The organism is Pseudophaeobacter arcticus DSM 23566 (assembly GCF_000473205.1).
GTDB lineage: Bacteria > Pseudomonadota > Alphaproteobacteria > Rhodobacterales > Rhodobacteraceae > Pseudophaeobacter > Pseudophaeobacter arcticus.
In genome coordinates, this window is record NZ_KI421507.1 from 691,508 (window position 1) to 748,510 (window position 57,003).

Genomic DNA, 57,003 nt, shown 5'->3' on the forward strand with positions numbered 1-57,003 from the left:
AACTTGTCACAGAGCAAGGCGAGGCTTTGTTTGCAAATAACTGCGGGCCGCAAGAGTAAGAGTGAGGGCAAGATTCTATTCTATGATTTGCTGCTGGGAATTGATGTGTTTAGGGAAGCCATCAGTGAAATATATGGATGTAAGTTCTAGGGAGTTAATTTATTAACGTGATGCGTTCCATAGACCTACGTCTTGTCGATGATCTGGTCGGCTTTGTCCGGGGGCCGGGCTATGTGCTCGATTTGTCTGATGCGAGCTTCGCAGGTTTTTTTGCATCCGAAATGCAGGTCGACATCGACGATCCTAAATTTTCAACGAAGGGTGGCTCCAAGGGTAAGCGTCTGCGCTATTTCCTGCAAAACTGTGATGAAGCCACAGCCGTGCGTCTGCTCGCCGCGCTCTGGGAGTACCGCTGCGAATATCTTGAGCACAGCGGAGCGGAAGACCCGGTGCCAAACGCCGCCTTGCGGTATCAAGGCTTGATCGACCGTCTCTCCGGCGGCGTTTCACCCAAGCGGGTGCAAACCGCAACCGCTGTTGATGGCCAGAAAATGGCGGATATCAAGTCCGAGCTGCTGCGGGTCTCATCGCTCGGAGCACAGGCGCGCGGCTTTGCTTTTGAAGGATTTCTCAAGAGTCTGTTCGATGCCTTCAGCCTTTCGGCCCAAGCGCCTTTTCGGCTGCGAGGTGAGCAAATCGATGGCAGCTTCCAGCTCGGCAGCGAAACCTACCTTCTGGAAGCAAAATGGCAGGGCAAGCCAATCGGAGTTGCCGATCTCCACACGTTCCAAGGCAAGATCGAGCAGAAAGCGGCATGGACGCGGGGGCTCTTTGTGAGCATTAACGGCTTCTCTGAAGACGGCCTCGTCGCCTTCGGTCGAGGAAAGCGTGTAATCTGCATGGAGGGACTCGATCTTTACGATATGCTCGACCGTGAATTGCAGCTCAACCAGGTTCTCGAACGTAAAGTGCGAAGAGCTGCTGAAACCGGCATGCCTTTCCTTCGCGTACGCGACCTTTTCCCGAACTAGAAAGGCTTCGCATGGTAAATTTCAACAATTGGTGCGAATCCACAGACACGCCGCTAGGTAATCATCACGTTCAGGTTGTATCGGGCCGCCCGGCGGACGCTGAGATCGGTATCCAATGGACTGCTAAGGCCGTTCCCGCACACTACGCTGCCGAGGAACGCGTCGCTGCCGCGCTTGCGAGACTAGGCAAGGCCGCAGCCGCGAAGATGATCACCGACCTTCTCCCACAAACGCCGCAGATCCGATCAGGCGACCTTGGTGAGATTTACGCGACGGAATGGATCGGCGCTCACAGCGGTTATCGTACGCCGATCAAACGGTTGCGCTGGAAGGACCATCGCAACATGGCGATGCGCGGCGATGACGTCATTGGCATGATTATCGATCCGGCCACACAGCGCCTCCGCTTCCTGAAAACGGAAGCCAAGAGCCGCATCGACCTTCGTGCTCAAACGCTGCAGGAAGCGCGGACCGGCCTGGATAAGGATGGTGGCCTTCCTTCCTCGCATGCGCTGTCTTTCATCTCAGCTAGGCTGATGGAGCTGGGCACCGATGCGCCGCTGGTGGACGCCATAGACGAAGCTCTCTATAGGCACGGTATCCCCGCAGACAGCGTGAAACATCTTCTCTTCACCTTCTCGGGGAATTCCCCAACGGCGCTACTGACGCAGGCGCTGGAGGCCTACAGTCGACCTGCGGTGTCGAACGTCCTAGCTGGCCGAAAAAGGTCACCCAAGATCGAAGCGGCAATCGCCGAGCGCACTGGGTTTCGCCCAAACGATCTTTGGCCCGCAGCTGTCGCAAGAAAGAAGGAGGATCAGAAATGATGCCCTAGAAAAGAGAAAAGCCCCGAGAGCGGACTCTCAAGGGCCTTTATGTCGATTGGTACCCGACAATCTGAAGGTCTCTCGATTCCCCTCAAAAGTCAAGTCTGGCGGCCGGGTCACCTGACCCGATCGGTCGTGCTCGGCCGTCTTCCATCATTCGACAAGAGGACCGTGAGCGGTTCACCGTGGTCAATCTGACGCACGGGCGATCCCGCACACTGAAAAACATGGAAAAAGAAATCTTCGTGGCCCCCCGGGCCAACCGTTCGACGCGGAACCTTTCGGAACGCTCGAAAGCGCGAACCTATGTAGAGACAGGCGCTTTCCGACCTTATGGCGGCGAGAGCCAGAAAGTGAAATTCGACAGCCTTGGTGAGTTCGACGCTTTTGTCACGATCACCGCCAACTATTCCGTCGCTGACATGGTAGAGCAGCCTCCAGCCATCGAGTACGTCGACGCAGAGGGCCGACCCAGATGCAAAGTGATCGACCAAGTCTATACCTTTATTGACGGAACCAAGGCTGCCACCGAGGTGAAACCTGCGGCACGCGCCAAGGCCCAGAACCTTGAAGAGAAGCTGAGCTTTGTGGCGGCGGCCATGCCGCCAGAATTCGCCGAGACCTTGGTTCTGATCACCGAGGAAAATTACGACCAGTGGGAAGCCCTGAATGCGCGTCGCCTCTTGGCGTACAGGCGGGAAGACGATCCGGAAGCTGCGTCTATCATTGCAGGCTTGGCAGCCGAGCTTGAGCTGCCGGTTACGATCCGCGAGCTGATTGCGCGGGCTGCCATTGGGGGGAGGGCATGGCCTGAGGTCTTCAAGGCGATCTATGCTGGTGTGCTGCGGCCGCTTGAGGACGGCATCATCAACCTCGAGATGCTGGTCGAAGGAGGCGCGAAATGAACGAGAACATTCGCCTAGAGCCATACTCGCAAATCCAACATGGGGGCATAGCCAGCTTGGTCGTCGACCAGGGACCTCTCGGGGTCACCGTCACACGCGAAGCCGACGGCAAGATTGCTTTTGATGAGCTGACCTATGATGAGATCAACGATGGCCTGAGGACGGGTCATATCGTTGTACAGGACGGCTACCACAGCGAGGAGGCGGCGCGACAGCGAACCAAGTTTGGAGAGCAGGTCGTCACCCAGTTGCCACGTAAGCAACGTGAGAAGGTCTTCTTCGGCCAAACATGGTGCGATTTCTTTCTGGATGCTGAGGCGCGCGGAGAAATTGGCCGGAATTGGCGGGATGTCGACGCTTGGATTCTCAAGGTCGCCCCGCAAATAGCGAAGCATATCCCTCAACCCGAAGGGCCTGCCCAGAAACGCAAATATTGCGGCAAGAAACGCTCGCGCAACGAAATCGACTCGCCGAGCTCTTCGACCCTGTTGCGGTGGGTGCGAAAGTATCAGGATGCAGGGCGCTCCGTTCTGGCGCTTATCGATAAGAGGTACTTGGCCGGTCGTACAAAGGTGAAATTCGGCCCAGAGAGCGCGGCACTGGACCTGTCGCGGTTTGATGCCGCTCCTTTGATAGCATTTACTGCAACAAAGGAGATGAACTATGGGACTGAAACGGACGGACGAATTTCGCCAGGATGCGGTGCGGATAGCACTGACCAGTGGGCTAACGCGCAATCAGGTAGCTGATGACCTAGGTGTGGGCATGTCGACGCTGAACAAATGGATCACGGCATACAGAGACACGGGTGTGGTGACGAAAGAGGATTTAGGCCTCGCCCAAGAGAATGACCGGCTTCGGCGCGAGAACCGCATTCTCAAGGAGGAGCGGGAAATCTTAAAAAAGGCCACGGTGTTCTTCGCGAGCCAAAAGCCGTGAGGTTTAGGTTCATTGAGGAACACCGATCTGCGTTCTCTATCGGCCGGATGTGCGGTGTCATGGGGGTCAGTTCACGTGGGTTGCGGGCATTCCGCAGTCGCCCTGCCAGCCGCAGACAACGGTCCGACCTGGTCACGCTGGCGCATATCAAAGAACAATCCCGTCTCAGCCTTGGCAGTTATGGCAGGCCGCGCATGACTGAGGAATTGAAAGAGATCGGACTGGTTATTGGTCATCGTCGCGTGGGTCGCTTGATGCGCCAGAACGGCATATCGGTCATCAGAACGCGCAAACACAAGGTGACTACAGACAGCAATCATAAGTTCAACATCGCGCCGAACCTGTTGGACCGGGACTTCAACGCTGATGGGCCAAACCAGAAGTGGGCGGCCCCTCTCGGGACATTTCCTACGGAAATACCCTGCCGGGCAATGGACATCAGCTATATCTGGACGCGTGAAGGTTGGTTGTATCTCGCTGTGATACTGGATCTGCATTCAAGGCGCGTGATCGGCTGGGCGGTGAGTAACAGGATGAAGCGGGACCTGGCGATCCGTGCGTTGAACATGGCAATAGCCTTCCGGGGGCCGCCGAAGGGCTGCATCCATCACACGGATCGCGGATCGCAATATTGTTCGCACGACTATCGACAGATCTTGCGACAGCACGGCTTCAAAGTGTCCATGAGTGGCAAAGGCAATTGCTACGATAACGCTGCAGTCGAGACGTTCTTCAAAACCATCAAGGCCGAACTGATTTGGCGGCATTCATGGGAAACACGGCGGCAGGCCGAGATGGCGATCTTCGAATACATCAACGGCTTCTACAATCCGCGCCGCCGCCATTCAGCACTGGGCTGGAAAAGCCCTGTCGCCTTCGAACGAAAGGTGGCTTAAACGAGCACGTGGAGCGGCACGAAAGCGTGACAGGTCCAATCGTCGATCTGCCGCATCAGGTCGAGGTTCTGTTCGGTCTCGCCCTTCGGCTCATAGTAATAGGATGAGCGTGCGATCGACAGGTCCGGGTGGTTCGGCTCGATCATGCCGCGCCTCACTTCCCGCCCCAAGGCTTCAGCTTTCGTTCCAAAAAAGCGTTGGCAACGGCGTTCGCCTGTTCTCTCGAACCGGTGGCATTCACAGGCTCGCCCTACGATCGTGGCGTGGAGCTCCTCCACCTGCTCCTCGTCGATCTCGGGCGTCTTGCGGCCCTCCGCGCTCAAACACGCCGGACGCGCCTTCGAGCAGGGCCCGCTTCCATTGATGGATCATCGTCGGATGCACCCCGAACCGGCTCGCCAGCTCGGCCGCTGTCTCTTCACCCTTCAGGGCTTCCAGCGCGACCTTTGCCTTGAACTCGCGCGCGTGCTGCTTGCGTTTCTACATTTCTGATCTCCTTCTCGTCGAAGATCAGCAGACTGCAAATCGTAGCTTATGTCAGTGTCCGAATTTCGGGGGGCAGCTCAATGAGCGCTGACGCCAGACAGCTCGGAATGGTCACCCTCCGAATTTCGAGGCGTAGCTCAAAATCTGATTGCGGCATTAAAAGTCGCACCAAATGCCTCGTTTCCGAGTCCCAGATCGTCATAGAAGATGCCGAGGTTGAGCGTACTATCCGGCGGCAAATTATATTCCAGACCCAGATGGGTCCGACCGTGCCAATTTTCCAACCCGGGTATGACGGCGGCTCCGTCGCTGGCGGAATAGATCCCGGATATGCCTCCCGTCAGCGTGAGTGCGCCAACGCGGGTCTTGATCGGCCTACTAAAGTCCAGGCCAAGGTTCAATTGCATCAAATCAACCGTCTGCGCAGGGATCGTGTTGCCGAGGCCATCCGTATAGGCGACTTGCCGATCCCCGGTGTAGGTAAAGTCCAGCAGTGGCATCAGCGTGGTTTGCCGGACCTGATACTGGCCAGTCGCGCGGAGTTGTGCCAGCCAACGCTCTGTTTTGAAACTGTCCGTATAGAACCCAAACGGGGTGATCTCGTTTTTGGTCCGACCAAAAAGCAATCGCCCTTCAAAATAGAGAGGCTGATCGGGAACCTTGCTGACAAAATAGGGACCAAGCATCCAGCCATGGCCCGATGCATTATGTGTGTCGTCCTCGGCGTAATCAAATTGGAACACCCCTCCAACAAGCAGGTCAGGCGTGATGAACTCGTGGAAACCAAGACTACCAAGCGTGTAGGAACCGGTATCTGACCACATGCTGGTGAACTCTGCCCAGCTGCTGCCCTGTGACGTACAACTGCTGACCGAACCAGACTCCAATGTGAAAGTTCCGTAAAAGTGGCGACAATCGTTCCGCATCAAAAAGCGGGTCAGGCCAGGCTGGCTTGAGGCAAGATTGTTCGCACGGCCCAACATGAAGCCAGCAATCTGTTCCTGAGTTTCTTTGACAACATTGTCTACGGCCGTTTGTGCAAAAGTGACAGATATCCGCCCCACCTCTGTGCCGTTGACATCATTGGTGGTGACCCTGACCGTCGCGGACCCAACGGATTGTGCTGTCAGCACGGACGTATATGAGCCGTTCTTATTGTCCTGCATAACAACCGTTGAACTTGACGGGTTTTGACCCAGTTCTCCCAGATCAGTCGATGCCCAGAACGTGAGCCCTCCAGTTGGAACCTGCACGCCGTTATCAAAAACTCTCACGGTAATTTCTGCCGCGTCCTCACCATCTGCTGCCTTCACCTCCAAGGGATCCACATCTGATGACACAACAATTTTGTCAAAAACTGCGGTTGTGAAGGCCACCTCCACAGTGCTGAGCGCAGGTGCGCCACCGATGGTGAAGCTCAGCCCCGCCACTTCAATTGTCGTGCTGGAGGTCAGCGTTGCAGAATAGGTGCCGTCGCCATTATCCGTGACGGAACTTATCGTTCCGGCTGTTGTCTCGATCACAACCGTTTCACCGGAGGCCGCACCGCCGCTGTTATTCGTCAGGGTGACAGTCAACACCGCGCTGGACACACCATCCGCCAGAAGGCTGGAAAGGTCAGACACAATCGTTGCGCCATCCACAAGATCATCCGTTACGGTCACCAATACATCCGCAGGATCGGCGGACAGATAGGCGCTATCCACTGTCGCGGCATTCATGGTGAGGGCGATAGTTGCAGTCAGATCGGTATTGTTATCAACGTCGTCATTCACGCCCATCACGGTCACTGTCTGCGGATCGCTCCAATTGCCGGGCATGAAGCTCAGGATGGCGGGGGTGACGGTTGCAACTCCAGTCGCCAACGAAACAACGTCGATAATCACATCACCGGTCGGTTCGGAATTCAGACGAACGGTAAACCCACCCGTTCCGCCATCTTCCGCAACGCTTAGAGCCGCCACTGAAACCACCACCCCGGGGGTGTCGTCATCGGTCGTCGTCACAGGGGTCACATCCGCCGGATCGAAGCCGTCATAGGCCAAGTCCAATGAGACCGCCGCCGCCAGCACAATGCTGTAGCTTGGCGTACCATCGGCAAGGTTGTCGTCCACGCCGGTCACTGTCACGCTCTGCGGAGTGCTCCAATCGCCGGGGGTGAAGCTCAGGGTGGCTGGGCTGACACTGCCCTCGCTGCTGTCCGAGGAGCTGACCGCAATGGTGACATCGGCCGTCGGCTCTGAGTTCAGCACAACGGTAAAGCTCGCCGCATCCCCGGCCTCGCTCGGCTGCCCTGACAGCGCAGTGACCGTCACCCCGGGGGTGTCGTCATCGGTCGTCGTCACAGGGGTCACATCCGCCGGATCGAAGCCGTCATAGGCCAAGTCCAATGAGACCGCCGCCGCCAGCACAATGCTGTAGCTTGGCGTACCATCGGCAAGGTTGTCGTCCACGCCGGTCACTGTCACGCTCTGCGGAGTGCTCCAATCGCCGGGGGTGAAGCGCAGGGTGGCCGGGCTGACACTGCCCTCGCTGCTGTCCGAGGAGCTGACCGCAATGGTGACATCGGCCGTTGGCTCGGAGTTCAGCACAACCGTAAAGCTCGCCGCATCCCCCGCCTCACTCGGCTGTCCGGACAGCGCAGTGACCGTCACCCCGGGGGCACGCACTGTTATTGTGATTTGAGAGGTGGAGGTAAGGCCATGTTTATCTGTGACCGTCAGATTGAAAGTAAGAGTACCACCTGTAACAGGTGCCGTGAAATTCGCGGTGGCGCTGGTTGCAGAGCCGATTGCAACGGTCTCTCCCGAGACCTGCTCCCACAGGTACCCCGTGATGTTGTTCTCTGGATCGGTCGACCCTGTGCCATCCAATGTGACAGAGCTGAACGGGTTCACGGTTTGAGACGGGCCCGCATCGGCGCCGGGCGGCGAGTTGGCAAGGTATCTGATAATGACGACACCGGATCCACCGTTGCCTCCGGTGGAGCTATCATTGATCCCATTGACGTGGCCGCCACCTCCGCCGCCGCCATACCCATCCAGACCATTGTCGCTGGCGACACCATCATTGCGGGATGCGCCACCACCGCCTGCGCCGCCCAGATTGGTCGCAACCCTATTGCCCCGGACATCGCCGCCTCCGGCGCCACCCCCACCATAATACACCAACGATCCGGTTATGTCTGACTGAACTCCGTCGCCGCCGTGCCCGGCTATCGAATAGGTGCCACTGAAACCGCCTTGTCCAGCACCGCCGCCACCGCCACCGGAGGAATCTCCGGAATTGATTGTTCCGCCTGCACCGTTTGATCCCTGACCAAATGTTCCCGTTCCGCCGCTTCCTTGATGCGATGCCCCACCGCCAGAGCCTCCGTCCTGGCCGTTTCCGACGAGGGTTGAATTATTGTAGGTACCACCACCGCCGCCGCCAAGTGCGGTGATGCCAAATGCGCTGCTCGACTGGCCGTTTCCACCACCGGGAACAGGCAATGGGGGCCAGGTGCTACGCGCGTCACCGGTCCCGCCAGCTCCGACCACAACAACATAGGCATTGGCCGCAATGGACGTGTTCCCCATCACCAGGCCACCGGCACCGCCTCCACCGCCTGCATAGGCACCACCGCCGCCACCGCCGCCGACGATCAGATACTCTGCCGTGAGACCCTGCAGTGCCGTGAATGTTCCGCCGCCGGTAAACTGGTGAATACAATATTCATCACCGCTGTCAGTAAGGGACGTGATGGTGCCACCCGTCGCAAAACTGCTTGCGCAGGTTGCGGGGGCTGCATGTGCGGCATCCCGCGTAAACAGACCCAAAACTGCCCCCAACAACAGGGCAGCGCCGAGTTTCCGGCCTAAACCCAACACCGCTGTGCAAACCATGGTTCGCAACACTGGCAGACAATTGGGAAGATATAACTGGAGTGCGTTCTTAAAGTAGATACGTCTGGCAGTACTGGTGAACGGCGATAACAACTTATGTGCCACAAGTGAGGTTTCCGTCTTAAGATAGCTATTGTTGCGAATATCCCTAAGTTGACAATTTTCATGCATTTGGAATCGGATGTTATCCGACAACTTTACCTTGAAAGGCTTACTAATTATTTTAGAGTGTTTCTTTGGAAACTCAATTATTGCGGTGCCTCTCCGTCGAACCCGCCCTATCGCAGAATGCCGACGCTTGTTCCGCTGCTATGGCAGCGAAACATCAGGGGATCTGGCTGATGTAGTTGGATGTGGTCTTTTTACCCGCTTGAGTTGAGCCCTCCCGCTGGGGGAGAGGCCGTTGACGTTATGCCTGCGTATAGTCGGGCAGACACCGCTCGAACTGGACAACCACTGTTTGTTAGTTCTGCATTAATTTATGGATGTGACGCGCAAAGGCATAGGTAAGCGGCACGCCCAGCACTAAGCCAAGAACAATCGACTGCAAGGGAGACAGCACCGACCAGCCAATCCATGATGTGATCAAAGAGGCGAAGAACACATTGACCGCCGCTGCACCCGCTCCAAATGGGTACAGAACCAGCGTCAGCCGTGCCTTGCCCCAGGGCTGTTTCATCGTTTGCTCACCAGCCACCCGACTGCGGCCAGCGCCGCGATCAATGTCAGTGAGGCAAGAAAGAACCAGAACTCGGCAGCCGCGCTTTGGGGCTGTGGGATGGGGCGGTCAAAACCGTTCGCGAAAACAACGGCAGGCAGAAATACAAAGGGCGTTGCGAGAAAAAGGCGTTTCATGTCAGCTCTCCTGGGTCAGGGATCGATAGATTTGTGGCAGCGCACGGGTCAGTCGCGTCGGGTCCGGCAACAGAGTAAACCCAGCCCGGCCAAAGATACGGGCAAACCAGTCCTGGCCGTCCTGATCGATGACGATGCCATGTACAGTGTGGCCCATGCGCCGGGCCTCCCGCACTGCCATATGGCTGTCCTCAATGCCGTGGATGCCTTCGTAGTGGTCAAGATCATTGGGTTTTCCATCGGTCAGCACCAGCAGGAGTTTTCGCGTAGAGCTTTCTTGCTCCAGCTGTGACGTGGCATGGCGAATTGCCGCCCCCAAACGGGTATAGTGACAGGGCGAGAGGCCACAAATCTTATGAGTCACTTCGGCAGACATCGGTGCATCAAAGCTTTTGCATTTCTTCAAAAACACCCGGTCGCGGCGCAGCGAAGAAAACCCCCAAATGCCCAGCCGGTCGCCACTGGCATCAATGCCACCAGCAAGGGCAACGAGGCTTTCACGGGCGATATCCAGCACGGTGCTGTCACCAACCGAAGCTTCGGTAGAACGTGAGGTGTCGAGCAGGAAGCAGACCGAGAGGTCACGGTCGATCTGGCGCAGACTTTGGTAAATGCGGTCGCTAGAGGTGCCATCCGCCTGCAAATCCACCCGTGCGGCGATCAAAGCGTCCAGATCCAGCTCGCTGCCTTCGATTTGACGCGGCCGCATCACCCGACGTGGGTGCAAAGCTTCAAACTGTCGACGCACCGCCCGTAATTGCCGGGGATCAGGGGCCAGGGTTTGGGGGGCGTCCGTGTCGGCCTCGGTTTCCAGCACCCTTGTGTGATCTGGCAAATAGCTGCGTTTGCGGTGGTCCCATTCCGGGTAGGTGAACAGGTCGGCCAGCCGTTCGTGCTCCGCATCCGCGGGCGCCAGATCCAGATGCAGCCGCAGACGGGTGGCCGTCTTTTTGTCCTTATGGCGAGACAGGATGATCTTGTCCTGATCATCTGCGGCCTTTTGGGCGTTTTCGTCCTCGTCGTTGTCCACAGATCGGTTGAGGTTCATGCTTTCAACCCAGGACAGGATTGCTTCAAAGCGATGGATGATCAGACTGTCTTTGCGGTTGGCCTCGTCGCGATCTTCGCGCGCTGCCATTTTACGTGTGGTGGTCGCAGCAGCGGGCGCTGGCAGATGCTCATCCGCCTCTTCCGCGTCATCCGCCTTTGTGCCGGACCGTGGCGCGCTAAGCGTGAGCCAGATCGGCACCGGGGTAAAAGGCAGATAGGTTTTGGAGCCTTGCTGCTGTTCAGGCAGGGCAACTGGGCTGGCGTCAGGGCTGTTGAGCTGGTCCAGAACTGCTTGCTCAAGTCGCGCCTCTTCACGTGGCAACATCAGTTTAGGCCGGGTTGCTAGGAGAAAGCTGCACATGCGCTGATATGCGCCCCGCAGGCCTGGGCAGCGTTGAAACGCAAGATCAGAGGCCTGTGCCATGGCCTCGATCTGGGCACGGTCTTTGATACAACCGCATCCGTCAACAGGTGGCAGCCTGGGCTGTGTCGCCGCGAGGGCAACCAGCCAGAAATACGCGGCCTGATTTAACGCCTTTTCTGGGAAGGCGTCAAAGCTGGGCGGCAGGCATAGGCGTTCGCCATCATAAGTTGGCAGGAACATCAGCTCCCCCCGGTTGCCCAGCTTGCGCCGCAGCCCTTGGCGGTGATGCGATCGCACCCGTGGTGCCTCGGCAAGTTCAACAGAGGCGGCACCGCCAAGGGCACGAAACAGCAAAACCAGGCTGCCGCGGACCTCGGCAAGCTCAATTGCGGCTTCAGGAAAGCTGGGCTGCGCCCCCAGCTTGGTGGCGTAGTCATGCCAGATGTTGCCGACTGCTTCTTCGGGATCCATCAGATCAAGGGGATGCAGAGCTGCCATGGTGCGTTACCCGTAAACGACAGCGATTAGGTCGCGCAGTGCGGTTTGAACATCCGCCTCATCGGTCAATGGCTCAACGATGGCCGCTTGCAAAGCCTGATCAATCGGCATGCCGCCCGCAATCAACTGTGCCGCATAGATCAACAGGCGGGTTGAAACACCTTCTTCCAGATCCATACCAGACAGGGCACGGATATGTCCTGCCAGTCGGATCAAAGGCATAACACGGTCCTTATCCAGGCCGCTTTCCCTGGCGACAACGCCGACCTCAATCGTGGCCTCAGGGAAATCAAATGAGGCAGATAAAAACCGCTGCCGGGTAGAAGGCTTCATACGTTTGAGCACGTTTTGATAGCCAGGATTATAGCTGGCAACCAACATGAAACCATCTGGCGCAACCAGTTCTTCGCCAGTGCGATCCAGCATCAGCGTGCGACGATTGTCGGTCAGTGGATGCAACACAACGGTGACGTCTTTGCGGGCCTCAACCACCTCATCCAAATAGCAGATCGCGCCTTCGCGGACCGCACGGGTCAAAGGGCCGTCTACCCATTCGGTTTCGCCGCCGCGCAAGAGGTAGCGACCAATGAGATCAGCCGCAGATAAGTCATCGTGACAGGCCACGGTATAGAGTTTTCGGCCAGTGCGGGCCGCCATATGTTCAACAAAGCGGGTTTTCCCGCAGCCGGTCGGCCCCTTCAGAAGAAGGGGCAAACCGTTGTTTTGCGCGGTTTCAAACAGCGCACATTCATTGCCAACAGGGTGGTAGAATGGCACCTCGAAGTCGCTCGTTTGGGCGTTCATTTTCATTCTCCAGCTGGGATGATTTTGGCGTCACGGGCAACAAGTTCCCGGCGTGGAATCATCATCGAGTAGATGAACAGCAGCGCGCCAATCACGACGGCCAGGCCGGAACCAAAGCGCATCAGATAGAACAGGCTGAGCCCCTCTTGCACATCCATGAAGCCCTCGCCCAGAACCCGCTGCATGTGGGTCTGGATGGTGCCTGCAAAGGTCAGAACAAAGGTCATGAAGGCCATACCACCGGTCATCAACCAGAATGAGGACATGTTGAGCACTTGATTGTAGGGGTCACGCCCACGCAGATGCGGCAGGGCGTAGCTCATGACTGCCAAGTTGGTTGCGACATAGGCACCGTAAAAGGCCAAGTGACCATGCGCAGCGGTGATCTGGGTGCCGTGGCTATAGAAGTTGACCCCGTGCAGCGTATGCAAAAAGCCCCAGACACCGGCGCCAAAGAAGGCCACGGTTGATGCCCCCAGCGACCACAAAAGTGCGGCCTTGTTGGGGTGATTGCGACGGCCCTTCCAGACCATGACAAAAGCAAAGCTCATCATCAGGAAGAAGGGAATGACTTCCAGCGTGGAGAAGATGGACCCAATCCATTGCCAATAGCCCGGCAGACCAATCCAGTAAAAGTGGTGCCCAGTGCCAAGGATGCCTGAAAACAGCGCGGTGGCGACGATCACGTAGAGCCATTTTTCGACGATCTCGCGATCCACTCCAGTGAGTTTCAACAGCAAGAAGGCCAGGATCGAGGCCATAACCAATTCCCAGGTGGCTTCCACCCAGAGATGGATCACGAACCACCAGTACATTTTGTCGAGGCTCAAGTTGTCAGGGTTGACCATAGCGAAAAGCCATAGCAGTGACAGCAGCCAGAGCCCGGTCAAAAGCACGTTGGTGATCGCGGTTTTGCGCCCTGCCAAAACGGTCATTGAGATGTTGAACAGGAACAGCAGGGCCGCAACCAGAATACCCAGCTTCACCCACATGGGCTGTTCGATAAATTCGCGCCCCTGCATTCCCAAAAGCCAGTTACCTGGAAATGGGTTGAACAGATAGGTGAGCACAGCCCCCAATGTGCCGACCACCAATATCAGCAATTGAAGGTAGGCCAGCTTGACCGAATAGATCTCTCGCTCGCTTTCTTCGGGGATCAGGTAAAAGGCCGCGCCAAAGAAGCCCAGCAACAGCCAGACAACCAGGGCGTTGGTATGCAACATGCGGACAATGTTGAACGGCAACAGTTCCGACAGGAAATTAGGCGAGACATAAATCCAGCCGGCGAGCAAGCCGCCCAAAACCTGAATGGCGAAAAGCGCCATAGCCACCAGGAAATAGGCATAGGCCACTTTCTGAGATTGATACTTCATAACCTGTCTCCTTAACCTGCGTCATTGGGCGGCCAGCCCTGTGTATCGGTCTGGTCGGCCCAACGCAGAAATTCTGCCAGGCCACGCATCTCTTCTTCGGTGAGTTCGAAATAGGGCATCTGGCGCCGCCCTTCGACACCGCTGGGCTGGGACGCCATCCAGCTGTCCAGGATCTCATAGGCGGTTTCAGGGTCATCCAATGTGCCCCAGCGGGTCATAACATTGCCCAGTTCGGGGGCAAAATACGCGCCTTCACCGTGTAGGGTGTGACAGTTGATGCAGCTGTGTCGCTCCCAGACATGCTTGCCCAAGACCACCTCGTCGGTCAGGGGCATTCCAGCGGTCGAGGTGTTCACGACATAGCGATGACTGTGAAAAGATAGGACCCCAAAGATCGCGACGAAGAATAGCGATCCTCCGTAGAAAATGTTCCGGGCCCGTGACTTTGTCAGGATTTCAGACATTAGGGAATCCAATCGTGGTTTCGGGTTGCCCACGATTAAGGGAGGCGTTGAAAACGGAGTTTGTTGCCGCACAAAGTCCCGCCAGTTTTCCCGCAGCATTGACCTTTCTATCGCTCGAAGCCGTGATACATTCCCGCTGTGAAGCCTATGCAACTGCGCCTTAAGGCTATCGAAGCCGAACAATTCAGCATCACAGCCTTACCTAGACAGAAGGCCGCAGATATGTTTGCAAATCACCGTTCACATCACTTCCAAGCTCGTCCAAAACACATTCCCCCAACCTACGTGGACAGGGAGAACATGATCACCGCAAAGAAAATGATGTTCGCAATGATCAGCAGGGCGACGGCAAGGGACCCCAGATCCTTGGCATGTTTTGCCTCAAGCGACCAACCGGGGGAGATCCGATCGGTCAGAACCTCGATCGCGGTATTGAGGGCTTCTACCGCGAGGAGCAGCGCGAAGAGAACCAAAAAAGCCCCGATCTGCAGGAGCGACGCGCCTAGCGACACCAGAAGGAATACCGCTGTCACGCCACCCACCAACTCTTGCCGGGCAGCGGTTTCGCCAAGCAGGCGTCGAAATCCTGCCAGGGAATAGCGGGCAGCGGCAAGGATATGTGCAGCGCCGGTGGCCGGTGCTGGGATCTCTTGCTGCCGGGCCTTTTCCGTGGGGGCGGATGCTTTCATGTTCTGGGCCTTTCTGAGCGGCATGTAGATGTCAGGTCGAGAGCGGACTTGCGGACGGTGGTCGAAATGTCCATCAGGCCAAGCACCGTGTGAAACAGGTTGTCTTGGCTGACAGGTTGAGCAGTCAGCTTACTCAGGCAGGTATCATCGAGCCGCATGGCCTGCCGAAACCTTTGCGGCAGCCACATCAGAAAGGGAACTTTGGTCTGGACTTCGGGCGCCATGAACATCGGCGCGGCGTGGAGATACAGCCCGGCTTCGCCAAGGGATTCACCATGGTCGGACATATAGACCATCGCGGGCAGCACCCGGTCCTGTTCCTGAAGGATCGAGATCGCGCTTGCGAGGATATGATCGGTATAGGCGATGGAATTGTCATAGGCGTTTGTGATCTCCGCCTGGGTGCAATAGTCAAATTCAGAAGTTCTGCAATCAGAGGCAAAGGGGCCAAACCCCTGCGGATAGCGCAGGTAATAGGCAGGTCCGTGACTGCCGATCATGTGCAACACCAGAACGGTGTCCTCCTGAATGGCTCCGATTTCCTTGTCCAGAGTAGCGAGAAGAGCTTTGTCGGTGCACTCCCCGCTGGCACAGGCGGCAGGGTCGATAGTGGCGTCGATCCTGCGCGACCCGGTGCGCCGGGCAATTCTCTGATCGCCAGTATTGTTGTCGACCCAAACGGGCGTGACCCCTGCATGGGACAGGACATCCAGCAGGTTCTCACTGCCCATAAAGCGCTGGTGAGAATAACCCGCCTGCGAGAACGGGGAAAACATGCAGGGGACAGAGACGGCAGTCGATGTCCCGCAGGAGGAGGTATCGCTGAAATTGAGCACATCAAGCTTTGCCAATTCAGGCGTTGTGGGGCGGTCGTAGCCGTTGAGGCCAAAGTTCTGCGCGCGTGCGGTTTCGCCGACAAAGATGACCAGCAAAACGGGTTTCTTGGCTGCCAGAAGATCGGGTCCCTTGGCGGCATCCCGCCCCAGTGGCGCGACCTCTGTATTTCTGGCCCGGACTTCCATTTTCACATAGCGCGCGATGGCGCCGATCGTTGCGCCTGGCTGGTAGCTGCCCATGAGTTCATGGTGTTCGCGGATGATCGAAACATTTGCCTTGAGGTTGACGAAGAGGAAACCAAAGGTCAGCAGGAAGCTCGCAACCACCGTTAGCGGCATTTTCCACAGAAGGTGACGGGCTTTGGGGTAGGTGATACGGGGCCAGTACAGCAGCGCGACGGGCAAAAGGCCGGTGAGTGTCATATGGCGCAGATAGGGAAGCGTGATCAATTGACGGGATTCGGCAACGGTTGTGTTCACCACGTTCTGAATCATCAGCTTGTCGATCACGGCACCAAGATGGTCCTGATACCATGCGGCGGCGGCAGCCAGCAAAATCAGAAGGGCGATAAGCGGGCGCTGCACTCTTGGCAGGCTGAAGAGGCTGAGAGTGAAAAACGTCAGCATCCACACCGCACAGGCGAACAATAGGATATTCGCCGGAACGCCATCGAACAATGTGGTCAGGTGACCCCAGAAGACGCTGTTGAAAGCCAGCATCATGTAGGTGGCCACGATCCCGTTGAGCACTGCAGGCGAGAGCACAGGACGTCGGATCTTCAGTCTGGAAAGAGACGGCCACCGGCCTTTGGCAGTAACATGATCCTTGGGAGAGACTTTCTCACTTAAAGCTGAATAGGGGCCAGAGGGATCCTTTTCAGCGGGCGAAAGAGTGGTGGCTGTCGTCATTGGGCGGTATTCCTGCTCGTGGTGCAGGGGGGGGATAGGACACTAGATGTCACCCGGACCTTGCCCGGATTATACCAATCGGTAATCTTCAGATGGCTTGACGGTTGGACAAACCACAGTATTCAAAGATCCATCGTTCCTTTTTGGAAAGCACCTGAATGCGTGTTCTTGTTGTCGAAGATGATCATGAGACGGCTGACTATATCACCAGCAGCCTTAGGGCTGAGGGGCATCTGGTTGACCATTGCAACAATGGAAAAGACGGGTTTCTGAACGCCCTGGACAATGATTACGACGTCATGGTCTTTGATCGGATGCTGCCGGGACTGGACGGGCTGACGCTGATAAAATCGGTGCGCGGTGCCGGTGTCGACACCCCCATTATGTTTCTCAGCGCGATGGATGGCATCAATGACCGGGTCGAAGGGTTGCAGGCCGGCTCGGACGATTACCTGATAAAGCCGTTTTCTTATCACGAGCTGTCTGCCCGACTGACAGCACTGGTCCGCCGTCCGCCGCTGAAGGCGGAGGAAACCATTCTGCGGGTGGCCGACCTTGAAATGAACTTGATCCGTCGCACGGTTTCCCGTGACGGCACCCCCATCGACCTGCAACCGCGTGAGTTTGGTTTGCTAGAATACCTGATGCGCAATGCGGACAGGGTTTTGACCCGGACCATGCTGCTGGAGGCCGTGTGGGACTTCCATTTCGACCCCAAGACAAGCGTGGTCGAAACCCATATCAGCAGGCTTCGCAACAAAATTGACAAGCCCTTTTCGGTGGAACTGATACACACCATCCGCGGTGCGGGGTACAGCCTGCATGAATAAAACCCCACTCTTGAACCGTCTGCGCCGTTCAACCTCGGTCCGGCTATCGCTCCGGTTTGCCCTCCTCTATTCCCTGCTTACCGCCCTGGTCTTTGCAGTGGCCTACAAGATGGCGGACTATGAAATCACCCATTGGATCAAGGACCAGCTGATCGAGGAAGAGGCCGTTTTTGTAGGGACTTACAATACGCGGGGGCTTGATGGCGTGATTGCGGATCTGGAGGCATACGGCATCTTCAATTTCGAAGACAACCGCATCTCACTGCTCTTGGATGCGGATGGCCGCCGCCTTGCCGGAAATGTAAGCAGGATCGCTGGAGATGTTGCATCCGGCTATGCGGATGCCTCTGCCATCGCGTTCATCGGTCCCGATGAAAATGACAGCTTCGGCTTTGTCCTGCGTAATATTCCGCTTGGTTCAAACACCCTCGTTCTTGGCACAAGCACATATTTGCAGGCCGAGTTGCTCGAAGGACTTGGTGGCGGGCTGCTCACCGGATTTATCTTCACGCTCATGGTCGGTGCAGGAGCCGGCATTGCTGTCGGCCGCCGCACAGAACATCGTTTACGGCAGGTGTCCAGCACGCTTAACCATGTGGCAAATGGGGATCTGGAGGCCCGGGTGCCGCTTGGCAGAAATGACGCTGATGATCTTTCACGGCTTTCCGCTGAAATAAACAGGACCATTAGCCAGCTACAGCAACTGGTTGACAGTCAGAAACAGATTTCCGCCGATATCGCGCATGATTTGCGCACCCCCATGCAACGAATTTGGCAAAGACTCGAAGCGATAGGCCAATCCCCAGAATTGCCCGAAGCGCTGGCTGGAGATGTTTATGAAACCATCGATGCTGCCGACGATCTGATCGAGACCTTTCACGCGCTGTTGCGGATTTCACAGATTGAAGCCGGAGCGCGACGGGAGAATTTCAGCCAGATCGACCTCATCGCCGTGCTGAACCGCATAGAGGACGCATATGGGGTTGTCGCAGAGGAAAAAAATCAAACACTGACCTTCGCCGTTGGCCCAAACCCCCTGAGCGTTTTGGGAGATCAGCAATTGCTCACCCAGATGATGGCAAATGTCATTGAAAATGCCCTGCGCCACTGTCCGCCGGCCGCACGCATAGAGGTTGCACTTTTTTTAAGGAACGATGGGGTTGTCTTTACTGTTTCAGATAATGGCCAAGGTATTCCCGAGCAGGAAAGACAAAAAGTCTTTCGCCGGTTTTATCGGGTGGAAAAGAGCCGGACAACGCCGGGCAACGGGCTTGGCCTAAGCCTGGTCAAAGCGATTGCTGACCTGCATAGCGCAGTCATTTTGTTGTCTGACAATCGTCCTGGGCTGAATGTGACGGTCACATTTCCAAAAACATCCGAAACCGTCAACTGACCTATTTGCCCCTCACCTGCAAGTGGTTCGTCCCCCTGTGCAAGCGACCCCGAGTGCCTGAGCAACTTCACTGCCAGTCTCGTCGGCCCCCAATCAGGGGGATCGTATCGAACATGCCCCGGGCGTGTCAGGCTGCATGGCGAGCAAATCCATCAAACCACAATTCCCGCGGACAAGATCGTCCAGCGTGACCAAGTCCAACTCGTGATAAAAGGCCTCGAGCGCGCGAGCAACATAGCTGCGCAGGCGGCAGGAAGCTGACAATGGGCAGGTGTTTCGGTTTTCGTCAAAGCATTCTGCAAACGGGATGTCAGTTTCGAAAATTCGGAACACGGTGCCGATTGAAATCCGGCTTGCAGGTTTGGCCAGTCGAATGCCGCCGGTTCGCCCCCGAAGGGTTTCAAGATACCCTGCGACCTGGAGCTGCTGAACAACACGCGCGGCATGATTGATTGACGCATTGCACCGCTCTGCAAGGTCAGAGGTCCGCACCAAGTGCCCGTCGTTCGCCGCGCATAGCATCAGCGCCCGCGCGGCAAGATTTGTTCGTGTCGTCAAACGCATTCGGCTTCCTCTTGTTGACCTCTTTATTTCACATCAAAGATACCAGTTTATTGATGCAGATCACGTTGGATCCGGATGAAATGCCTTAGCTGGCGATATGAGAAATGAAAGTATTGCACATGGCGCCAGCGGGCACTCTGACTGAAGCAGGTTTCCGGGACAGCCGGATTGGCGGCGCGCAGGCCGTTGCCGCGAACCTGATCTGGCTGCTACAGGCGTGGGTGATTGCATCGGTTTTGGCCTCCCTGCTGACTGGAGAGGCGGTATCCGAATGGGCAATGGCGCTGGCTTTTTTGGGCCTTGGGTTTGTTCGCGCAGCCCTGAGCAAATCAGCGCAGCTGCACTTGAGTGCGGCTGCCGAAACCAAAATTCAGGCATTGCGGGCGGAATTGGTCACAGTGGAAACCACTAGCGCAGGCCCATCGAGGTTTGGCGGCGCTGGGTCCATCGCGGCCTTGGCTACTGAAAAGCTGGAGACGCTGCGCCCCTATTTGCTCAGGTACAAACCAGCGCGGTTGCGGGTGATGGTTGTTCCCCTGGTGATTCTTGCCATTGCGATGTGGTTCAGTTGGGCCGCCGCCGTTGTCTTGTTGGTGGCCGGACCGTTGATCCCCCTGTTTATGGCCTTGGTTGGCTGGGCAGCAAAAGAGGCGAGCACGCGCCAGGTGGTCGAGATCGGATCACTCAATGACCTTTTGGCAGATCGACTGGCGGCGCTGTCGGATCTGAAACTGATCGGTGCGGGGCAGCAGGTGATTGCCGATTTCACCTCGGCCTCTGACAGCCTTAGGGAACGAACCATGGCCGTTCTGCGCATCGCGTTTTTATCTTCAACCGTATTGGAGCTGTTCTCGGCCCTGGGCGTCGCAATGATTGCCGTCTGGGTCGGGTTTTCGCTTTTAGGTGAAATCGGCTGGGGCTCTTGGGGCACGCCTTTGACGCCGTTTGCCGGGATCTACCTTTTGCTTCTCACTCCAGATTTTTTTCAGCCGCTGCGAGATCTTGCAGCAGCCTGGCATGACAAATCATCTGCTGATGCCGTGCTGGAGGAATTGGACAGTTGGCGGAGCGACATGCGCCAGCCGTTGTTGGGGGCGGGCGCGAGTGTTGCGCCGCTCCCATTCAAGGGGCTGACGCTGTGCGACCTGGCCTACCTGCATAAGGATCATCGTATCACCTATCCGGATTTGGAAATCCAGCCGGGCGAAAGCCTTGCCGTAACCGGGCAAAGTGGCGCAGGAAAGACAACGCTACTGCGGCTCATTGCTGGGTTGGAGAAACCAACGTCGGGCAGGATCCAGATTGGCGAGGTCACGTTGAGCGGGGCGAACGCGGATGCCTGGCGTGCGTCAATGGGCTGGATGCCACAAACATCTCGGTTTCTGGGCCGGTCGCTGCGCCACAATATCGGGTTTGGCGAGGACCTGGACCTAGACGTGTTAGACAGGACATATGTTGCACCGATCATTGCGACGCTTTCGAACGGAGACCTTACGTCGCTGGGGGAATCTGGTGCTGGCCTGTCTGGAGGAGAGGCGCGTCGGGTGATGCTGGCCCGGGCCCTGCATCGGCGGCCCGAGGTGGTTTTGGCAGACGAACCGACAGCTGACCTGGATGCGGACACCGCCCAAAACATCATCGACGGACTGCTGGCCTATGTGGCAGAGGGCGGAACGTTGATCGCTGCAACCCATGATCCCCGCTTGATCTCGCAGATGCAAAGGCAGGTCAGATTGAGTGCAGGCACATGAAATTACTAATGAAAATATCCATTTTCCTTCTGAAGGATGAGCGCCGGGCCTTTGTTCAGGGCTTGGTGCTATCGCTTTGCGTTCTGGTCATGGGTCTTGCCCTTCTGGCGCTGTCAGGCTGGTTCATTACTGCTGCTGCGGCGGCGGGGATGATTGGGCTGGGCACGCTCTTCAACGTCTTTGCACCCTCGGCAATGGTGCGGTTTCTGGCTCTGGGGCGGACAGCCGCCCGGTACGGAGAGCGTTTGACAACCCATGATGCAACCTTGCGAATGTTGTCAAATCTCCGCGTCCGGCTACTGTCCGGAGTCCTGTCATCGCCGTACAGGCAGCTTGAGCGACTTCGCGCCAGTGTCTTTCTCAATCGTGTGACCGCCGATATTGATGCGCTTGACGGTCTGGCGTTGCGACTCCTGCTGCCGGGGGGCGCTGGTTTGGCTGTGATTGTCTTGACCGCCGGTGTCGTTGGCATGCTTGTGCATCCCTCTGTCGCATTGGGTCTCCTTGTTGGGTATGGGCTTGTCCCAACTGTGATTTTTATCTTGGGGCAATCTTATGCGAAAGGCCCTTCGCGGCGAACCGAAGCGGGGATGCAGGCGCTGCGGAGCCGGATAATTGACCTTATCACCGCGCGCGAAGAGTTGGTGGCATTTGGACAGATGCAAAACGCACAGACCAATGTGGGCAAGGCCGCAGGCTACCAATCAAAGGGGCAGGCGGCGGTTGAAAGGGGGGAGCGGCAGACCGGGTTTTGGCTTGAGCTGATTGGGTGGGCTGTTGTGTCTCTGTCGCTTGGGATTGGTGCATCACTGACACAATCTGGTGAGATTTCACCTGCGCAGGCGGCTATTGGTATTTTTGCGGCGCTGGCCCTGTCCGAAGTGGTGGCGCCCGTGCGCCGCGCATTGTCCGAAATTGGCAAGATGCAGTCGGCAGCAAAACGAATTGTTCCGCTGGTGGACGGCGCTGCAAAACCGGCGCTTGCGGAGCCGTGCGATCTCTCTCGCGCGTCTCTCGCTTGCGAGGCCCTGGTTGCCAGGCGTGGACCAGGGGGGCATGCCTTGTTTTCGCCGCTTAGCTTTCATGCAGAGCCTGGGAACACCGTGGCATTGACTGGCCGCAGTGGCTGTGGAAAGTCCACAGTATTGCTGATTGCAGCGGGTCAGATCCTGCCAAGCAGCGGCCGAATGTCCTTTGGCGGAAGGTCACCACATCAAATGGCGACCAAGGTCCGGACCGGTGGTATTGCAATGGTTTCGCAGCGACATGCTTTGGTGGCCGGGACCGTGGCCGAAAATCTTCGACTGGTCGCCCCGGCGGCTTCGGATGCTGAGCTTTGGGAGGTTTTGGAGGCCACTGAGCTTGCGCAGACGGTGCGCACCAAAGGTGGCCTTGATGCCCGTCTTGCGTTTCGTGGTGCAGGTTTGTCAGGCGGTGAGGCGCGGCGGTTGGTCCTGGCCCGCGCATTGTTACGCAGGCCGGACCTGTTGCTGCTGGATGAGCCCACCGAAGGGCTGGATGCACCGATGGCGAAATCTGTTCTGGCGGGGCTGCGCCAGGTTTTGCCAAATGCGATCATTCTGATGGCGGCCCATCGACCCGAAGAAATGGCTTTTGCAGACCAGGTCATCCCGCTTGTTTCGACACCGGCGCAGAATTTGCGATAATTTGCATTCAAGATGCGGGTTATTGATATAGATCAAAAAAAACATCCAAAAATCAGAATATGAACATTTAAGACGTATCCATGATGCGTATTATAGCTATTCAAGGAGTCCCCCGATGGAGATCGGACTGGTCGAGCTGTCACGCATGCAGTTTGCGCTGACTGCGATGTATCACTTTCTCTTCGTGCCGCTGACGCTGGGTCTGTCGATCCTCGTGGCGATCATGGAGACCGTCTATGTCATGACGAATCGTCCCATCTGGCGGCAGATGACCAAATTTTGGGGCTCACTGTTTGGCATCAACTTTGTGTTGGGTGTTGCCACCGGGATCACGATGGAGTTCCAGTTCGGCATGAACTGGAGCTACTACAGCCATTATGTTGGCGACATTTTTGGTGCGCCGCTGGCGATGGAAGGTCTGATGGCCTTCTTCCTTGAAGCGACATTTGTCGGCCTGTTCTTTTTTGGTTGGGATAAGCTGAGCAAGGTTCAGCACATGGGGGTCACCTGGCTGGTCGCCATTGGATCAAACTTTTCCGCGCTATGGATTTTGATCGCCAACGGCTGGATGCAGAACCCGGTCGGGGCTGAATTCAATCCTGATACCATGCGCATGGAGATGACCTCGTTCTATGACGTTCTGTTCAACGAGGTGGCACAAGCAAAATTCGTACATACCGTGTCCGCCGGTTATGTCACGGCCTCAGTCTTTGTCTTGGGGGTCTCGGCGCTTTACCTGATTCAGAACAAGCACAGAGATCTGGCCCGGCGATCAATTGCGGTATCATCCGCTTTTGGTCTGGCTGCGGCGATGTCGGTGGTCGTCCTTGGTGACGAGTCTGGCTATTCGGCCAGCCATACACAAAAAATGAAACTCGCCGCAATTGAAGCAATGTGGGAAACCCACGACGCTCCCGCCCCTTTTACGGCCATTGGCTTTCCGGACCAGGAGGCGCGTGAAACCCACTATGCTGTGGAAATCCCTTGGGCGATGGGCCTGATTGGCACCCGCAGCTTGACCAAGGAAATCCCGGGTATCAATGAACTTGTCGCCGAATCCGAGGACCGGATCCGAGCAGGCCTGATCGCATATGACGCGCTGATGACCATTCGAAAGCGACGCGACAGGACACCGCAAGACGTGCGGGACAGGTTTGAGACGCATTCCGGCAATCTTGGCTTTGCCCTGCTGCTCAAGCGCTACGCCGATGACCCGCGCGACGCAACAGAGGCCCAGATCAAGATGGCGGCGGACGATACGATTCCCGGCGTGGCACCACTCTTTTGGGCGTTCCGGATCATGGTTGCGCTTGGTTTCAGCTTTATCGGGGTGATGGCCTATTTCTTCTATCGCGCCTCGTTCCGACAAATGCAGTTCCCACGCTGGTCGCTCTATGCGGCCGTTGCCATCATCCCAACACCGTGGATTGCGGCAGAGCTGGGGTGGTTCGTGGCTGAATTTGGACGCCAGCCCTGGACCGTGGACGGCGTGTTGCCCACGGCATTGAGCCTGTCCCACCTCAGCATCGCCGATCTGTTGATCACGCTTGCTGGGTTCCTCATCTTCTATTCAGTCCTCTTTGTGATCGAGATAAAACTGATGGTGAAATACATCCGCAAGGGGCCGTTTCTGGACGTGGATGAGACCAACGCCTGGCAGCAACGTCACGCGGCACGGCTGCGGTCTGATGCCCGCCTTTCCTCTCCATCTGCCACATCTGCGGAGTAAGATAGATGATCCTCTTTGAATTGATCGAATATGATATCCTTCGCGTGATCTGGTGGGCGCTTCTGGGCGTTTTGCTGATCGGATTTGCTTTGACCGACGGTTTTGACATGGGGGTTGGTGCATTGCTTCCTTTCGTCGCCAAAACCGATGTGGAGCGCCGGGTGGCGATCAACACAGTTGGCCCGGTCTGGGAGGGCAACCAGGTGTGGTTCATTCTGGGTGGGGGCGCGATCTTTGCCGCTTGGCCACCGCTCTACGCGGTGAGTTTTTCGGGCTTCTATCTTGCGATGTTTGTGGTTTTGGCCGCTTTTATTGTGCGCCCGGTTGCGTTCAAGTACCGGTCCAAGCGCGAGGGCGTCAAATGGCGGTCCCGCTGGGACTGGGCACTATTTGCTGGTGGGGCCGTGCCTGCGCTGCTGTTCGGCGTTGCTGTCGGCAACGTGCTGCTGGGCGTGCCTTTCTATCTGACCGAAGACCTGATGCCGATGTATCCGGGCAATTTTGCCGTCAAATTCCTTGGCCTGTTGCACCCCTTTGCGCTGCTGGCCGGTGGGGTGTCGCTGTCGATGCTGTTGATGCACGGTGCGGCTTGGCTGTCCCTAAAGGCTGAAGGTGTGGTGGCTGAACGGGCCCGCGCCATCGGGGGGAAGGCCGGGATGGTTGCCGCAGCGGGATATGCCTTGGCAGGTCTCTGGCTGGCAGTTGGTGTCGACGGCTTTGTCCTCGGTGACGTGGCCGCAAACGGCCCGTCTAACCCGCTCTATTCTGACGTCACGCAGGCCGGGTCATGGCTGAAAGCCTATTCTGATCGGCCGTGGATCGCGGTTGCTCCGCTGATGGGATTTGCCGGGATCGGGCTGGCGGTGCTTGGCTTGCGTGCGGGACGCGAAGTTTCGACATTGCTGTGGTCTAAGATGGGGATTTTGGGGATCATCTCCAGTGTTGGCCTGACGATGTTCCCGTTTATCCTGCCCTCGACCCTTGATCCCAACAGTTCCCTGACCGTTTGGGACGCGTCGTCATCGCACCAGACGCTCTTTATCATGCTGGTGGCCACCGCCATCTTCATGCCTCTAATCCTGATGTACACGGCATGGGTCTATAAGGTCCTTTGGGGCAAAGTGACTGAAGAGCAAGTCACTGAAAAATCGGAAACTGTATACTAAAGGAGATCTGATAGATGTGGTATTTTGCATGGCTTCTCGGCTTGCCCCTGGCGGCGCTCTTTGCCGTCCTTAACGCGATCTGGCTGGAGTTGCGGACAGATGCCTGTTTCTCGGAGGAGGGGGAGTGCCCCATGGGAGAACACAAAAACTGAATGGCCGGGGGAGGGATCGTTCCTTCCTCCCTCACACTGGCGCGGGGCTACTGTGACAAAGGGTCCGTGCCCTCCAAAGCACACTCAAATCACTTGGTTTCAGTAAGGCCGCCGAAGATAAAGTGCTTTTCCTCGCCGCTTGTGTTGCTGCAATCGTGACCGAGCGGCCCGCGCACAGGAGGCCCCCGCCACGCTGGTCACGATCCTAACTGTGTCAGAACGGCCAGCCCAGTTGGTGGCAATGGTACTGGCAATGGTACTGGCGATGCAGGTGGCGAACCAAGCGGCAGGTCCGGGGCACTATTGGGTCAGGCCCTGTTCATGCGCAAAGCCTCCGGCCTGGAACCGACGGCAATAGGGGCTCTGCTGCCCCCCCCGCATCCCGGCCCGTAGATGGTATTTACGATTGTGACGCTGGCCGGAACGTGGGGGGGAATTTCTATGCCTTGCAGGTTTAGCGATGCTGTCCCCAACGTGGGAAAGGGTCCGGCAAATCTACCCAGTCTTGCGGGCGAAATTCTTCGGCGGTGAGCAGGGCAGAATTTAGCCGCGCGCAAATGGTCTCGCGTTCCAGGCCAACACCGATAAACACCAATTCCTGTCGGCGATCTCCCCAGGGGTCGACCCAGTTCCTGGCAATTTCCGCTTGCGCCTGTGGATGGGTGGGAAGGCGGTCTTCAGGTACTGCAGCCCACCAAAGCCCCAGTGGTTTTACGGAGGACAAGGCTCCAGCCAGGCTGAATTCAGCGGCCCACTCGGGTTGGGTTGCGACCCAGAAATGTCCTTTGGCCCGGATCACCCCTGGCAAAGTTCCGTTGAGTATCTGGTGCAGCTTTTGGGGATCAAATGGCGCGCGCGCATGATAAACAAAAGAACCAATCCCATATTCTTCGTCCTCCGGGGTGTGATTGGCAAAACCATAAAGTTCCTTGGCCCACATCGGATGTTCATGGGCGGTCTCAAAGTCGAACAGCCCAGTGTTCAAAATCGCATCGGCTGAGACCTCGGAATGGTTGGTTTCGATAATCTTGGCATCACCATTCAAGGCACGGATGATTTTGCGGGCGGTGTCTGTCCGGTCGCGCCCGGCGTCGGCAACCTTGTTGAGGATCACCACATCTGCAAATTCAATCTGCTCTGTCAAAAGGCTGACAAGACTACGATCATCCTGCGCGCCCAGGGATTCCCCACGATCTGTCAGGAAATCATGGCTTGAAAAATCTTCCAGCAGGTTCACGGCATCCACAACCGTGACCATGGTGTCCAGACGCGCAACATCGGAGAGGCTTTGGCCATCTTCATCACGGAAATCAAACGTGGCGGCGACAGGGAGCGGTTCGGAGATACCTGTAGATTCGATCAACAGATAGTCAAAACGCCCCTCGCTGGACAGATTGCGCACCTCTTTCAGCAAGTCATCGCGAAGCGTGCAGCAGATACAGCCATTGGACATTTCCACCAGCGTTTCCTCGGAGCGGGAGAGTTCAGTGCCTTCGCGCACCAAATCGGCATCAATGTTCACTTCAGACATATCATTGACGATCACCGCCACGCGGCGCCCGTCTCGATTGTTCAGGACGCGATTCAACAGCGTCGTTTTGCCTGCGCCGAGAAACCCGGACAAAACCGTTACGGGAAGGCGGGTATCAGATGCTTCGATGTCTTTCATAGCAATGGGTCTTTCATTGAATTTTCCACAAGGGCAGGGCGGGGTCGCAATAGTCTGATATGTTATTTCATAACATTACTCAATCTGAAATTTTCCTGCCTATGGACCTGCTGATCAGGGGTGGTTGATGCAATTCTTTGCCCATAGACCACGGCGGGCGGTTTGCCGCCACGGGCAGAATGTTGGCTTGGTGTTGTAGAATTCGATCCGGTTGCTGACGGCAAGCGCCAGTTCAGCTACCAGTTCAGCGCCTGCCAATTGCCCTAGATCCTCCATCCCCCCACACCAGGTCGATGTGTGCACAGGGGGGGGCAGTTTGAAACAGGCGCGGCATCAGGTGCGAGCCGCTTTTGTCAATACGGGTCGGCGCAGCTGCTACTTCCGGTTTTACGGCCCAAATACCTTTGGTAATAACTCTGAATACCTCTCCCATCGCGCCACGCTTTTGGTGTTGACTGACTGGCGCGCTTGTGTGCTGCTGACCGTCCGGATGGCGGCGGTGTTCTCGGCAGGGTTGAGCATCTCGGGGTCAAACGGCAGGTCGCAATAGTCCGTGATCGACCGTAGGGTCGCTTCGGGCGATTGAACCAGATCTTCGTAGTGGCTCTCCAGAAACTCCGCCCCCAAGGCCCGCCAATCCGCGATGGTCTTTTCAAACAGTTGGATTCGGTGCTGGATGCGCTGTTCTTCGAAGGTGAAGTTCTGGCCGGGATCATCAAAGTAGTTCTCGAACATGGACAGGGCAACGTCCCGGATGTCCCGCCGCAACAGGATGATCCGCGCCTCGGGCATGGCCGTGTTTATCCAGCCCAGATGGGCATAATTCGCTGGCATCTTGTCCACGGTCCATCTGGCTGGCCCCACGGCAGATTGGAACCCTGCATAGGCCTGCCGCAGCTCGGGCAGAGCGTCAGTGATCGAGGTGCCCGTCATCAGCCGCTTGCCGATGAACCGGTTGAACAGCGCGACCTCTCCCAGTCCCGCAACCCCGTCCCCCTGTGAAAGCATGCGTTCCAGAAGGGTCGTCCCCGACCGTGGCAGGCCGACGATAAAGATGGGTGTCGCGGGCAGCAAAGCCTGAGTGGCTGGAGATATCACAGAGGGGGATTCAGCCCGATAGCTGTCGCGAATGGCAGTGTGAAACTGACTGTCGGCCTTTGAATCATAGGGGCGGTGCTTTGCTGCGAGCCGATTGGCGCGAAGGACCGATGTGACATACTGTGGATCATCCTTGGCCCGCTTGGCGATGGTGACCCGGGCAAACTCCAGATGCTCGCGCAAAGCCGGTGGACAGCCCGCAGCCTCTGCCTGGTCGATCTGCCGGGACAGTGCGTCCAGCTCTTCGGGTGCAACAAGATCCGCCAATTGCCGCAGCGAGTCTGGCCCGAATTCTGACGAAAGGCTCATAAGCTGGCGAAAGGTCTGCGCGGCCTGGGGAAAGTCCCCGGTTTCGCGCTGGCGGATTGCCAGGTTCTGCAGCACGGCGGGCAAGTTTGGGGCGATGGAATAGGCCCGCTCGGTGACCTCGATCGCTTTGTCTGACTGGTTCGAAAAGGCATAAAAACGGCCAAGGTTCACCATTGCGATGGCGTGGTTCGGATGAAGCTCCAGCAGCGCCTCCAAGGCGGAAATCGCGTCGAGCAATTGACCGTTTTCTTCCAGAAGAATGCCGCGCAAGAAGAGCGCTTCGGGGGCATTGGGGTCCTGGGCCAGGGCTGCGCCGGCGGCTTGCAGTGCGGATTCGACGTCACCAGCAGCACGCAACATGTGGATGCGCGCTATCAAGACGCTGAGGTCACCTGGAAATTTTCTTTCCGCCCGATCCAGCACATCCAATGCAAAATCCATTTGCCTGGTATCTGACGATAGTTGCGCCAAATTCAGATAGGCGTCTGGTCCGGGGGTGCCCATTTTGATGCACTTTGCAAAGTCCTTGCGCGCGTCCTGTTTCTTGCCACGTGCGATATTTACCAGGCCAGAAACAAAGCGGACCCTTTCACTCGAAGGAAAGGCTTTCAACGCGCGCCGGGTCTCGGCCCAGGCTCCTTTTGGATCTGTCGCGAGAAGCGCATAGATCTGAGAGGCTTTGTTGTGTCCAATATCGCGATCATCGGTTTGCAACTGGATCGTCTCCCTGGTTTGATGGGCTATCCATCCTGATACGTTACGGGCGCGATGATGTGTATGCCATCATCTTGGATCTGCTAGCGACGTCGTAGCAGACACCGACGCGGAATGCAGCCATAGCAATTGAGATCACTACGTCTTTTCGCACGGTTGATTGTTGGAGAAAGGTTTGCTGTTCACCTGGCAGCGGAACGCATTGTCTCCATCCCTAAGTGCTTCAAATCCATTCTCAAAATTATCTCTCTCTAAACCGAGCCGGAGACGAGTTTCAAGAAACTTGCGTGAAGCCGACATTGAAACAACCTGCGGCATCCGCTTGAATGGACCCATAGGGTGCTGCCTGCGCATCACAGGCCTTGGGGCTGACTGCAGCATTTGCGATCCTGCGTTTGAGCATTTGAATGGCGGCTTTCGCAAGCAGTTGGAAGGTAACCAAGTCAATTCCTTAGCTCCAGACCAGTTAGATTGCCAAAGGATCGGAAGGGCCAAAGTTCGGGCCGACTGGCTGCGCCCGCCGTTGTTAAAAGACACTGTCAAAAAGCGATCTTTGCTAGCGGATCTTTGACTTTTTTGCAGGCTCGTCAAAGTTCAACCATAGCTTTCCTGCCTTGTATCCGCCTTTGATCAAATACCCTGGCTGATGAATTTCCGGATGCTGCTCCGCCCAGTCACGATATCGGTCATTTGTCACCACCCTGGCTCCCAGATCACGCGCGGCGGTCAGAATAGCGGGGTCTGCGGGCGACCCTTTTGGGACCACCATCACCCGTTCTTCCGACAGCCCCAGAGCTTTGGCCAAAGCGCCGTCATTTTGATAGGCCCCGGACAAGAGGTAGCCGGCATTGGCATCAAACACGACGCCGGGGCTGTAGCCTGCTGCTTGCAGTTCCCGGATCACTTCTTGGAGAGTTTCGATTTGAGGAGTGCCGTCACGCCAATGCATGACATTTGAACCGTCTAAGATCACCCAACGCCTTTGGTGCTTGGTGAGAGCACGAAGGACCAGCACCAGACTGGCAATAAAACAAGGGCCTGTGACGAGGACAAACTCGGAAAAACCGGCAAGGAATAGTGTTCCGCCAAGCGCAATGCTTGAAACTATGAGCAAAAATACTGGGGTTTTCATGGAAACGTCGTAGCTCTCTTTTTCGGGCAGTTCCAGTCCCCATCCCAGCCAGAGCCGCGCCCTGAATCGCGGGTGTCAAAAAATCGCGGGTGTCAAAACCCTGAGAAGGCCCGAAGACCGGGGCGCTAGAGTTTCAGCGTTTCTACGATAAGGCCCGCGCTCCGATATAGACCACAGATTTGGCCAGCGGTGCCAAATGCAGGCTTACAATGCGTCGACGAGAATAGCGTTCAAGGTGGACCCAGAACGCCGCAGGACCGCAAGCGACTGAAACTCATCTGAGTTCCAAAATGCCTCACCATGCTCGCGGTCGGGGAATTCGATTATGAACGCAGCATCCGGCACAGGGCTTTCTCCCTCCATGCGCAGGGGATTGCCGCCCCGTACCCTGAATACTCCTTGGTGCTGCTGCACAACTTCGGGGATCTTGGAAAAGTATTCCTCCATCCAATCCCGGCTCTGAATCATCATCTGACCGATAACAAATGCCGCCATGTTGGTTTCCTCGACTGTGAATACCCATACTGTTTCGAGAGCGTAGGATACTTGCGCGGCAGTCCGCAATGCGAGGGGCGCTGATAGTCACTTTGGTCGCGTCCCCGGAAACGAGGCGTTATTCATTTCCCTATGACGGCAAGGTGCAGGGAAGGGGAGGATCGTCTCCAAATCATGACAACAATTGCTGTGGCCGCGATCTGGACTGCTCCGAACCCCAGCATCGCCGGGAGCAGGCCAAACATATCGGCCAGTACGCCGCTGGCGATCACCGGCAGCGAGAAGCCGAAATAGGCATAGACAAACAGCCCCGCCGTCGCCCGCGCCCGGTCTTCTGGCGCCCGCAACGAGACTTCTGCCAGTGAGGCCAGATAGGTGAAGCCATAGCTCGCCGCGCTGGTGATGCAGGTGCCGATAAGAACCAATGCCAATAGCTTGAACCAGACACCGCCCAGAAGGATAAGAAAGCCAAGCGGGATCAAGACAAACCCAAGGGCAAGCGCGCGGGCGTTTGTCATGCGCCGGGCAATTGGCTGGCAGAGGAACCCGACGAAGATTGCCAGAAAAATAACGAGACCAGTCCAACCGCCAAGATCATTCGCGGCGAGCTCCAGCGGGACCACTGCGATGGTCATGCCGGTTGTGGCCCAGGCCAGCGCCATTGCCACCCCAAAGACCCAGGTGCCCGCCGGAAAAACCGGAAGACGCAAAAGCGAGACCGCGCGCGGCTTGTCGATGCGGGGCAGCCCGAGGGCAATCACGGCGAGCATGGGCGCTGCAATGAACAGGGCGATATAGCTGGCGGGCAGCAGCGTCGCCCCCTGCACTCCGAGACAGATACCGGTTGCCAGCGCCCCTCCGCCAAAACCAAGCGACGTCGCGGAGGTCACAATCAACGCGGCGGTTTTTGCCCGATCTGCGCCAAGGATTTCGGTCATATAGGCCGTTCCGGCGGTGGTCGCGAGACCGGTGCCTATCCCGAGCAGCACGCGTGCGATCACCAGACTTGTCCAGCTTGGCATCTGCACCAAGAGCGCCGTCGCAAATGTGCCAAGGACCAGTGCCAATGTAATCGGCACCCGCCGCCCGATCCGGTCCGAAAGCCCCCCAAGTAGCACCAGCGTCGGTATCAGGCCCCCGACATAGGCCGCGAATGCCAAGGTTACCGCCGTCGCGCCCACATCACTTGCTGCCGCGTAGACATCGTACAGCGGTGCCTGAAGATTCACCGCGAAAGTTACCGTGAACAGAGCAAGGGCAAGCAAGGGTATCGGAATCAGTTTGGACATGGGCGACCTCAAAGACTGCATAGAGGTGGCAATGGCATGGTAAAATTTGCATGACAATTTTTATATTGTCATAGGTACAGTGAGGTGTAGATACAGTGAGGTGATGACCAAAGCGCGATATATACGTTTGGCTGATATGCTCTCGACCGCGATCCACGAGGGCAAACTGGCTCCGGGCACAAAGCTGCTCACCCATCGCGCCTTTGCCGAGCAGGCCAATGTGGCGCTTGCAACCGCGACTCGCGCCTATAGCGAGCTTGAACGCAGGGGCTTGGTGGTCGGTGAAGCAGGGCGCGGTACCTTTGTGCGCGACCTGGGCCTGCCCCCCACCCTTTGGGTCCGCCAAGCCGTGGAGGAGGGTCTCACCGACCTGGTTTTCAACATGCCGGGTGACGCCGCCGATGCAGATATGTTGCGCGCGGGGCTGCGGCGGCTCGCGGCGGCGGGCGATCTGGATGCGATGTTGCGCTACCAGCCACACGGCGGGCGCCCCCACGAGTGCCGGATCATCGCCGAAAGCCTTGTCTCCAGACTTGGCCCAATTGACCCGGACTGCCTTTTGGTCACCTCTGGTGGGCAGCATGGGCTGGCAACCATCGCTCTGGGGCTTTTTCGGCGCGGCGCGGCAATTGCAACTGACAGCCTGACCTATCCCGGCTTTAAATCCATTGCGGCTTTGCAGGGGCTTGATCTCATCCCTGTCGAAGGGCGCGGCGGCGTGATGAACCCGGATGATTTGGAACGCCAATGCCGCAGGCACAAACTGCAGGCTATTTACCTGATGCCTACCGTCCATAACCCATTGGGCGCGGTGATGGATACGCCGACGCGTTTGCGCATTATCGAGATCGCGCGAAAGCACGACCTTTTGATCATCGAGGATGCAGCCTATGCTTTTCTGGAACTGGACCCGCCGCCAAGCCTGTTTTCCCTCGCGCCGGAGCGGACCCTTCATGTGGGTGGTTTTTCCAAAAGCCTCGCGACGGGACTGCGGCTGGGGTATGTGATCACACCTGCGATCCATCTCGACAGATTGCTTGAGGCGATCAGAGCGACGACCTGGAACGCACCGGCGTTGATTTCGGGCCTGGTTACCGGCTGGATCGAGGACGGCAGCCTCGCCAGATCCGAAGAAAGCCGGAGGCGGGACGGGGCGGAACGTCAGCAGATTTGCCGGGCCGTTCTGACGGATTCCCCTGTTCTTTCTCATCGCAATGCAGGTTTTGCCTGGTTGCCGCTCGACACTGGCATTCGGGCCGAACCGATTGTCACACGGCTAAAAACGCAGGGAATTTCGACCTGCGGGGCGGGGCCATTTTCAACAGCTGTTGCCGTCCCGCAGGCATTGCGCCTGGCGTTTGGTGGTCTGCCGAAGGCTGAGCTTAAAGGGCTTTTCCAAAAGGTCCGCGAGGCCGTCGAAGAAGCCTCTTTAGATTGAAAACTGAAAATCTGCATAGCCGAGATTTGCGCAGCCGCAGTAAAATGGCACCTTGTGCACCTTTTGCCAGTTCGGGCCAGTTTGGGCCCGTTTGGGCCTGTGGCGGCAATTTTTGAACGGTGGTTTCATGCCGTTTGGACCAGGCAGTGGTTGTGCCGTTCCAAGGGGTGCACTAGTCAGGGGAAATGAAATTTCTTGCAATATCTGGCAGTGGCCGGGCCACATCAACCAACACCGCTCTGCTCAGGGCTGTTTCTGAGATCGCGGGTTCTGACCATCAGGTTGCGGTTTTTTCCGGGGTGGCTGACCTGCCTGTTTTCTCACCCGACGCAGAGAATGGCCCCTTGCCGCTGCCCGTTCAAACCTTCATCGAGATGATCCGGAAAAATGACGCTCTGATTATCTCAAGTCCCGAATATGTAAGGGCAATTCCGGGTGGCTTGAAAAATGCCATTGATTGGCTGGTGTCCCGCGACGAGATTATTGGAAAGCCCATAGCGCTCCTGCATGCATCACACCGCGGGGATGATATGCTTGCTCAATTGCGACTTGTACTGGCCACGGTCAGCGATGGATTCGACCCGGAAAACTTTGTCAGATTTGAACTTATGAAACTTACACCAGAGCAAATATCCCAGACTATGCTTGCGCCACAGAACCAATCAAAGATCACTGATTTTCTGGCTAAGTTTACGCAGCAAGACATCTAAGCAGTAAGACAACCAAACAGGGCTCCCCCGTCCGCTGGACACCGTCCGCTGGACACCGGGCACTGGACACCGGGCACTGGACATTCGGCACTGGACATTAGGCACTGGGCACTGGCGCAGAACCCATCACGCTGCAAAACGCATACCGCTTGCAATCCTCGCGATTTGTGCAATAAGCCCCGCCATCCGGTCGCAGCCTACCCGGACATCAAAACAAGGGCCCCAAAATGAAAACACTTGTCATCTGCTCAGGCGGACTCGATTCCGTGTCGCTTGCGCATATCACCGCCGATGAGCATAGGCTCACCCGGCTTGTCTCCTTTGACTATGGCCAGCGCCACCGCAAGGAGCTGGACTTTGCCGAAGCCGCCGCCAAACGGCTGGGCGTGCCGTTCCACCTGATCGACATGCGCGGCATCGGCGCAGCCCTGTCGGGGTCGGCGTTGACCGACGATATCGACGTCCCCGATGGCCACTACGCTGAGGACACGATGCGTGTCACCGTTGTGCCCAATCGAAATGCGATCATGCTGTCGATTGGATTTGGCATCGCGGCCGCACAGGGCGATGACGCCGTGGCCACTGCCGTGCATGGCGGCGATCACTTCATCTATCCTGACTGCCGCCCCGGCTTTACCCGCGCCTTCGACGCGATGCAGCAGGCCGCTCTGGACGGCTATGCCCAGGTGCGGTTGCAAACGCCTTTTGTGGAACGCAGCAAGGCCGACATCGTCCGTCAGGGCGCGCAGCATGGTACCCCCTTCGCCGAGACCTGGTCCTGCTACAAGGGCGGGGCGGTGCATTGCGGGCGCTGCGGCACCTGCGTCGAGCGGCGCGAGGCCTTCCATCTTGCCAAGGTGAGCGACCCCACGGTCTATGCCGACCCGGACTACTGGACCACAGCACTTGCCAAGCAGGAGGCCGGGTGATGTTTCGCATCCGCAAGGAATTCCACTTTTCCGCCTCGCATCAATTGAGCCATCTGCCCGACGATCACCAATGCGCGCGGCTGCATGGGCATAACTACATCGTGGTGGTGGAACTGGCGGCCAAGACGCTGAATGCCGACGGGTTCGTGCGCGACTATCACGATCTGAAGCCGCTCAAGATCTACATCGACGACACCTTTGATCACCGGCATCTGAATGATGTCATGGAAGGTCCCTCGACCGCCGAAAACATGGCCTGCCATTTCTACGAGTGGTGTGCCGCGCGCTGGCCCGAAACAAGCGCTGTGCTGGTCAGTGAAACGCCCAAGACCTGGGCGGAATACCGGCCATGACGCTGCGCATCGCCGAGATTTTTGGCCCGACGATCCAGGGCGAAGGGGCGCTGATCGGTGAACCCACCGTCTTTGTTCGCGCGGGCGGCTGTGACTACCGATGCAGTTGGTGCGACAGTCTCCATGCGGTCGAAAGTCAGTATCGCCACAGCTGGGCAGCGATGCAGCCCGAGGCCGTCTTGGCCAGGATCCAACAGCTGTCCGGTGGGCAGCCGCTGACGGTTTCGCTCTCGGGGGGCAACCCTGCAATCCAGGACTTTGGCCCGTTGATCGCGCTGGGCCGGGCCGCAGGCTACCGCTTTGCCTGCGAGACGCAGGGATCGGTTGCCCGATCCTGGTTTGCCGAACTCGACACGCTGGTGCTGTCGCCCAAACCGCCTTCGAGCGGCGAGGAGGTGAACTGGGATGCCTTTGCCGCCTGCCGGACAGCGGGGCAGGGCGCGCGCCAGCAGGTGATGAAAATTGTGGTATTTGACGAAGAGGACTACCAATGGGCGCGGAGGGTTCACGCTGACCAACGGGAACTGCCGCTCTATCTGCAGCCCGGCAATCCAGAGGTCGACCCCGCAACCCCGGTTGATCCGCAAGCACTGGCCGACCGTCTGGGCTGGCTGACCGAAAAGGCGATGGCCGATGGCTGGTTCGCCCCCCGTATCCTGCCGCAGCTTCATGTCCTGATCTGGGGCAACAAGCGCGGCGTCTGACCTGATGGAGACTTTCATGTCCGAAGACATCTACAGCAATCTCAAACAGCTTGGCGGCGCCACCAAAATTCCTGCCAGCCCCGAAGAGGCAGAGCTGGAGCGTGTGCCCAACCCGCAGAAAGACGTGGCCTATAACGTTCGCTTCACCGCTCCAGAATTCACATCTCTTTGCCCGATGACCGGCCAGCCGGACTTTGCCCATCTGGTGATCGACTATGTACCCGGCCCGTGGTTGGTCGAGTCAAAATCGCTCAAACTGTTCCTGACCTCCTTTCGTAATCACGGCGCCTTTCACGAGGATTGCACGATCTCCATCGCCCGTAGGTTGGCTGATTTTCTTGATCCGCAATGGCTACGGATCGGCGGCTATTGGTATCCGCGCGGGGGTATTCCTATCGACGTCTTCTGGCAGACCAGTCCGATGCCAGACGCGGTGTGGATCCCTGACCAGGGCGTGCCGCCCTACCGGGGCCGGGGCTAAAACCGCGCGGGGGAGCAGCACATCCCCTAAGGGGCGCGCGCTGAAGATACAGTTCAGGAGTTCTGGGCTGTTTCCCGCGCGCGCCCAATCAGCGACTATTCATTGAGATATTTTCCGTCTGTGGGTTCACAAGCGACGTTCATGCTGAGGCCAGGCGAGGGGGGCACTTAGCCTCAAACGTTGAGCCAAACGCAACTGGTCGCCGGGATGCTGACGGTAGGGTAGGTCAAGAAAGACTGCAGCGTCCCATATTTCCTTGTCCACAAGTGGCGTTTGTATGTGGCCCCTGCAGCCCGGCGACATCCCGAAGGGCGAGATTAGATCTGAGCTTTGCCGAGGCAAATTCTTTGAACCTGTAAGATTTTTGTAAGTCTCGGGGATCACTAGCACCCCCATCTCAAAGACAAATGGAGCTAGATATGCGTATTTTTGGATTGGCCCTTGGCCTTGCTGTGGCCTTGGCGGCACCTGTCAACGCTCTATCGATCCCATCAAACGGTAAACTGAGTTTTGATGTTGTTCGTAAGGGGAAAGACATTGGTGATCACAGCTACAGCTTTTCGGGCACAACCGGAGCACTTACCGTTAAGGTGACGACAGACATCGTTGTGAAGGTGCCCTTGATCAGGACCACAGCCTATAGTTTCAGACATGCAAGTGTCGAGAGCTGGAAAAACGGCAAACTGATGCAGCTGAGCTCAACAACGGACGATGATGGGGAGCCCCATCAGTTGCAGACTGCGAACAAAGGTGCATTGCCTGCAAGCCTGTGGAACGATGATATCCTGCGCAGTGGCAAACTGATGAACACCATCGACGGTACGATCATGAACATTCGCGCCGCTGATCTTGGCATGGAAACGGTCAAGACGGGACGCGGCAGCATTCCGGCCCATCATTACCGGCTGTCAGGCGGGCTGGCACGTGATCTGTGGTACGATGGAGAGGGCAACCTTGCACAGGTGGCCTTCAAGGCCGATGATGGGTCAACAGTGATGTATATCCGGAAATAGGACGACATGCCGAATGCGGCTTCTCTATATTGAAGACAACGAGAAACTGGCGCTGAACACCAGCGCCAGTTTGCACGAGGCAGGGTTTGTGGTGGATGTCGTCCATACCGCTGAGGATGCTCTACATTCTGTCCAAAGCTTTGAATATGACGCGATCATCCTTGATCTTGGCCTGCCGGATCAGGATGGTCTGGAAATTTTGCCAAGGATCAAAAGCCTCAAGCCGCAACTCCCGATCCTCATCTGTACGGCACGCGATGCGCTTGATGAGCGGATCAAAGGTCTGAATGCGGGGTCTGACGACTACATTGTAAAACCCTTCGCGGTGTCCGAGCTCGTCGCGCGGGTCAAAGCCGTTTTACGACGTCCAGGTGGCGTGCTTGGCATGACACTGACGTTGGGCAATGTCTCGTATGAGACGACTGACCGGACCGTTGCAATCGACAGCACCGTGGCGCGGTTTTCCAAACGGGAACTGGCCCTATTGGAGCTGTTCCTGCGTCGGCCGGACAGGGTGGTATCAAAAGATGTGATCGAGAATGCGCTTTATGGGTTCAACGAGGCGGCAACGCCAAATGCCATTGATGTGCTGACCCACCGGTTGCGTAAAAAGCTGATCGAAAAAGGTGCCAACATCGAAATTCATAATCTGCGTGGCATTGGTTACGTGTTGCGGGCGCCGTCCGAATGAAGATCGTGGACCGCGTCATTGGACCGCGCAGGTCGCTGAAACGGGGGCTGCTGTTAAACATCCTGGCGGCGCTGTCCTTTTGCATCCTCTTGGCTGGCGCTGTTATCATCAAGGAATTCTACGAGCACCTCAAAGAAAATATCGAAGAGGCCTTGACCGATGAGGCCTATGAAATCGTAAGCCAGATTGATCCCTCGCGCGCGGGCTTTGGTCTGAATTCCAGAGCCCTGAGATTTCGGGGGATTGAAGGAAACTATCGCTACACCGTCTTTGACGCCTCTGGCGCGATCATCGCAGGCGGCGAAACCTCGGACGCAATTTGGCGGCAACTGGCGATCATAGCGCTGGGACATCCTCAACCCGTTGCGCTGCCTGGCGATCGCATGGGGGTTGGCCTCAGGGCGCGGGTTGTGGACCATGAGGTGCTCATCCTGGTCTCCACCTTTCCCAAGGGCAACAACGAGACTCGTTTTGCCAGCCTGCTACACGAACTCGAAGAAGAGATCTGGTGGGTTGTTCTGGGGCTTCTGGTGGTGCTGGCCTCGGCGCTTTTTGCCACCCGCCAGGCACTGTCTCCGCTCAGGGCTCTGTCTGATCAGGCGCATCAAATCGGGCCTTCTGCGGCTGGTCGCCGTCTCAGCGTCGCGCAGGTGCCAGCAGAGATCGCGCCTTTGATTGGAGACGTGAACAAGGCCTTTGACCGCCTGGAGCAGGGCTATCAGGCGCAGCGGGATTTTTCCGCCAATGTTGCCCATGAAATCCGCACACCTATTGCGGTGCTCAGGTCCAGCATTGACCGGATCAGTGATCCCGAGTTGACAGAAACGCTGACGCAGGATGTGGATCAACTGGATCGCATCTTTGGCCAGCTGATTGATTTGTCCCGGGCCGATGCGGCTTTGAAAACAGGTTTCGAGTTGGTGGACCTGCGCAGTGTTGCCGTCCAGGTCGCCACTGACTTGGCGCAGACGGCCCTGCGCTCCGGCAGGAGCCTGTCGGTAACCGGTGAAGATCAGGTCCTGATCGAAGGCAACGCAGGGCTTTTGGCAATCGGGCTCAGCAATGTCGTCCGCAACGCCTTGCAATATACTCCTGAGACAAGCGAAGTTGAGATAGAGGTGCTGGCCGATCCCGCAGGATGGCGGGTTCTTGATCGCGGCGCGGGCGTGCCTGACAATTTAAAAACAGCATTGTTTGAGCGGTTCAACCGCGGGACGCTAGCCAATTCTAACAACACAGGATCGGGAATCGGGTTGGCCATCGTCAAGTCGGTGGCCGAGTCCCACAATGCGACAACAATCATTGAGGACAGGGAGGGCGGTGGCACTGTATTCTCCTTCATTTTCAATCACCCTTCCTGACAAATTACCCGGTTTGCTGAGCTTTGTAAGTCTCTTGTAAGTCTGATCCGCGATTCCCTCCCCAACACGTCAAATAAAGGTGCGTTGAGGTTGGATATGAAAATCGAGTTTTTGAGCGGCAACTGTCCGGGACGCCAGGAAGCCCAAGACCATATCAAGGGTGTATACAAAAGTGCCTATGGCGCAGATGTCGCCGAGTTCGCGCCCCTGCTTGTTGTTGCAAGACATGAAAATGGAGAGGTTCTGTGCGCGGCTGGTATTCGGACGGCTCGGGATGGGTTTTTCTCGGACGCCTATCTGACAACTGATTTTTCCACCGCCTTGTATCAGACCACTGGCCTCCAGGTGCCGACGTCGGAAATTATGGAAGTGGTTTCCCTGGCCTCGATAACGCCCTTTCCGGTGTTGCCCATGCTGGACAAGATGGTCGAATGGGGGCGTGAGAACGCGATGACCTGTGGCGTGTTCACGGCCACAAAATCCCTGCGTCGCCTGCTGGCCCGAACCGCGCTGAACTACGCTGAAATCGCTGCGGCGGATATCTCGAAAGTCGAAAATCCACAGGCCTGGGGATCCTACTACGACACTGACCCGCGGGTTTGTGCGTTTAGCGAGGTTCTGTCGCAACCCGTCGTCTTGTCGCCGCGTGCACGTCGGGCCCGGCATGTGGCGGAGGCATCCTGATGAAACAGGTCTTTGATGCGCTTGAGCGCCACGCGCAAACCCGCCCCGACGCCATCGCCTTTGAGGATGATAGTGGCCAGATAAGCTGGCAGGACTTGTCCAATCGGGTTGAAAACCTTGCCTATGCGCTGGACACGACCAGCGGTCCAATTGGCATCGGTCTTGCCGGTGGCATTGACTACGTCGTGGCTGATTTGGCGGCGACGCTCAGTGGCAAACGACAGGTGCCCCTGCCGTTCTTTTTCAGCACAGCTCAGAATGCGCATGTCCTGATGGATGCCAGGGTTGGCACTGTCATCACCAACACCCCCGAGCTGTTTTCGGCGCTGCCACATCTCAATCTGCTCAGCCCGGTTACCCCAGCGGCTGCAACGCCGACCACCGGGCGCGGGCTTCGTACCTATGATGGTGGGGCCGAGCGGATCATCTATACCTCTGGCTCCTCCGGCACCCCCAAAGGAGTCGTGCTGGGGGATCGCCAGTTGCAGGCCTCCATCAGCGCCCTGAGCCAGGTGATCGCGGCTGATGAAACCGATACCCATCTGTCCATTCTGCCGCTGGCGCAATTGCTGGAGCAGATCTGCGGGATCTTCCTGCCCATCGTCGCTGGCGCCAAAACAGTGTTCCGATTTGAAGCAACCAAGGCTCTCTTTGGAGCGCCGATCGAACCGCTGGTTGCCGCCTTTGAAATCCTGCGCCCAACCACCAGCCTGCTGGCACCGGCTGTGCTGGGCCGCTGGGTCAGCGCGCTGGCGGGGCGCAAAGCACCGGATAGCCTGCGGTTTGTGGCTGTGGGTGGCGCGTCCAGCTCCCCCTCGCTGATCCATGCCGCGCAAGATCTCGGCATTCCGGTCCATGAAGGATACGGGCTGTCTGAATGCTGCGCTGTTGTTGCAATGAACCGGCCCGGCGACAATCTCCCCGGTACGGTTGGACCGGTTCTGGAGGGGCTGAAGGTCTCGCTTGAAGATGGTGAGATCGTGGTGTCAGGCCCGACAGTGATGACGGGCTATCTGAACGGCGCCGCCGCACCCGATGTCTGGCACACCGGGGATCTGGGCCATTTTGACGGCGACCGACTGGTTGTGGATGGCCGCAAAGATGCACTGTTGGTGACAAGCGCCGGGCGCAATATTTCACCGGAATGGGTTGAACAGCGGGTCAACAGTGATCCGCGGGTTGTCAGTTCGGCTTTGGGCCTTCGCCAGTCTGACGGGGCTCTGATATTGCTTCTCGTTGTCGCAGCTGCTGTCCCGGCCTCTGAAATTGTCGCCTACCTGTCAGATCTGCCGTCCTATGCGCGGCCCTCGGCGGTCATCATCACTGATCCCTCAGAGCAGGGGCTGCTGTTCCCAGCCGGAACCCCAAACAGAGCCGTGGCCGCCAGGTTGATCAACACAAGGCCTGTCCAGCAATTAGACCCAGCACCGGAAAGCATCGCGTCATGAACAGCAGCAAGACAGTTCTCATCACAGGTGCGGGGACAGGCATTGGTCGCGCGCTTGCCATTGAAGCCGCACACAAAGGGTTTGATCTGATCCTGGTTGGTCGCACCTCAAGCACGCTGGATGAGACGCTCTCCCAATGTAGCACCACACAAGCCCGGTGTATTGTTGCCGATGTGACCAGCGCAGCGGGACGTGCCTTGATCACGCAGGCCGTCGACGGCAGGCTGGATATCCTGGTCAACAACGCGGGCGTTCTAAGCGTCGGACATCTGGCTGACATGGCCGATGACGACCTGCAGCGGATGGCTGACACCAACCTTGTCGCACCGATGGCTTTGACCCGTGATCTGCTGCCGGCACTGCGCAGCGCAAAGGGCCGTATCGTCAACATAGGTTCGGTTTTTGGCGATATCGCGTATCCGTTCTTTGCCGGTTACTCCGCTTCAAAATTCGGCCTTCGCGGATTTTCTGACGCTATACGACGCGAATTGTCTGGCGCAGGAATTGGCGTGACCTACATCGCCCCCCGCGCCACGCAAACGGCGGCTGAAAGCGCCTTTGGGGCCTTGGTTGAACCTCTGGATATGACGCTCGACACTGCCGAGACCGTGGCCGCGCAGGCATGGGATGCCATCCTGAAAGGCAAGCGTGAAAGCTTCCCCAAAGGCAAAGAGCGGTTTTTCGTGAAGGTACAACGTCTGTTCCCATCACTGGTCGACAAATCGGTGGGGGCGCAGGCGCGTGATCCCAGAACACTTGCGGCGCTGAAACCGTCACAACACTCCTAATCGACACCTCCCAAAATCAATAGGACATCTGTCATGAGCTACAACGTAATCCGCGCCTCTGATGCGGGCGAAACTTCTATCACTCCAGCCGTGTTATCCGAGGTGAAAGACTATTTGGACAGCGATGGTTGGGCGCTGCTTCGCGGCTTTAAGATGGATATGCCGACCTTCAGCGCGATCACATCTCAGCTTTGCAAAACCATCACCTTTGATCCCGCACGTGAATACTCGGAAAAGAACACCCAAAAAGTCGACGCGGGTTTGGGACCAATCGGCCTCCACATTGAAAATGGCAACACGCCGGTTTGCCCCGATGTCGTAGCCTTCTATAGTGCGAGAGCTGCTTTTGAAGGGTCGCAAACGACGATCTGCGACGGCCGCCTGGTTTTTGAGGCCTTCTCGGAAGCCCAAAAAGCGCGCTGGTCCCAACGCATGATGGTGACGCGCACGCTGCCAGAAATCCTGTGGAAACGTTACCTTGCAAATGAACACCCGGCGATCAGCGATCCAGCAGAGGTCACCCATGAACATATCTTGCAATTCAAAGCGGCGATCCCGGATCAGGACTTCACTTTGAATGACGACGGGTCGCTCGAATACCGTATCAAAGTCTCTCCGGTGCGTCCGTCGTCATTGTCGCAGGGGCTGGCATTTGCCAATGCAATTCTAGGTCCGTCGCATAACTATGAACCACCAGTCTATACGCTTGAGGATGGGTCGATCGTCGGTTCCGATGAAATTGAAGAGCTACGTGGCATTGCAGAGACTTGCACGGCCGAAATCAACTGGCAGGATGGCGATGTCGCGGTGATCGACAATACCCGTGTTATGCATGGGCGCCGGGCGATCAAGGACCAGGACCGGCAGTTGTTTATAGGAATGGGCCGCCTGTGACGCTGCCGCCCTCAAACTGAGATATGCACAAACGCCCCTGACTTGTCTCCTGAGCGCGCCCCAATCTCTCTGCAGCTGCTGCCGAGAGCTTGGGGCTGACCCCTTTGCCTTCGGTGGTCATTTGCCCCCAGGCCCTTTGGTGTCGGAATTCCATTGCGCCATTCATCAACGCGATGAGTGAGGGGGATTTTTGCGGCTCCGGGGCAGGGCACTCAGGCTGGGGCCAAATGCAACAAATCCCGTCGTTTCAGACTGTGGCGGGCCAAGTCACCATAGATCTGGCGGGCATGGCGACGGCCATATGAGCCGACCAGCCCATATACCGGAACCAGTTCCGGGAACAACTCAAACAGTTCTTTCAGATCTTTGGCTGACAGGCCACGAATTGCCTCTGGGCCGGGCCAAAAGGTCTCTGTCGCGATGCCTTCGGCAAAAACCACCTCATGGTGTTCGGTCATGAGATGAACATAGGTGACGCCGTGGAGGGCATCAGCCTGCAGCCTACAGGTGCCGTCGATTTCGGCCAGCAGTTTGGCTGAGAGAAAGCGCTCGCCGACCGGCGTGTCGTGTTCAAAGGTCCTTTGATTGACCAATAAGCGATGCTGTGGTGACACAAGCATGGGCCGGTCGGGGGACAACACCCCGTCTGGGCGAATGCAATAGGGGCGCAGATGCGGACGCTGCGCGAGTTCAGCCCGGTCCAGCCTGCGTTTTCCGACCCATATCACCGGTTGATACCCATTGTCAGCCGTTTGCAGAAGATCCCCCACTTGGATTTGCCCTGCGGGCACTGCGCCGCGCTTGGTGGCCAGCAGAACCTCGGGCGTAAAGCAGGGAATACCTGCAGAATGGAGTTGTGAGGCGCTTGTAATCTGAGCCGGAGCCACCCCTTCCAGAACCAGACTTTCCCCGCCTGGAAACGAGAGCAGGGCATTGCCAAACCCATCGTCGGAAACCGTAACATCCTGGGTCCGGATACTGCCGCCGAACCCGGTGCCGCCGGTCAGATCGGAGACATCGAGCTGGTCATTGAAAAACCCATCGCTGTCGTCATCCGAGACACTGAAATCACTGACCGTATCAATGCCGCCGGTGGAGGTCAGGACGAACTGGTCGTAGCCAGCTCCGCCGGAAATGGAATCGTCTCCAGCGCCAAATGTAATGGTGTCATCACCAGCCCCGGCATCAATCACAACGCCAGCGGTGTCGGCGGAGGCATCCACCACATCCGCCTGATCGGTAAGCGTCAGGGCCTCAATTTCGGAGAAGGTGATGGTGTCGGCGCCATCCGAGATGGTGCCAGCTTCATCCGCGGTGAAGGTGACTGACACGCCCGAGGCCGTGACGCCGGTAAGATCCACCGTATCATAGTCAACTCCGGCCTCGCCACCGGTCAGGGTGTCGTTGCCAAAGCCGTCGGACATCCTGAATGTATCAGCCCCGGATTCACCGTACATCAGATCGGCACCGCCGCCACCGATGAGCAGATCATTGTCGTTGCCGCCATACATGGTGTCGTCGCCGTCACCACCGTCCAGGGTGTCGTTGCCGTCGGTTGCAATGATGCTGTCGTTGCCTACGCCGCCGACCAGACTATCGTCCCCGGCTGAGTTGTGCAGCGTATCATCGCCTTCGCCGCCGATCAGTGTATCATTGCCCAGGCCGGTTGACAGGCTGTCGTTGCCAAGGCCACCTTCGATATAGTCGTCGCCGTCGCCGCCAGAGATCGTATCGCCGCCATCCCCCCCAATCAGGGTGTCATTGCCCGCACCGCCATCCATGACATCATCGCCGGCGCCGCCGTCCAGGCTGTCATCCCCCAGTTCGCCGTACATCAGGTCGGCGTCGCCGCCGCCAACAAGCAGATCGTTGTCATTGCCGCCATAAAGGGTGTCGTTGCCATCGCCCCCTTCCAGCGTGTCATTGCCGTCTGTCGCCACAATGCTGTCATTCCCGACCCCACCGACCAGACTGTCATCCCCAGCGGAGTTGTGGATCGTATCATTGCCTTCGCCGCCGAGCACGGTATCGTTGCCGATCCCGGCTGAGAGAGAGTCGTCGCCTTCGCCGCCGTCGATGTAGTCGTCCCCGTCGCCACCCGACATGGTGTCGCCCCCAGCGCCCCCAATCAGGGTATCCGCGCCAACACCACCGTCGATGCTGTCGTTGCCATCGCCGCCATCCAGGCTGTCGTTGCCCTCCTCGCCCAGCAGGACGTCGTCCCCGCCCTGGCCAAAAACAACATCATCACCGACCCCGGCCAAAATAGTATCCGCGCCCTGGTCGATAATGGTAACAACCGGATCGTCAAGAACATCGCCCGAAAGGGTGAAACCTGAATATCCCTGCCGCGTTTGTAGCGTGAATTCGATCGAGGAACGGTCTTCGAACTGCGCCGAGAACCAGGCATCCTGATCTGTATATGCGTTTATTTCCGACCCGGTGGCCGTGACCGTTGAGCCATCTATTGTTGTCGTCAATGACGAGTCGGATGAGACCCCGAAGGAGGTAAAGCTATTGCCATCCACAATGACGGCTTCAGAATCGCCAACATAGGTGTTGTCGTCAATATCGTTGAAGGTCGCTGTCGAATTCAGATAAACGGGCTCGCCGGTTGCCGGATCATAGAACTCCAGACGGAATGTTGCCCGGTCACCGGATGCATTGCCATCCAAAAAGACCTCGGCACCTTCATCATAGCCGAATTCCACCCACATGTCGGGGTTGGTTTTTTCGACCAGGACCAAGCGTCCCCAGACCTTGCTGCCGTCCTCCAGGGTCGCGACGTCTCTGAAGATGGCATAATCACCTGCAGACCCCAGCCCGCCATCATGAGAAACGGTTTCCAGATTGGCAAGTTTCAGCGACAGAGGCGTTGCATCAACACCCTGCGCAAAGCCATCCCCCATATCACCATAGATGACATCGTTGCCGTCACCTGCATCAATAAGGTCGTTGCCCTCTTCACCGGCAACAGTATCCGCACCGGCCCCTGCGTCGACAACATCATCGCCGGTGGAACCGCCCAGCAGGTTGTCGCCCTCGTCGCCTTTGTGGCTGGTATTGCTTGCGATAAGGTCAGTTACCCAATCTGGTCTAGCCATCTATTCCACCCAAATTCCTGCCGAACAGTTTTCACTCACGTGGAAGGATACGGGGAAGGTCTATAAAATGAGGTAAACCGGGTATCGCTTGTGATGTTTTTGTTCAGAAGGTCCGGCGAACGGATGTCCTCACCCGAGGCTCGGAACGCGCAGGCAGGACAGGCTGCGGCCAGGCTGCGGACAATCTGCGGGCAGGGAGCGGGACTGCGGAGAACGGTCATCATGTGTATGATCATGTCATTCTCACTCCCTTGCATCCGGCGGATATCACCTGAAACGGGGGCCGTATTTACCGAGCCGTTCGAATTTTGCGCCGAGATTTTCCAGGCTCACGAAAGCAACGGGGGCAGGTCATTGGGCAAACAGCTCCCTTGAGGGGAGATTGGCGTTTCTGGAACCAAATACTTTTACGCGGGAAAGGCCTCTGCCCCCCAGACACACCCATTTCAGTCTACATCCAAGAGAGAAACATTAGGTGATGTTGGGAAAGTGGCAGCCCGTAGGGGAGTCGAACCCCTCTTTTCAGGTTGAAAACCTGACGTCCTAACCGATAGACGAACGGGCCACTTGCTGTGGAGCGGTGTTTAGTTTCTCTGTGCCAAAGCCGCAAGGTAAAAAATGCCTCCGAGTGAGAATTTTTTGAGATGGCCCAGAGAGCTTATATTTTAAAGGGTCTGGCTTGGATCAACTGGCTTCGGCCGCATCTTCCAATCGCAGTTGCGGGCTTTGGCGGCCTCCCCAACTATTGATTTCCAGCCGACCGGCAAAATGGAATCGTGCGCCGCCATGTTCCAGCAGACGCGGTCCCATCGCCGTATCAAATGCCCCAAAGCAAATTGCATCCAGAGTGCCGCCAACCCCATCGGTCAGCGACAGCTTCAGGTGGGTTTCCCCAATCCGTTTGGCAAAACGGATGGCGAGATCTGGAAAGCCATAGCGCGGTGCGGGCGCGCCAGCCCCAAAGGGGCCTGCCTGTTCGATCTGTTCGATCAGATCAATACTGGCCGCCCCGGGCATCAGCATTCCATCCAGTTTCAAATCTGTCGGCCCCAGGCCTCCTGCGCCCTGCTTGGCCAACAGATCGCTGAGACGCTGCATGGCCACCTCCAGCTTATCCTCCGCCACCGTCAGCCCTGCGGCCATCTTGTGCCCGCCGCCTTTGAGCAACAGCCCCTCTGCCGCAGTGCGCTGGATGGCAACGCCAAGATCGATGCCGCTCACCGAACGTCCCGAGCCTTTGCCCTCACCATTGTGCAGGCCGATGACCACCGCCGGGCGCCCCGCCGCCTCTTTCAGGCGGGACGCAACGATGCCGACAACGCCCGGGTGCCAGCCCTCGCCGGCCGCCCAGACCAGGGGCGCGTCAAAGCCTCGGGCCTCTGCCTGCTCCATGGCGGCAGCCCGCACCGCGTTTTCGATATCGCGCCGTTCCGTATTCAGCTGATCCAGGCGTTCGGCCAGGGCGGCGGCCTCATGCGGATTATCCGTTGCCAGCAGGCGGGCGCCCAGATCGGCCTTGCCGATGCGCCCACCCGCATTGACGCGTGGCCCCAGCAAAAAGCCAAGATGATAGGTCGATGGTGCTGCATCCATGCGGGACACATCGGCCAGGGCCACCAGACCAGGGCGCTGGCGTGCCCCCAGAACTTTCAGCCCCTGGCGCACCAGGGCCCGGTTTGCCCCAATCAGTGGGGCAACATCGGCCACGGTTGCAAGCGCGACAAGGTCCAGCAGGCTCATCAGATCCGGGCCGGTGCCCAGCCCCTTTTCCCGGGCCTGCCGCCGGACTTCCACCAGCATCAGAAACACCACGCCGGCGGCGCAGAAATACCCCAGCTCACCATCCTCATCCTGACGGTTGGGATTCACCACCGCAACGCAATCCGGCAGGGTCTCGCCGCCCAGGTGGTGGTCCAGGACAATGACATCCGCGCCCTTGGCCGCAGCAATCGGCCCATGCGAAAGCGTGCCGCAGTCGACGCAGACAATCAGATCATGCGCGCGTGCCAGCCCCGCCATGGCCTCGTCATTGGGGCCATAGCCCTCGTCGATGCGATCAGGAATATACACGGTCGCCTGCAGCCCCATTGTCCGCAGCCAGACCAGCAACAGCGCTGCTGAGCTGCCACCATCCACATCGTAATCGGCAAAAATCGCGATGCGCTGGCGTTTCTCAACCGCGTCCAGAAAACGCGCAGCGGCCAGCTCCATATCCTTCATACTGCGCGGATCCGGCAGCAGGTCTTTCAGATGTGGTGTGAGAAAACCAAGGGCTTCATGGGGGGGGACACCGCGACGGGCCAGCACCTGACACAGCGGCGCGGGCAAGCCGGTCTGCTGCGCCATATGTTCGGCGGCACGTTCAAGATCAATGCCAAGCCCCAGCCAGCGGCGGCCTGTCAGCGAGTTTTCAACCCCAAGAAAGCTCATGGCTCTACCTCATCTATGGAAAAGGGCCGGACCCGAATGGATCCAGCCCTTCATTTGGCCTAAAATATCCCCGCCGGAGGCAGCGGCGCAAGCCGCTTTTGCCCAGACAGATCAGCGCCGAGTGCTTAAACCGGAGTGCGGTAGGACATCCGCCGTACAGAACCGGTTTTTGAGCGCATCAGCAGCGTGGTGGTCTCAACCCAGCCGGGCTGGCGCTTGATTTCGGGCAACAGCGAGCCACCGGTGACGCCAGTGGCGGCAAAGATCACATCCTGGGTCACCATTTCGTCGCGGCTGTAAATCCGATCCAGGTCGGTGATACCAGCCTTGGCGGCGCGGCCCTTTTCGTCATCGTTGCGGAACAACAGGCGACCAAACATCTGGCCGCCCATACATTTCAGCGCAGCAGCGGCAAGAACACCCTCCGGCGCGCCGCCTTGGCCCATGTACATGTCGATGCCGGTGGTTTCGGATTCGGCGCAATGCATCACCCCGGCAACATCGCCATCGGTGATCAGGCGAATGGCCGCGCCGGTTTCGCGGACCTCGGCAATCATCGCCTCATGACGGGGGCGTTCCAGAATGCAGACAGTGATGTCAGAGGGCGCGCAGCCCTTTGCCGCGGCCAATGCCTCAACCCGCTCACGCGGCGACATATCCAGCGTGACAACGCCTTCGGGATAGCCGGGGCCCACGGCCAGCTTGTCCATATAGGTGTCGGGCGCGTGCAGCATCGAGCCGCGCGGCCCCATGGCAATCACGGTCAAGGCGTTGGGCATGTCCTTGGCGGTCAGCGTGGTGCCTTCCAGCGGGTCCAGCGCAATATCAACGCCGGGGCCATTGCCGGTGCCAACTTCTTCACCAATATAGAGCATCGGCGCTTCGTCGCGCTCGCCTTCACCAATGACCACGACACCTTTGATGTCGAGCAGGTTCAGCTGTTCGCGCATGGCGTTCACGGCCGCCTGATCTGCGGCCTTTTCGTCACCACGTCCAATCAGCGAGGCAGAGGCCAGAGCAGCCTGTTCGGCGACCCGGGCAAGGCCCAGAGACAGCATACGGTCGTGGAAGGGGGTATCGGAGGAGGTCTGGGTCATACTCAATATCCTGTTAAAATCCGGGCGGGCTGCCTGTCGCATAGCCTTTTGCAGGGGGGACGGGCAAGGGATGATAGCGCAAGCTAGGGCAGTAAGGCGCGCGCTGTGCCCTCAGGGGAGCAGGTTTTGCGCGCCGCTACCGTTTTAAGGGAGAGCTACAGCTCTTCGATACGCAGGGCGACGGGGGCACCGTCGACAACACTGGTCTGCGCCAGCGCCTCGATGGCGATATCCAGCGCGGCGGAGGTGCATTTGTGGGTCACGATCAGCACCGGCGCGGTCGGCTCCGAGTGGCTATATTGGCGCATCCGATCGATCGAGATCCCGGCATCACCCAGGGCGGTGGCCACTTTGGCCAGGGCGCCGGGTTTGTCCTGCAAGGCCAGGCGCAGATAATAGGGGGCAGGTAGGCCGGTCCGGGCGGCGGGGATCTCTTGCAGGGTGGTGGCGGGCTGGCCAAAGGTGGTAATGCGCAGGCCCCGCGCCAGATCGCAGATATCGCCAAGCACCGCACTGGCGGTGGGACCTTCGCCGGCGCCAGGACCGCGCAGCACAACCTGTTCCACTGCGTCGCCTTCGATCACCACCATATTGGTGCCGCCTTCCAGCTGCCCCAGGGGTGAGTTTGCCGGCACCAGGCAGGGGGTCATCCGCTGCTCAAGCCCGCGGGCGGTACGTTGCGCCACGCCAAGCAGTTTGATCCGGTAGCCCATATCGGCGGCGTGGCGAATGTCGTCGATGGCAATACGCTGGATGCCTTGCAGCACCACGTCGTCAAAGGCGGGTTTGCTGCCAAAGGCAATCGAAGCCAGCAGCGCCAGTTTGTGGCCGGCATCAATGCCGCCAACGTCCAGATTGGGATCTGCTTCGAGATAGCCAAGTCGGCCGCATTCGTCGAACAGGGTATTGTATCCGTCGCCGGTGGCCTCCATCCGGGTGAGGATATAGTTGCAGGTGCCGTTCATCACCCCCATGATCCGAGTGACCTGATTCCCGGCCAGGCTTTCGGTCAGGGATTTGACCACGGGGATGCCGCCGGCCACGGCAGCTTCAAACCGGATCACTTGTCCTGCGGCTTCGGCCTGTTCGGCCAGGGCCTGACCGTGGATCGCCAACAGGGCCTTATTGGCGGTGACCACATCCTTGCCCGAGGCCAATGCCGCCTCAGTTGCGTCCTTGGCGGCCCCGTCATGGCCGCCCATCAGTTCCACAAAAACGTCCACGTCATCGCGTTTGGCCAGGGCCACCGGATCGGTCTCCCAGGCATATCCGGACAATGAAACGCCGCGATCTTTGTCGGCGTCGCGGGCCGATACCGCCGTGATGACCACCGCCCGGCCTGTGCGAGTCTCCAGCATTTCTGCCTGGCGGCGGACGATTTTTACCACGCCGACGCCTACCGTGCCCAAACCTGCAATCCCAAGACGAAGCGGTTTTGTCATAGCCGGAGATCCTTTTTGTTTCATCTGTGTTGTCTCGCCTTAGCGGGTTCAGAGAAAGGGTGCAACGGCGCTGCTAAAAGCGGCCAGGCGAATCCCCCGAAAAACCGCGCTCTGGTGCTGTCATTTTGACCGCCACGGGGCGCGCGACCAGTCAAACAAATTTGCCCCCCTGATGGGATCAAAGTGGCGGCGTCAAACACGAGAAGGCTGGTCGCGAACGATCAGTTTGTTGCGCGGCGGAGCGCATCGGCCCGGCGCTGCAGACTGTTGCTGCGCGCATTCAGGTTTTTCTCCAGCTGCGCGCTTTCCTGATCGGGAAGTGGCTGCAGGGGAACCAGTTCCTCTATAGGCAACAGAGGCGGGTAGTCGGCATTGCGCAGCTCTGGCGTCAGTTGATTTTTGAGCTCGGGGTCATTGCTGCAACCGGCAAGAGCCGCAATGCCTAAGCTGGCGCAGAGTAGGGTCAGAGGCAGGGAGCGGGTCATGTGGTTTTCCTTTGGCCTTCCCCTTGATGCACAATCATTGCGCGGGGTACAAGGCAGTGCTGCCCTGGGGGTGCAGAATTTCGTTCTGCCTGTTTTCTGATCGGGCGCAGGTTTCTGGTGAATGTATATGTCGCGGGGGGCTTTTTTCTGAACGAATGTTCAGTTAACGTGATTTTATGGCACGTACGCAAGGTTCACATTCTGATATCACCGGCCCACGCATCCGCCGCGCGGCGCTGCGGCTGTTTGCGCAGCATGGCTATGCGGCGGTTTCGATGCGGCAGATTGCCAAGGAGGTCGGCGTTCAGGCCGGGGCCTTGTATAACTACATCCCGGACAAGCAAAGCCTGCTGCACTCCTTGATGGAGGGCCACATGCGTGAGCTTTTGGCGGCTTGGCAGGAACAGGAAAAACCACAGGACGCCCTGGCGCTGCTGGAGCAGTTTGTCCGCTTTCACATCGGGTTTCATATGCAGCGCTCTGATGAGGTTTTTATCGCCTATATGGAGCTGCGCAACCTGAGCGATGAGAATTTTGCAGCCATCGAGTCCCTGCGACGGACCTATGAGGACGCGCTGGAAGCGGTGCTGAAGCAAGGGGTCGAGGAGGGGCAGTTCACCCTGGCGGATACCAAGATCGCCACTCTGGCGGTGATTGCCATGCTGAACGGTGTGATGACCTGGTATCGCAGCGGCGGGCGTCTGTCGCTCGACGAGGTGGAAAATGTCTATTGGGACATGGTTCGCAAATCCGTCACCGCCTGAGATCTGGCTGTGACGTGACCAATCCGGCCGTGGCGTGACCAAAAGGAGCGCTACCGCGCGAGTCTATTCTGCAAGGGGCAGGGTGACGTCTACGGCTGAACTGGTTGTCGGGCGATAGGGCGGTAAAAGGCGCTGAGATGGCTTTGACGGGCAGGTCTGCCCCTCAAAGCCAACTGCAAGTATGCGAAGTTTTGCGCGTCAAGGACAAGCCGCCTTTCAGGCGGGGCCTGCGGCCTCCTTGACTCGCGTCACATCAATGCGCTGGTGCGATGAAGGTGCCGTTGCGCAGGTCCTTGAAGGCCTGTTGCAGCTCTGCCTTTGTGTTCATCACAATTGGCCCATGCCAGGCAACGGGTTCCTCAATGGGGGCGCCGGAAATGAGCAGGAAGCGCAGACCTTCGGGGCCGGCCTGTACTGTGATCTCATCCCCGGTACCAAAGCGCACCAAGGTGCGGTTGCCCGAGAGGTCGCGGATATTGACCTCCTGGCCGGCCACTTCTTTTTCCAGCAGAATTCCCTGTGGGGCCGAGGCATCGACAAAGGCGCCGGCACCTTCAAAGATATAGGCAAATGCGCGTCTGTAGGTGTCGATCTTAAACCGCTTGGTGACCCCGGCGGGGACCGAGATATCGAGATACTGTGGATCCGCAGCGATCCCATCTACCGGGCCACGTTTGCCCCAGAATTCTCCGGTTATCACCCGGACATGGGTGCCGTCATCATCGGTTACCTCGGGGATTTCGCGGGCGGCGACGTCCTGATAGCGTGGCGCGCACATCTTTTGATCCGCCGGCAGATTGCCCCAGAGTTGGAACCCGTGCATTTGCCCGCTGGCATTGCCGCGTGGCATTTCCTGATGCAGAATGCCGGATCCGGCGGTCATCCACTGCACGTCGCCTGCGCCCAGGCTGCCGGTGTTGCCGAGGGAATCGCTGTGTTCCACCTCACCGGAGAGCACATAGGTGATGGTTTCGATCCCGCGATGAGGGTGCCAGGGAAAGCCCTGCAGGTAGTCGGCCGGGATTTCATTGCGAAAATCGTCGAACAGGAGGAACGGGTCCAGCTCGCTGGGGTCCTGGAAGCCGAAGGCACGGTGCAGTTTGACCCCGGCTCCCTCGAGAGTGGGACGGGCCTGGCGGGTTTCCAGAATGGGTCTGCTGGAGGAAGACGGGCTGATTGACATGATGGCGTTCCTGTGAGCGGTGGTGATGCACCAAAGCTAGGGGGCAATCCAACATCGCAAAACAGCCAAGGAGTCACCGCCCCTGTGCGCCATTGCACAGATGGGATCTCTAGGAGGGCTTGCTGGTATCCTGCTGCCACCAGTCGCCGGGTTTGACGCGGGTGCCGTGTTTCCTGGCCAGGCGCAGCGCCAGTTTGCGAAACCGGGAGAGGGCCAGGCGCAGCCAGAGGCGGTTTTGGGGTTTGGTGTAGTCGCGGTTAAACGGGCAGACCCGCATGCAGATGGCGCAGTCCGAGGCCAGTTTGGCCCAGAAGGAGAAGCACTTTTCCGCGTCGGAGGTCCATTTGCGCACGCCCTTGATGGAAGAGATATTGTTGCCACCCTCCTGTGGGGCACCAAAGGGCAGGGCTTTGACCGGGCAGGCATCAGCGCATTTGGTACAGATATCGCAAAAGGCGCGCACGCCTTGTGGTTTGGGGGTGTCATGGGTCAGCGGCAGATTGGTGAAGATCTTGGAGAAGCGCAGGCGGGGGCCAAATTCGGGCGTGATCACCATTTGGTTGCGGGCATATTCGCCCAGTCCTGCCTTGATCGCATAGGGGATCACCAGCCCGGTGTCATTCATCGAGGGCACCGCTTCGTAGCCGAGGTTGCGAATATAGGCGGCCAGTTGCATCACCACGGAGGCTTCGTGGCTGTATTCGCGCCCGGTGGCGGCGCCGGCCAGGGCTGACGGATAGGTTGCAACCAGATCCGCCTCCATTTCATGCCCCAGCACAATGACGCTGTTCAGGCCCTCGGGCAGATTATGCGGTGCTTCGGAGAAGTCGCGCGTGTCGACGCGGGAGCGGTAGAGCCAGCGTTCATCCAGATCGGTAATGCCGCAGAGGTCGGCGCCAAAGAACTTTGAGATGCGCTTGACCTCGGCGCTCATACGGGTGGGGTTGTCGATGGTGACGGGGTCGGGTGCCACGGGTGTGTCGCAGTGAATGGCAGCCTGGAACCCTTCGCGGATCCCGTCAGGGCCGCGCCGGTTCGAGATCACATCCGAGATCAGCCAGGCAGCATTGCGCAGGGCAAAATCGCGTTGGGAGAACCCATCGCCGCGCCGCGGAGCTGCCTCCATCCGATAGGAGGCAAAGAATTTGTGGGTCTGTTTGGATCTTACCTTTGGGTCCCAAAAGGCGCGGGTGAAGATATCGTTGCGCTGGGTGAAAGGCTCAAACGCCTCAGAGATCTCGATGCCCGCTGCGGCATCGCTGTCCTGGCGGGGCGGTGTGTTTTGGGGCCAACTCATTGTGCGAAGGTACTGAGCCTTCAGGGGGCAGGCAAGGGGGCTGATGTCGGCGGGGGGGTTTGTCCGCCATCGCCAGTGGGGCTGTTCGTTCCCCCCAAATCAGGCTATGTCCCGGCGCACTACAGGGTCCGCACGGGCTTTGAGGATGGCAGGAGAGCGACGAATGACGGACGACGAAGTCTTGGTAACAGTGGAAGCCTCGGGGCTGCGGCGTGTCATGGGGGTGACCATGCTGGCGGTGATCGGCGTGGCCTTGCTCTATGTGGCGGCTTCAAACCCGCCATCATTTGCCTGGCTGGTGTTCTTGCTGGGGGTTGGGCTGGGCGCGCTGTGGCTTTCGGTGCGGATGTGGCAGGCGACCAGCCACAAAATAGAACTGACAGAGCAGGTGCTGCGCTGCACCGATGGAACGGTAATTGCGCAGGTTTGCGATATCGAGAGCATTGATCGCGGCTTTTTTGCGTTTAAGCCGTCCAACGGTTTTCTGATCCGCACCGCGACATCAGGCGCGAGGATCTGGCTGCCGGGGCTGTGGTGGCGCGCCGGGCGGCGCATTGGCATTGGCGGTGTTACGCCAGGCTCGCAAAGCAAAACCATGTCAGAGATTCTGGCTGCGATGATTGCCCAACGCAGCCTGCGCCCCTAGCACCTTAGTCTAGGGCATCTGAGCCATCGTCGTGGCCGCCACCGCTGCTGAGGTTGCCTTCGAAATGCACCAGCGGCGCAAAACGCGGCCGGGTGAAGACAAAGTTGTTGATGTCCAGCTCTGGCAGCCCGACCCGGAAGGCCGGGGACATTTCGTTGCGGGTTTCAACCAGGATGACGCGTTCTTCATCCGGCATGGTGGGCAGGTCGTCTTCGACTGCGCTGATGGTGGCATCGGTCCAGGCCGTTAAGGATTCACCGCGGACTTTTGACCAGTCCACATAGTAGCGGTTG

53 protein-coding genes, 1 tRNA gene and 1 pseudogene (2 of these 55 only partly in view) are annotated in these 57,003 nt (G+C 58.0%); 28 read left to right on the forward strand and 27 right to left on the reverse strand.

The window, feature by feature from the left end; translation table 11 throughout:
• The 6 genes from ARCT_RS0107235 to ARCT_RS0107265 all read left to right on the forward strand — a co-directional run.
• Positions 1–59: the end of a hypothetical protein gene (locus ARCT_RS0107235; protein ID WP_027239464.1), read on the forward strand. The gene continues 763 nt to the left of window position 1, outside the view; the window shows 59 of its 822 coding nt (coding positions 764–822); its start codon lies beyond the left edge, outside the window; its stop codon occupies positions 57–59.
• Positions 60–170: 111 nt separating this feature from the next.
• Positions 171–1,031, forward strand: coding sequence for a restriction endonuclease (locus ARCT_RS0107240; protein ID WP_169731211.1), 861 nt, complete (start codon positions 171–173; stop codon positions 1,029–1,031).
• An 11-nt stretch (positions 1,032–1,042) separates the two neighbouring features.
• Positions 1,043–1,858 (forward strand): Hachiman antiphage defense system protein HamA, encoded by an 816-nt coding sequence (locus tag ARCT_RS25610; RefSeq protein WP_084300779.1) that lies wholly within the window; start codon positions 1,043–1,045, stop codon positions 1,856–1,858.
• A 227-nt stretch (positions 1,859–2,085) separates the two neighbouring features.
• On the forward strand, positions 2,086–2,763 hold the full coding sequence (locus ARCT_RS0107250; protein ID WP_027239466.1) for a hypothetical protein: 678 nt from the start codon (positions 2,086–2,088) through the stop codon (positions 2,761–2,763).
• Entirely contained in the window at positions 2,760–3,512 is a 753-nt protein-coding gene (locus ARCT_RS27490) for a hypothetical protein (protein ID WP_084300781.1), read from the forward strand. Before ARCT_RS0107250 ends, ARCT_RS27490 begins: the two co-directional genes overlap by 4 nt.
• Positions 3,427–4,598 (forward strand): IS3 family transposase gene (locus ARCT_RS0107265; protein ID WP_154665302.1). Its coding sequence is split into 2 segments (ribosomal slippage): positions 3,427–3,658 and positions 3,658–4,598, totalling 1,173 coding nucleotides; the frame shifts between segments, so codons are not numbered across the junction. Before ARCT_RS27490 ends, ARCT_RS0107265 begins: the two co-directional genes overlap by 86 nt.
• On the opposite strand, the gene ARCT_RS28930 is transcribed toward ARCT_RS0107265, so the two are convergent.
• The 11 genes and pseudogenes from ARCT_RS28930 to ARCT_RS25620 form a co-directional block, all read right to left on the reverse strand.
• Entirely contained in the window at positions 4,595–4,921 is a 327-nt protein-coding gene (locus tag ARCT_RS28930) for a hypothetical protein (RefSeq protein ID WP_027239468.1), read from the reverse strand. The genes ARCT_RS0107265 and ARCT_RS28930 overlap by 4 nt on opposite strands.
• Positions 4,836–5,066: pseudogene (locus tag ARCT_RS28935) on the reverse strand (transposase); the annotation flags it as partial. The pseudogene ARCT_RS28935 and the gene ARCT_RS28930, both read right to left, overlap by 86 nt.
• Positions 5,067–5,221: 155 nt before the next feature.
• Positions 5,222–8,950 (reverse strand): invasin domain 3-containing protein, encoded by a 3,729-nt coding sequence (locus ARCT_RS27020; RefSeq protein WP_161631302.1) that lies wholly within the window; start codon positions 8,948–8,950, stop codon positions 5,222–5,224.
• 481 nt (positions 8,951–9,431) lie between these two features.
• The gene (locus tag ARCT_RS0107280) at positions 9,432–9,647 is read right to left on the reverse strand and encodes a hypothetical protein (RefSeq protein WP_036784561.1); all 216 of its coding nucleotides are present in this window, start codon (positions 9,645–9,647) and stop codon (positions 9,432–9,434) included.
• Entirely contained in the window at positions 9,644–9,823 is a 180-nt protein-coding gene (locus ARCT_RS0107285; RefSeq protein ID WP_027239471.1) for a hypothetical protein, read from the reverse strand. The genes ARCT_RS0107280 and ARCT_RS0107285 overlap by 4 nt, the downstream gene beginning before the upstream one ends.
• A 1-nt stretch (position 9,824) precedes the next feature.
• Positions 9,825–11,735, reverse strand: coding sequence for a nitric oxide reductase activation protein NorD (locus tag ARCT_RS0107290; RefSeq protein ID WP_036784564.1), 1,911 nt, complete (start codon positions 11,733–11,735; stop codon positions 9,825–9,827).
• Between the two features lie 6 nt (positions 11,736–11,741).
• Entirely contained in the window at positions 11,742–12,539 is a 798-nt protein-coding gene (locus tag ARCT_RS0107295) for a CbbQ/NirQ/NorQ/GpvN family protein (RefSeq protein ID WP_027239473.1), read from the reverse strand.
• 2 nt (positions 12,540–12,541) lie between these two features.
• Positions 12,542–13,912, reverse strand: coding sequence for a cbb3-type cytochrome c oxidase subunit I (locus ARCT_RS0107300; RefSeq protein ID WP_027239474.1), 1,371 nt, complete (start codon positions 13,910–13,912; stop codon positions 12,542–12,544).
• Positions 13,913–13,923: 11 nt separating this feature from the next.
• Positions 13,924–14,376 carry a c-type cytochrome gene (locus ARCT_RS0107305; protein WP_027239475.1) on the reverse strand — a complete coding sequence of 151 codons (453 nt, stop codon included), beginning with the start codon at positions 14,374–14,376 and terminating at the stop codon, positions 13,924–13,926.
• A 281-nt stretch (positions 14,377–14,657) separates the two neighbouring features.
• The gene (locus ARCT_RS0107310; RefSeq protein WP_051360597.1) at positions 14,658–15,065 is read right to left on the reverse strand and encodes a diacylglycerol kinase; all 408 of its coding nucleotides are present in this window, start codon (positions 15,063–15,065) and stop codon (positions 14,658–14,660) included.
• Complete coding sequence (locus ARCT_RS25620; RefSeq protein ID WP_240476278.1) at positions 15,062–16,666, reverse strand: phosphoethanolamine transferase; 1,605 nt, start codon at positions 16,664–16,666, stop codon at positions 15,062–15,064. The genes ARCT_RS0107310 and ARCT_RS25620 overlap by 4 nt, the downstream gene beginning before the upstream one ends.
• A gap of 302 nt (positions 16,667–16,968) precedes the next feature.
• On the opposite strand from ARCT_RS25620, the gene ARCT_RS0107320 reads away from it, so the two are divergent.
• Entirely contained in the window at positions 16,969–17,640 is a 672-nt protein-coding gene (locus ARCT_RS0107320; protein ID WP_027239477.1) for a winged helix-turn-helix domain-containing protein, read from the forward strand.
• Positions 17,633–19,033 carry a sensor histidine kinase gene (locus ARCT_RS0107325; RefSeq protein ID WP_036784568.1) on the forward strand — a complete coding sequence of 467 codons (1,401 nt, stop codon included), beginning with the start codon at positions 17,633–17,635 and terminating at the stop codon, positions 19,031–19,033. Before ARCT_RS0107320 ends, ARCT_RS0107325 begins: the two co-directional genes overlap by 8 nt.
• A gap of 93 nt (positions 19,034–19,126) precedes the next feature.
• Here the strand turns inward: ARCT_RS0107325 and ARCT_RS0107330 are convergent, their stop codons facing one another.
• On the reverse strand, positions 19,127–19,597 hold the full coding sequence (locus ARCT_RS0107330) for an RrF2 family transcriptional regulator (RefSeq protein WP_027239479.1): 471 nt from the start codon (positions 19,595–19,597) through the stop codon (positions 19,127–19,129).
• 104 nt (positions 19,598–19,701) lie between these two features.
• Here ARCT_RS0107330 and cydD point away from each other — a divergent pair, with 104 nt between their 5' ends.
• The 5 genes from cydD to cydX all read left to right on the forward strand — a co-directional run bounded on the left by cydD (position 19,702) and on the right by cydX (position 26,062).
• Positions 19,702–21,348, forward strand: coding sequence for a thiol reductant ABC exporter subunit CydD (gene cydD / locus ARCT_RS0107335; protein ID WP_240476279.1), 1,647 nt, complete (start codon positions 19,702–19,704; stop codon positions 21,346–21,348).
• Between the two features lie 8 nt (positions 21,349–21,356).
• Positions 21,357–23,015, forward strand: coding sequence for an amino acid ABC transporter ATP-binding/permease protein (locus tag ARCT_RS0107340; protein ID WP_240476280.1), 1,659 nt, complete (start codon positions 21,357–21,359; stop codon positions 23,013–23,015).
• Between the two features lie 115 nt (positions 23,016–23,130).
• Positions 23,131–24,744, forward strand: a complete 1,614-nt coding sequence (locus tag ARCT_RS0107345; protein ID WP_027239482.1) for a cytochrome ubiquinol oxidase subunit I — start codon at positions 23,131–23,133, stop codon at positions 24,742–24,744.
• Positions 24,745–24,749: 5 nt separating this feature from the next.
• Positions 24,750–25,910 (forward strand): cytochrome d ubiquinol oxidase subunit II, encoded by a 1,161-nt coding sequence (cydB, locus tag ARCT_RS0107350; protein ID WP_027239483.1) that lies wholly within the window; start codon positions 24,750–24,752, stop codon positions 25,908–25,910.
• Positions 25,911–25,924: 14 nt separating this feature from the next.
• Positions 25,925–26,062, forward strand: a complete 138-nt coding sequence (gene cydX / locus ARCT_RS25625; RefSeq protein WP_036784574.1) for a cytochrome bd-I oxidase subunit CydX — start codon at positions 25,925–25,927, stop codon at positions 26,060–26,062.
• 454 nt (positions 26,063–26,516) lie between these two features.
• Here the strand turns inward: cydX and ARCT_RS0107360 are convergent, their stop codons facing one another.
• From ARCT_RS0107360 to ARCT_RS0107385, 6 genes are all read right to left on the reverse strand, one after another.
• On the reverse strand, positions 26,517–27,731 hold the full coding sequence (locus tag ARCT_RS0107360; protein WP_036784577.1) for a GTP-binding protein: 1,215 nt from the start codon (positions 27,729–27,731) through the stop codon (positions 26,517–26,519).
• Between the two features lie 387 nt (positions 27,732–28,118).
• Positions 28,119–29,579, reverse strand: coding sequence for a tetratricopeptide repeat-containing sulfotransferase family protein (locus tag ARCT_RS0107365; protein WP_161631303.1), 1,461 nt, complete (start codon positions 29,577–29,579; stop codon positions 28,119–28,121).
• A gap of 547 nt (positions 29,580–30,126) precedes the next feature.
• Positions 30,127–30,294, reverse strand: a complete 168-nt coding sequence (locus tag ARCT_RS28215) for a hypothetical protein (RefSeq protein ID WP_161631304.1) — start codon at positions 30,292–30,294, stop codon at positions 30,127–30,129.
• A 114-nt stretch (positions 30,295–30,408) separates the two neighbouring features.
• On the reverse strand, positions 30,409–30,984 hold the full coding sequence (locus ARCT_RS0107375; protein WP_027239486.1) for an NYN domain-containing protein: 576 nt from the start codon (positions 30,982–30,984) through the stop codon (positions 30,409–30,411).
• A 204-nt stretch (positions 30,985–31,188) separates the two neighbouring features.
• Positions 31,189–31,479 carry a DUF1330 domain-containing protein gene (locus tag ARCT_RS0107380; RefSeq protein WP_027239487.1) on the reverse strand — a complete coding sequence of 97 codons (291 nt, stop codon included), beginning with the start codon at positions 31,477–31,479 and terminating at the stop codon, positions 31,189–31,191.
• 122 nt (positions 31,480–31,601) lie between these two features.
• A complete protein-coding gene (locus ARCT_RS0107385) occupies positions 31,602–32,768 on the reverse strand; it encodes an MFS transporter (RefSeq protein ID WP_036784580.1) in 1,167 nt (388 codons plus the stop codon).
• Positions 32,769–32,871: 103 nt separating this feature from the next.
• On the opposite strand from ARCT_RS0107385, the gene ARCT_RS0107390 reads away from it, so the two are divergent.
• From ARCT_RS0107390 to ARCT_RS0107450, 13 genes are all read left to right on the forward strand, one after another.
• A complete protein-coding gene (locus tag ARCT_RS0107390) occupies positions 32,872–34,206 on the forward strand; it encodes an aminotransferase-like domain-containing protein (RefSeq protein WP_027239489.1) in 1,335 nt (444 codons plus the stop codon).
• Between the two features lie 185 nt (positions 34,207–34,391).
• Positions 34,392–34,916 carry an NADPH-dependent FMN reductase gene (locus ARCT_RS0107395; RefSeq protein ID WP_027239490.1) on the forward strand — a complete coding sequence of 175 codons (525 nt, stop codon included), beginning with the start codon at positions 34,392–34,394 and terminating at the stop codon, positions 34,914–34,916.
• Between the two features lie 227 nt (positions 34,917–35,143).
• Positions 35,144–35,845, forward strand: a complete 702-nt coding sequence (queC, locus tag ARCT_RS0107400) for a 7-cyano-7-deazaguanine synthase QueC (RefSeq protein WP_027239491.1) — start codon at positions 35,144–35,146, stop codon at positions 35,843–35,845.
• Positions 35,845–36,198 carry a 6-carboxytetrahydropterin synthase QueD gene (queD, locus tag ARCT_RS0107405; protein WP_027239492.1) on the forward strand — a complete coding sequence of 118 codons (354 nt, stop codon included), beginning with the start codon at positions 35,845–35,847 and terminating at the stop codon, positions 36,196–36,198. The genes queC and queD overlap by 1 nt, the downstream gene beginning before the upstream one ends.
• Positions 36,195–36,902, forward strand: coding sequence for a 7-carboxy-7-deazaguanine synthase QueE (queE, locus tag ARCT_RS0107410; protein WP_027239493.1), 708 nt, complete (start codon positions 36,195–36,197; stop codon positions 36,900–36,902). Before queD ends, queE begins: the two co-directional genes overlap by 4 nt.
• A 16-nt stretch (positions 36,903–36,918) precedes the next feature.
• Positions 36,919–37,383, forward strand: coding sequence for a preQ(1) synthase (queF, locus tag ARCT_RS0107415; RefSeq protein ID WP_027239494.1), 465 nt, complete (start codon positions 36,919–36,921; stop codon positions 37,381–37,383).
• A 419-nt stretch (positions 37,384–37,802) separates the two neighbouring features.
• On the forward strand, positions 37,803–38,396 hold the full coding sequence (locus tag ARCT_RS0107420; protein ID WP_027239495.1) for a DUF6134 family protein: 594 nt from the start codon (positions 37,803–37,805) through the stop codon (positions 38,394–38,396).
• A gap of 13 nt (positions 38,397–38,409) precedes the next feature.
• Positions 38,410–39,087 (forward strand): response regulator transcription factor, encoded by a 678-nt coding sequence (locus ARCT_RS0107425; RefSeq protein WP_027239496.1) that lies wholly within the window; start codon positions 38,410–38,412, stop codon positions 39,085–39,087.
• The gene (locus ARCT_RS0107430; protein ID WP_027239497.1) at positions 39,084–40,448 is read left to right on the forward strand and encodes a sensor histidine kinase; all 1,365 of its coding nucleotides are present in this window, start codon (positions 39,084–39,086) and stop codon (positions 40,446–40,448) included. Before ARCT_RS0107425 ends, ARCT_RS0107430 begins: the two co-directional genes overlap by 4 nt.
• Positions 40,449–40,544: 96 nt before the next feature.
• Positions 40,545–41,132: a thermostable hemolysin gene (locus ARCT_RS0107435; RefSeq protein WP_027239498.1), complete on the forward strand. Its 588-nt coding sequence runs from the start codon at positions 40,545–40,547 to the stop codon at positions 41,130–41,132.
• Complete coding sequence (locus ARCT_RS27025) at positions 41,132–42,580, forward strand: AMP-binding protein (protein ID WP_051360599.1); 1,449 nt, start codon at positions 41,132–41,134, stop codon at positions 42,578–42,580. Before ARCT_RS0107435 ends, ARCT_RS27025 begins: the two co-directional genes overlap by 1 nt.
• The gene (locus tag ARCT_RS25635; RefSeq protein WP_036784585.1) at positions 42,577–43,368 is read left to right on the forward strand and encodes an SDR family NAD(P)-dependent oxidoreductase; all 792 of its coding nucleotides are present in this window, start codon (positions 42,577–42,579) and stop codon (positions 43,366–43,368) included. The genes ARCT_RS27025 and ARCT_RS25635 overlap by 4 nt, the downstream gene beginning before the upstream one ends.
• A 33-nt stretch (positions 43,369–43,401) precedes the next feature.
• A complete protein-coding gene (locus tag ARCT_RS0107450) occupies positions 43,402–44,262 on the forward strand; it encodes a TauD/TfdA family dioxygenase (RefSeq protein ID WP_051360601.1) in 861 nt (286 codons plus the stop codon).
• Between the two features lie 212 nt (positions 44,263–44,474).
• On the opposite strand, the gene ARCT_RS0107455 is transcribed toward ARCT_RS0107450, so the two are convergent.
• From ARCT_RS0107455 to ARCT_RS0107485, 6 genes are all read right to left on the reverse strand, one after another.
• The gene (locus tag ARCT_RS0107455) at positions 44,475–47,366 is read right to left on the reverse strand and encodes a Hint domain-containing protein (protein ID WP_027239500.1); all 2,892 of its coding nucleotides are present in this window, start codon (positions 47,364–47,366) and stop codon (positions 44,475–44,477) included.
• Between the two features lie 490 nt (positions 47,367–47,856).
• Positions 47,857–47,931 (reverse strand) — tRNA-Glu (locus ARCT_RS0107465).
• A 119-nt stretch (positions 47,932–48,050) separates the two neighbouring features.
• Positions 48,051–49,796, reverse strand: a complete 1,746-nt coding sequence (gene recJ / locus ARCT_RS0107470) for a single-stranded-DNA-specific exonuclease RecJ (protein WP_027239502.1) — start codon at positions 49,794–49,796, stop codon at positions 48,051–48,053.
• A gap of 125 nt (positions 49,797–49,921) precedes the next feature.
• Positions 49,922–50,893, reverse strand: a complete 972-nt coding sequence (glpX, locus tag ARCT_RS0107475) for a class II fructose-bisphosphatase (RefSeq protein ID WP_027239503.1) — start codon at positions 50,891–50,893, stop codon at positions 49,922–49,924.
• Between the two features lie 155 nt (positions 50,894–51,048).
• Positions 51,049–52,335 carry a homoserine dehydrogenase gene (locus ARCT_RS0107480; protein ID WP_027239504.1) on the reverse strand — a complete coding sequence of 429 codons (1,287 nt, stop codon included), beginning with the start codon at positions 52,333–52,335 and terminating at the stop codon, positions 51,049–51,051.
• Between the two features lie 221 nt (positions 52,336–52,556).
• Positions 52,557–52,820 carry a hypothetical protein gene (locus ARCT_RS0107485; RefSeq protein WP_036784589.1) on the reverse strand — a complete coding sequence of 88 codons (264 nt, stop codon included), beginning with the start codon at positions 52,818–52,820 and terminating at the stop codon, positions 52,557–52,559.
• Between the two features lie 176 nt (positions 52,821–52,996).
• Here ARCT_RS0107485 and ARCT_RS0107490 point away from each other — a divergent pair, with 176 nt between their 5' ends.
• Entirely contained in the window at positions 52,997–53,584 is a 588-nt protein-coding gene (locus ARCT_RS0107490) for a TetR/AcrR family transcriptional regulator (RefSeq protein WP_027239506.1), read from the forward strand.
• 253 nt (positions 53,585–53,837) lie between these two features.
• On the opposite strand, the gene ARCT_RS0107495 is transcribed toward ARCT_RS0107490, so the two are convergent.
• Both ARCT_RS0107495 and ARCT_RS0107500 read right to left on the reverse strand, forming a co-directional pair.
• Entirely contained in the window at positions 53,838–54,767 is a 930-nt protein-coding gene (locus ARCT_RS0107495) for a pirin family protein (RefSeq protein ID WP_027239507.1), read from the reverse strand.
• Positions 54,768–54,876: 109 nt separating this feature from the next.
• Positions 54,877–56,064, reverse strand: coding sequence for a 4Fe-4S double cluster binding domain-containing protein (locus tag ARCT_RS0107500; protein WP_027239508.1), 1,188 nt, complete (start codon positions 56,062–56,064; stop codon positions 54,877–54,879).
• Between the two features lie 163 nt (positions 56,065–56,227).
• Between ARCT_RS0107500 and ARCT_RS0107505 the strand changes: the two genes are divergently transcribed.
• On the forward strand, positions 56,228–56,710 hold the full coding sequence (locus ARCT_RS0107505) for a hypothetical protein (RefSeq protein WP_240476281.1): 483 nt from the start codon (positions 56,228–56,230) through the stop codon (positions 56,708–56,710).
• A 4-nt stretch (positions 56,711–56,714) separates the two neighbouring features.
• Here the strand turns inward: ARCT_RS0107505 and ARCT_RS0107510 are convergent, their stop codons facing one another.
• A protein-coding gene (locus ARCT_RS0107510; protein ID WP_027239510.1) for a TadE/TadG family type IV pilus assembly protein crosses the window boundary here: on the reverse strand, positions 56,715–57,003 show its end. 311 nt of this gene lie beyond the right edge of the window; the window shows 289 of its 600 coding nt (coding positions 312–600); its start codon lies off the right edge, out of view — the gene reads right to left on this strand; its stop codon occupies positions 56,715–56,717.

Coding starts and splice junctions, on each gene's coding strand:
- ARCT_RS0107240 (WP_169731211.1), top strand. CDS start 171: ATGCGTTCCATAGACCTACGTCTTGTCGATGATCTGGTCGGCTTTGTC.
- ARCT_RS25610 (WP_084300779.1), top strand. CDS start 1,043: ATGGTAAATTTCAACAATTGGTGCGAATCCACAGACACGCCGCTAGGT.
- ARCT_RS0107250 (WP_027239466.1), top strand. CDS start 2,086: ATGGAAAAAGAAATCTTCGTGGCCCCCCGGGCCAACCGTTCGACGCGG.
- ARCT_RS27490 (WP_084300781.1), top strand. CDS start 2,760: ATGAACGAGAACATTCGCCTAGAGCCATACTCGCAAATCCAACATGGG.
- ARCT_RS0107280 (WP_036784561.1), bottom strand. CDS start 9,647: ATGAAACAGCCCTGGGGCAAGGCACGGCTGACGCTGGTTCTGTACCCA.
- ARCT_RS0107285 (WP_027239471.1), bottom strand. CDS start 9,823: ATGAAACGCCTTTTTCTCGCAACGCCCTTTGTATTTCTGCCTGCCGTT.
- ARCT_RS0107290 (WP_036784564.1), bottom strand. CDS start 11,735: ATGGCAGCTCTGCATCCCCTTGATCTGATGGATCCCGAAGAAGCAGTC.
- ARCT_RS0107295 (WP_027239473.1), bottom strand. CDS start 12,539: ATGAACGCCCAAACGAGCGACTTCGAGGTGCCATTCTACCACCCTGTT.
- ARCT_RS0107300 (WP_027239474.1), bottom strand. CDS start 13,912: ATGAAGTATCAATCTCAGAAAGTGGCCTATGCCTATTTCCTGGTGGCT.
- ARCT_RS0107305 (WP_027239475.1), bottom strand. CDS start 14,376: ATGTCTGAAATCCTGACAAAGTCACGGGCCCGGAACATTTTCTACGGA.
- ARCT_RS0107310 (WP_051360597.1), bottom strand. CDS start 15,065: ATGAAAGCATCCGCCCCCACGGAAAAGGCCCGGCAGCAAGAGATCCCA.
- ARCT_RS0107320 (WP_027239477.1), top strand. CDS start 16,969: ATGCGTGTTCTTGTTGTCGAAGATGATCATGAGACGGCTGACTATATC.
- ARCT_RS0107325 (WP_036784568.1), top strand. CDS start 17,633: ATGAATAAAACCCCACTCTTGAACCGTCTGCGCCGTTCAACCTCGGTC.
- ARCT_RS0107330 (WP_027239479.1), bottom strand. CDS start 19,597: ATGCGTTTGACGACACGAACAAATCTTGCCGCGCGGGCGCTGATGCTA.
- cydD (WP_240476279.1), top strand. CDS start 19,702: ATGAAAGTATTGCACATGGCGCCAGCGGGCACTCTGACTGAAGCAGGT.
- ARCT_RS0107340 (WP_240476280.1), top strand. CDS start 21,357: ATGAAAATATCCATTTTCCTTCTGAAGGATGAGCGCCGGGCCTTTGTT.
- ARCT_RS0107345 (WP_027239482.1), top strand. CDS start 23,131: ATGGAGATCGGACTGGTCGAGCTGTCACGCATGCAGTTTGCGCTGACT.
- cydB (WP_027239483.1), top strand. CDS start 24,750: ATGATCCTCTTTGAATTGATCGAATATGATATCCTTCGCGTGATCTGG.
- cydX (WP_036784574.1), top strand. CDS start 25,925: ATGTGGTATTTTGCATGGCTTCTCGGCTTGCCCCTGGCGGCGCTCTTT.
- ARCT_RS0107360 (WP_036784577.1), bottom strand. CDS start 27,731: ATGAAAGACATCGAAGCATCTGATACCCGCCTTCCCGTAACGGTTTTG.
- ARCT_RS0107365 (WP_161631303.1), bottom strand. CDS start 29,579: ATGGATTTTGCATTGGATGTGCTGGATCGGGCGGAAAGAAAATTTCCA.
- ARCT_RS0107375 (WP_027239486.1), bottom strand. CDS start 30,984: ATGAAAACCCCAGTATTTTTGCTCATAGTTTCAAGCATTGCGCTTGGC.
- ARCT_RS0107380 (WP_027239487.1), bottom strand. CDS start 31,479: ATGGCGGCATTTGTTATCGGTCAGATGATGATTCAGAGCCGGGATTGG.
- ARCT_RS0107385 (WP_036784580.1), bottom strand. CDS start 32,768: ATGTCCAAACTGATTCCGATACCCTTGCTTGCCCTTGCTCTGTTCACG.
- ARCT_RS0107390 (WP_027239489.1), top strand. CDS start 32,872: ATGACCAAAGCGCGATATATACGTTTGGCTGATATGCTCTCGACCGCG.
- ARCT_RS0107395 (WP_027239490.1), top strand. CDS start 34,392: ATGAAATTTCTTGCAATATCTGGCAGTGGCCGGGCCACATCAACCAAC.
- queC (WP_027239491.1), top strand. CDS start 35,144: ATGAAAACACTTGTCATCTGCTCAGGCGGACTCGATTCCGTGTCGCTT.
- queD (WP_027239492.1), top strand. CDS start 35,845: ATGTTTCGCATCCGCAAGGAATTCCACTTTTCCGCCTCGCATCAATTG.
- queE (WP_027239493.1), top strand. CDS start 36,195: ATGACGCTGCGCATCGCCGAGATTTTTGGCCCGACGATCCAGGGCGAA.
- queF (WP_027239494.1), top strand. CDS start 36,919: ATGTCCGAAGACATCTACAGCAATCTCAAACAGCTTGGCGGCGCCACC.
- ARCT_RS0107420 (WP_027239495.1), top strand. CDS start 37,803: ATGCGTATTTTTGGATTGGCCCTTGGCCTTGCTGTGGCCTTGGCGGCA.
- ARCT_RS0107425 (WP_027239496.1), top strand. CDS start 38,410: ATGCGGCTTCTCTATATTGAAGACAACGAGAAACTGGCGCTGAACACC.
- ARCT_RS0107430 (WP_027239497.1), top strand. CDS start 39,084: ATGAAGATCGTGGACCGCGTCATTGGACCGCGCAGGTCGCTGAAACGG.
- ARCT_RS0107435 (WP_027239498.1), top strand. CDS start 40,545: ATGAAAATCGAGTTTTTGAGCGGCAACTGTCCGGGACGCCAGGAAGCC.
- ARCT_RS27025 (WP_051360599.1), top strand. CDS start 41,132: ATGAAACAGGTCTTTGATGCGCTTGAGCGCCACGCGCAAACCCGCCCC.
- ARCT_RS25635 (WP_036784585.1), top strand. CDS start 42,577: ATGAACAGCAGCAAGACAGTTCTCATCACAGGTGCGGGGACAGGCATT.
- ARCT_RS0107450 (WP_051360601.1), top strand. CDS start 43,402: ATGAGCTACAACGTAATCCGCGCCTCTGATGCGGGCGAAACTTCTATC.
- ARCT_RS0107455 (WP_027239500.1), bottom strand. CDS start 47,366: ATGGCTAGACCAGATTGGGTAACTGACCTTATCGCAAGCAATACCAGC.
- recJ (WP_027239502.1), bottom strand. CDS start 49,796: ATGAGCTTTCTTGGGGTTGAAAACTCGCTGACAGGCCGCCGCTGGCTG.
- glpX (WP_027239503.1), bottom strand. CDS start 50,893: ATGACCCAGACCTCCTCCGATACCCCCTTCCACGACCGTATGCTGTCT.
- ARCT_RS0107480 (WP_027239504.1), bottom strand. CDS start 52,335: ATGACAAAACCGCTTCGTCTTGGGATTGCAGGTTTGGGCACGGTAGGC.
- ARCT_RS0107485 (WP_036784589.1), bottom strand. CDS start 52,820: ATGACCCGCTCCCTGCCTCTGACCCTACTCTGCGCCAGCTTAGGCATT.
- ARCT_RS0107490 (WP_027239506.1), top strand. CDS start 52,997: ATGGCACGTACGCAAGGTTCACATTCTGATATCACCGGCCCACGCATC.
- ARCT_RS0107495 (WP_027239507.1), bottom strand. CDS start 54,767: ATGTCAATCAGCCCGTCTTCCTCCAGCAGACCCATTCTGGAAACCCGC.
- ARCT_RS0107500 (WP_027239508.1), bottom strand. CDS start 56,064: ATGAGTTGGCCCCAAAACACACCGCCCCGCCAGGACAGCGATGCCGCA.
- ARCT_RS0107505 (WP_240476281.1), top strand. CDS start 56,228: ATGACGGACGACGAAGTCTTGGTAACAGTGGAAGCCTCGGGGCTGCGG.